Source organism: Pectobacterium actinidiae (assembly GCF_000803315.1).
Lineage (GTDB): Bacteria > Pseudomonadota > Gammaproteobacteria > Enterobacterales > Enterobacteriaceae > Pectobacterium > Pectobacterium actinidiae.
Genome location: NZ_JRMH01000001.1, coordinates 1 through 56288 on the forward strand (window position 1 = coordinate 1; position 56288 = coordinate 56288).

At 52.0% G+C, this 56288-nt stretch carries 58 protein-coding genes and 1 rRNA gene (1 of these 59 running past the window's edge); 25 read left to right on the top strand and 34 right to left on the bottom strand.

Annotation, left to right across the window (positions count from 1 at the left end; translation table 11 throughout):
- The first annotated feature begins 64 nt into the window (after positions 1–64).
- A 5S ribosomal RNA gene (rrf, locus tag KKH3_RS00005) occupies positions 65–180 on the top strand.
- 276 nt (positions 181–456) lie between these two features.
- Here the strand turns inward: rrf and KKH3_RS00010 are convergent.
- The 6 genes from KKH3_RS00010 to KKH3_RS00035 all read right to left on the bottom strand — a co-directional run bounded on the left by KKH3_RS00010 (position 457) and on the right by KKH3_RS00035 (position 6442).
- Positions 457–1218 carry an amino acid ABC transporter ATP-binding protein gene (locus KKH3_RS00010; RefSeq protein ID WP_039354499.1) on the bottom strand — a complete coding sequence of 254 codons (762 nt, stop codon included), beginning with the start codon at positions 1216–1218 and terminating at the stop codon, positions 457–459.
- Between the two features lie 8 nt (positions 1219–1226).
- Positions 1227–2321 carry an amino acid ABC transporter permease gene (locus KKH3_RS00015; RefSeq protein WP_039354502.1) on the bottom strand — a complete coding sequence of 365 codons (1095 nt, stop codon included), beginning with the start codon at positions 2319–2321 and terminating at the stop codon, positions 1227–1229.
- A gap of 9 nt (positions 2322–2330) precedes the next feature.
- On the bottom strand, positions 2331–3509 hold the full coding sequence (locus KKH3_RS00020) for an amino acid ABC transporter permease (protein WP_039354505.1): 1179 nt from the start codon (positions 3507–3509) through the stop codon (positions 2331–2333).
- 65 nt (positions 3510–3574) lie between these two features.
- Positions 3575–4600, bottom strand: coding sequence for an amino acid ABC transporter substrate-binding protein (locus tag KKH3_RS00025; RefSeq protein ID WP_005975324.1), 1026 nt, complete (start codon positions 4598–4600; stop codon positions 3575–3577).
- A 366-nt stretch (positions 4601–4966) separates the two neighbouring features.
- Complete coding sequence (locus KKH3_RS00030; protein ID WP_010300238.1) at positions 4967–5632, bottom strand: amino acid ABC transporter permease; 666 nt, start codon at positions 5630–5632, stop codon at positions 4967–4969.
- A 42-nt stretch (positions 5633–5674) separates the two neighbouring features.
- Positions 5675–6442, bottom strand: coding sequence for an amino acid ABC transporter substrate-binding protein (locus KKH3_RS00035; protein WP_039354508.1), 768 nt, complete (start codon positions 6440–6442; stop codon positions 5675–5677).
- A 339-nt stretch (positions 6443–6781) separates the two neighbouring features.
- On the opposite strand from KKH3_RS00035, the gene KKH3_RS00040 reads away from it, so the two are divergent.
- The 3 genes from KKH3_RS00040 to KKH3_RS00050 all read left to right on the top strand — a co-directional run bounded on the left by KKH3_RS00040 (position 6782) and on the right by KKH3_RS00050 (position 9456).
- Positions 6782–7558 carry an SDR family NAD(P)-dependent oxidoreductase gene (locus KKH3_RS00040; protein WP_039354511.1) on the top strand — a complete coding sequence of 259 codons (777 nt, stop codon included), beginning with the start codon at positions 6782–6784 and terminating at the stop codon, positions 7556–7558.
- Between the two features lie 115 nt (positions 7559–7673).
- Positions 7674–8078: an ASCH domain-containing protein gene (locus KKH3_RS00045; protein ID WP_039354514.1), complete on the top strand. Its 405-nt coding sequence runs from the start codon at positions 7674–7676 to the stop codon at positions 8076–8078.
- A 202-nt stretch (positions 8079–8280) separates the two neighbouring features.
- Positions 8281–9456, top strand: a complete 1176-nt coding sequence (locus tag KKH3_RS00050; protein WP_039354518.1) for a hypothetical protein — start codon at positions 8281–8283, stop codon at positions 9454–9456.
- A gap of 458 nt (positions 9457–9914) precedes the next feature.
- On the opposite strand, the gene fis is transcribed toward KKH3_RS00050, so the two are convergent.
- From fis to KKH3_RS00080, 6 genes are all read right to left on the bottom strand, one after another.
- A complete protein-coding gene (gene fis, locus KKH3_RS00055; protein WP_005975342.1) occupies positions 9915–10211 on the bottom strand; it encodes a DNA-binding transcriptional regulator Fis in 297 nt (98 codons plus the stop codon).
- 23 nt (positions 10212–10234) lie between these two features.
- The gene (gene dusB / locus KKH3_RS00060; RefSeq protein WP_010300275.1) at positions 10235–11200 is read right to left on the bottom strand and encodes a tRNA dihydrouridine synthase DusB; all 966 of its coding nucleotides are present in this window, start codon (positions 11198–11200) and stop codon (positions 10235–10237) included.
- 357 nt (positions 11201–11557) lie between these two features.
- Positions 11558–12292, bottom strand: a complete 735-nt coding sequence (locus tag KKH3_RS00065; protein WP_039354521.1) for a carbonic anhydrase — start codon at positions 12290–12292, stop codon at positions 11558–11560.
- Between the two features lie 137 nt (positions 12293–12429).
- Positions 12430–13317, bottom strand: a complete 888-nt coding sequence (gene prmA, locus KKH3_RS00070) for a 50S ribosomal protein L11 methyltransferase (RefSeq protein WP_039354524.1) — start codon at positions 13315–13317, stop codon at positions 12430–12432.
- 17 nt (positions 13318–13334) lie between these two features.
- Positions 13335–14786, bottom strand: coding sequence for a sodium/pantothenate symporter (panF, locus tag KKH3_RS00075; RefSeq protein WP_039354527.1), 1452 nt, complete (start codon positions 14784–14786; stop codon positions 13335–13337).
- The gene (locus KKH3_RS00080) at positions 14776–15018 is read right to left on the bottom strand and encodes a YhdT family protein (RefSeq protein ID WP_010681541.1); all 243 of its coding nucleotides are present in this window, start codon (positions 15016–15018) and stop codon (positions 14776–14778) included. The genes panF and KKH3_RS00080 overlap by 11 nt, the downstream gene beginning before the upstream one ends.
- Positions 15019–15443: 425 nt before the next feature.
- Here KKH3_RS00080 and KKH3_RS00085 point away from each other — a divergent pair, with 425 nt between their 5' ends.
- Positions 15444–15872 (top strand): TOBE domain-containing protein, encoded by a 429-nt coding sequence (locus KKH3_RS00085; protein ID WP_039354530.1) that lies wholly within the window; start codon positions 15444–15446, stop codon positions 15870–15872.
- A gap of 229 nt (positions 15873–16101) precedes the next feature.
- Here KKH3_RS00085 and accC read toward each other — a convergent pair whose 3' ends face one another.
- The 6 genes from accC to acuI all read right to left on the bottom strand — a co-directional run bounded on the left by accC (position 16102) and on the right by acuI (position 21669).
- Positions 16102–17445, bottom strand: a complete 1344-nt coding sequence (accC, locus tag KKH3_RS00090; RefSeq protein ID WP_039354533.1) for an acetyl-CoA carboxylase biotin carboxylase subunit — start codon at positions 17443–17445, stop codon at positions 16102–16104.
- 11 nt (positions 17446–17456) lie between these two features.
- On the bottom strand, positions 17457–17924 hold the full coding sequence (gene accB / locus KKH3_RS00095) for an acetyl-CoA carboxylase biotin carboxyl carrier protein (protein WP_039354536.1): 468 nt from the start codon (positions 17922–17924) through the stop codon (positions 17457–17459).
- Between the two features lie 24 nt (positions 17925–17948).
- Positions 17949–18401 (bottom strand): type II 3-dehydroquinate dehydratase, encoded by a 453-nt coding sequence (gene aroQ, locus KKH3_RS00100; RefSeq protein WP_039354539.1) that lies wholly within the window; start codon positions 18399–18401, stop codon positions 17949–17951.
- Positions 18402–18655: 254 nt separating this feature from the next.
- Positions 18656–19255 (bottom strand): protein-methionine-sulfoxide reductase heme-binding subunit MsrQ, encoded by a 600-nt coding sequence (gene msrQ / locus KKH3_RS00105; RefSeq protein ID WP_039354541.1) that lies wholly within the window; start codon positions 19253–19255, stop codon positions 18656–18658.
- A gap of 58 nt (positions 19256–19313) precedes the next feature.
- On the bottom strand, positions 19314–20315 hold the full coding sequence (gene msrP, locus KKH3_RS00110) for a protein-methionine-sulfoxide reductase catalytic subunit MsrP (protein ID WP_039354544.1): 1002 nt from the start codon (positions 20313–20315) through the stop codon (positions 19314–19316).
- Between the two features lie 376 nt (positions 20316–20691).
- Positions 20692–21669: an acrylyl-CoA reductase (NADPH) gene (gene acuI / locus KKH3_RS00115; protein WP_039354547.1), complete on the bottom strand. Its 978-nt coding sequence runs from the start codon at positions 21667–21669 to the stop codon at positions 20692–20694.
- A gap of 303 nt (positions 21670–21972) precedes the next feature.
- On the opposite strand from acuI, the gene csrD reads away from it, so the two are divergent.
- From csrD to tldD, 9 genes are all read left to right on the top strand, one after another.
- Positions 21973–23910, top strand: coding sequence for an RNase E specificity factor CsrD (gene csrD / locus KKH3_RS00120; RefSeq protein ID WP_039354549.1), 1938 nt, complete (start codon positions 21973–21975; stop codon positions 23908–23910).
- A gap of 165 nt (positions 23911–24075) precedes the next feature.
- On the top strand, positions 24076–24234 hold the full coding sequence (locus tag KKH3_RS22135) for a hypothetical protein (protein WP_159440268.1): 159 nt from the start codon (positions 24076–24078) through the stop codon (positions 24232–24234).
- Positions 24227–25270, top strand: a complete 1044-nt coding sequence (gene mreB / locus KKH3_RS00125) for a rod shape-determining protein MreB (RefSeq protein WP_010300322.1) — start codon at positions 24227–24229, stop codon at positions 25268–25270. The genes KKH3_RS22135 and mreB overlap by 8 nt, the downstream gene beginning before the upstream one ends.
- Before the next feature lie 163 nt (positions 25271–25433).
- Positions 25434–26417: a rod shape-determining protein MreC gene (gene mreC, locus KKH3_RS00130; RefSeq protein ID WP_039354552.1), complete on the top strand. Its 984-nt coding sequence runs from the start codon at positions 25434–25436 to the stop codon at positions 26415–26417.
- On the top strand, positions 26414–26902 hold the full coding sequence (gene mreD / locus KKH3_RS00135) for a rod shape-determining protein MreD (protein ID WP_010300327.1): 489 nt from the start codon (positions 26414–26416) through the stop codon (positions 26900–26902). The genes mreC and mreD overlap by 4 nt, the downstream gene beginning before the upstream one ends.
- Before the next feature lie 8 nt (positions 26903–26910).
- Positions 26911–27504 carry a Maf family protein gene (locus KKH3_RS00140; RefSeq protein ID WP_039354554.1) on the top strand — a complete coding sequence of 198 codons (594 nt, stop codon included), beginning with the start codon at positions 26911–26913 and terminating at the stop codon, positions 27502–27504.
- Positions 27494–28963 carry a ribonuclease G gene (rng, locus tag KKH3_RS00145; protein ID WP_039354557.1) on the top strand — a complete coding sequence of 490 codons (1470 nt, stop codon included), beginning with the start codon at positions 27494–27496 and terminating at the stop codon, positions 28961–28963. The genes KKH3_RS00140 and rng overlap by 11 nt, the downstream gene beginning before the upstream one ends.
- Positions 28964–29004: 41 nt before the next feature.
- Positions 29005–32835 carry an AsmA2 domain-containing protein YhdP gene (gene yhdP / locus KKH3_RS00150; RefSeq protein ID WP_039354560.1) on the top strand — a complete coding sequence of 1277 codons (3831 nt, stop codon included), beginning with the start codon at positions 29005–29007 and terminating at the stop codon, positions 32833–32835.
- A gap of 56 nt (positions 32836–32891) precedes the next feature.
- Positions 32892–34337, top strand: a complete 1446-nt coding sequence (gene tldD / locus KKH3_RS00155; RefSeq protein ID WP_039354563.1) for a metalloprotease TldD — start codon at positions 32892–32894, stop codon at positions 34335–34337.
- A 211-nt stretch (positions 34338–34548) separates the two neighbouring features.
- Here the strand turns inward: tldD and KKH3_RS00160 are convergent, their stop codons facing one another.
- From KKH3_RS00160 to aaeR, 3 genes are all read right to left on the bottom strand, one after another.
- Complete coding sequence (locus KKH3_RS00160) at positions 34549–35142, bottom strand: hypothetical protein (RefSeq protein WP_039354566.1); 594 nt, start codon at positions 35140–35142, stop codon at positions 34549–34551.
- A gap of 9 nt (positions 35143–35151) precedes the next feature.
- Positions 35152–35448 (bottom strand): hypothetical protein, encoded by a 297-nt coding sequence (locus KKH3_RS21390; protein WP_072034484.1) that lies wholly within the window; start codon positions 35446–35448, stop codon positions 35152–35154.
- A gap of 152 nt (positions 35449–35600) precedes the next feature.
- Entirely contained in the window at positions 35601–36536 is a 936-nt protein-coding gene (gene aaeR / locus KKH3_RS00165) for an HTH-type transcriptional activator AaeR (protein WP_039354570.1), read from the bottom strand.
- A gap of 333 nt (positions 36537–36869) precedes the next feature.
- On the opposite strand from aaeR, the gene aaeX reads away from it, so the two are divergent.
- The 4 genes from aaeX (at position 36870) to KKH3_RS00185 (ending at position 41607) form a co-directional block, all read left to right on the top strand.
- The gene (gene aaeX, locus KKH3_RS00170; protein WP_005975424.1) at positions 36870–37073 is read left to right on the top strand and encodes a p-hydroxybenzoic acid efflux pump operon protein AaeX; all 204 of its coding nucleotides are present in this window, start codon (positions 36870–36872) and stop codon (positions 37071–37073) included.
- Positions 37074–37080: 7 nt separating this feature from the next.
- Positions 37081–38046, top strand: coding sequence for a p-hydroxybenzoic acid efflux pump subunit AaeA (gene aaeA, locus KKH3_RS00175; protein ID WP_039361957.1), 966 nt, complete (start codon positions 37081–37083; stop codon positions 38044–38046).
- Between the two features lie 11 nt (positions 38047–38057).
- Positions 38058–40013 (top strand): p-hydroxybenzoic acid efflux pump subunit AaeB, encoded by a 1956-nt coding sequence (gene aaeB, locus KKH3_RS00180; protein ID WP_039354573.1) that lies wholly within the window; start codon positions 38058–38060, stop codon positions 40011–40013.
- A 139-nt stretch (positions 40014–40152) separates the two neighbouring features.
- Positions 40153–41607 (top strand): NAD-dependent succinate-semialdehyde dehydrogenase, encoded by a 1455-nt coding sequence (locus KKH3_RS00185; protein WP_039354576.1) that lies wholly within the window; start codon positions 40153–40155, stop codon positions 41605–41607.
- 78 nt (positions 41608–41685) lie between these two features.
- Here the strand turns inward: KKH3_RS00185 and yjgA are convergent, their stop codons facing one another.
- Positions 41686–42237 (bottom strand): ribosome biogenesis factor YjgA, encoded by a 552-nt coding sequence (gene yjgA, locus KKH3_RS00190; RefSeq protein WP_039354580.1) that lies wholly within the window; start codon positions 42235–42237, stop codon positions 41686–41688.
- 296 nt (positions 42238–42533) lie between these two features.
- Here yjgA and pmbA point away from each other — a divergent pair, with 296 nt between their 5' ends.
- The gene (gene pmbA, locus KKH3_RS00195; RefSeq protein WP_039354584.1) at positions 42534–43874 is read left to right on the top strand and encodes a metalloprotease PmbA; all 1341 of its coding nucleotides are present in this window, start codon (positions 42534–42536) and stop codon (positions 43872–43874) included.
- A gap of 60 nt (positions 43875–43934) precedes the next feature.
- Here pmbA and rnk read toward each other — a convergent pair whose 3' ends face one another.
- The 12 genes from rnk to KKH3_RS00255 all read right to left on the bottom strand — a co-directional run bounded on the left by rnk (position 43935) and on the right by KKH3_RS00255 (position 52698).
- Positions 43935–44345, bottom strand: coding sequence for a nucleoside diphosphate kinase regulator (gene rnk / locus KKH3_RS00200; protein WP_039354586.1), 411 nt, complete (start codon positions 44343–44345; stop codon positions 43935–43937).
- 163 nt (positions 44346–44508) lie between these two features.
- Positions 44509–44781 carry a PTS phosphocarrier protein NPr gene (gene npr / locus KKH3_RS00205; RefSeq protein ID WP_010296626.1) on the bottom strand — a complete coding sequence of 91 codons (273 nt, stop codon included), beginning with the start codon at positions 44779–44781 and terminating at the stop codon, positions 44509–44511.
- Positions 44782–44812: 31 nt separating this feature from the next.
- Entirely contained in the window at positions 44813–45670 is an 858-nt protein-coding gene (gene rapZ / locus KKH3_RS00210) for an RNase adapter RapZ (RefSeq protein ID WP_039354588.1), read from the bottom strand.
- Positions 45671–45830: 160 nt separating this feature from the next.
- Entirely contained in the window at positions 45831–46304 is a 474-nt protein-coding gene (gene ptsN / locus KKH3_RS00215) for a PTS IIA-like nitrogen regulatory protein PtsN (RefSeq protein ID WP_029367653.1), read from the bottom strand.
- A 96-nt stretch (positions 46305–46400) separates the two neighbouring features.
- On the bottom strand, positions 46401–46688 hold the full coding sequence (hpf, locus tag KKH3_RS00220) for a ribosome hibernation promoting factor (protein ID WP_039354590.1): 288 nt from the start codon (positions 46686–46688) through the stop codon (positions 46401–46403).
- Between the two features lie 23 nt (positions 46689–46711).
- Positions 46712–48145, bottom strand: coding sequence for an RNA polymerase factor sigma-54 (gene rpoN / locus KKH3_RS00225; protein WP_039354592.1), 1434 nt, complete (start codon positions 48143–48145; stop codon positions 46712–46714).
- 49 nt (positions 48146–48194) lie between these two features.
- Positions 48195–48920, bottom strand: a complete 726-nt coding sequence (gene lptB / locus KKH3_RS00230) for an LPS export ABC transporter ATP-binding protein (RefSeq protein WP_010296638.1) — start codon at positions 48918–48920, stop codon at positions 48195–48197.
- Positions 48921–48923: 3 nt separating this feature from the next.
- Complete coding sequence (gene lptA / locus KKH3_RS00235; RefSeq protein WP_039354595.1) at positions 48924–49490, bottom strand: lipopolysaccharide ABC transporter substrate-binding protein LptA; 567 nt, start codon at positions 49488–49490, stop codon at positions 48924–48926.
- Complete coding sequence (gene lptC / locus KKH3_RS00240; protein WP_039354597.1) at positions 49471–50037, bottom strand: LPS export ABC transporter periplasmic protein LptC; 567 nt, start codon at positions 50035–50037, stop codon at positions 49471–49473. The genes lptA and lptC overlap by 20 nt, the downstream gene beginning before the upstream one ends.
- Entirely contained in the window at positions 50034–50600 is a 567-nt protein-coding gene (kdsC, locus tag KKH3_RS00245; RefSeq protein WP_010296644.1) for a 3-deoxy-manno-octulosonate-8-phosphatase KdsC, read from the bottom strand. Before kdsC ends, lptC begins: the two co-directional genes overlap by 4 nt.
- Before the next feature lie 19 nt (positions 50601–50619).
- The gene (gene kdsD, locus KKH3_RS00250) at positions 50620–51693 is read right to left on the bottom strand and encodes an arabinose-5-phosphate isomerase KdsD (RefSeq protein WP_039354600.1); all 1074 of its coding nucleotides are present in this window, start codon (positions 51691–51693) and stop codon (positions 50620–50622) included.
- Between the two features lie 39 nt (positions 51694–51732).
- Entirely contained in the window at positions 51733–52698 is a 966-nt protein-coding gene (locus tag KKH3_RS00255) for a calcium/sodium antiporter (protein WP_039354603.1), read from the bottom strand.
- Positions 52699–52986: 288 nt separating this feature from the next.
- On the opposite strand from KKH3_RS00255, the gene mlaF reads away from it, so the two are divergent.
- The 6 genes from mlaF to ibaG all read left to right on the top strand — a co-directional run.
- Complete coding sequence (gene mlaF / locus KKH3_RS00260) at positions 52987–53799, top strand: phospholipid ABC transporter ATP-binding protein MlaF (protein WP_039354606.1); 813 nt, start codon at positions 52987–52989, stop codon at positions 53797–53799.
- 7 nt (positions 53800–53806) lie between these two features.
- Complete coding sequence (gene mlaE, locus KKH3_RS00265) at positions 53807–54589, top strand: lipid asymmetry maintenance ABC transporter permease subunit MlaE (protein ID WP_039354609.1); 783 nt, start codon at positions 53807–53809, stop codon at positions 54587–54589.
- A 4-nt stretch (positions 54590–54593) separates the two neighbouring features.
- Positions 54594–55160: an outer membrane lipid asymmetry maintenance protein MlaD gene (mlaD, locus tag KKH3_RS00270; protein ID WP_039354612.1), complete on the top strand. Its 567-nt coding sequence runs from the start codon at positions 54594–54596 to the stop codon at positions 55158–55160.
- A gap of 12 nt (positions 55161–55172) precedes the next feature.
- Positions 55173–55802 carry a phospholipid-binding protein MlaC gene (mlaC, locus tag KKH3_RS00275; protein ID WP_039354614.1) on the top strand — a complete coding sequence of 210 codons (630 nt, stop codon included), beginning with the start codon at positions 55173–55175 and terminating at the stop codon, positions 55800–55802.
- Positions 55803–55815: 13 nt separating this feature from the next.
- Positions 55816–56106 (top strand): lipid asymmetry maintenance protein MlaB, encoded by a 291-nt coding sequence (mlaB, locus tag KKH3_RS00280; RefSeq protein ID WP_039354617.1) that lies wholly within the window; start codon positions 55816–55818, stop codon positions 56104–56106.
- Positions 56107–56240: 134 nt separating this feature from the next.
- Positions 56241–56288 carry the 5' portion of a BolA family iron metabolism protein IbaG gene (gene ibaG / locus KKH3_RS00285; protein ID WP_010280170.1) on the top strand. The gene runs 207 nt beyond the window's last position, so the window shows 48 of its 255 coding nt (coding positions 1–48); it begins with the start codon at positions 56241–56243; its stop codon lies off the right edge, out of view.

Sequence of the window (56288 nt, forward strand, 5' to 3'; positions counted from 1 at the left end):
TGATGGTTGTGCAGAGAGAAGCGAAAGCGACCTGGTTACAACGGTTGGAATGAAACAGAATTTGCCTGGCGGCGATAGCGCGGTGGTCCCACCTGACCCCATGCCGAACTCAGAAGTGAAACGCCGTAGCGCCGATGGTAGTGTGGGGCTTCCCCATGTGAGAGTAGGGAACTGCCAGGCATCAAACGAGTGGAAAGCCCCTGTCGAGAGACAGGGGCTTTTTGCTATGGGCGTTTGGTGCATGTTGTTTATACGTATGATTTTCTTGCTGTACATTTATTTAGGTCTATCAGGTAGATAGCCGTAGAAAATACGGGATATCGAGAGTTTTTAGGATGTAGGAACCTTTCTACCTTATGAAGTTCGTGTTAGCTATGCGATAACGCGAGCTGTAAAATCTATCATCATGGTGATTTGGTGAGAGCCTGCGTAAGCACGCAGGCAGGATGCTTGGGATTAGTGCAGAATTTGTGAAAGAAATGACTGTGTGCGCTCTGAACGAGGTCTGGAGAAGAAAATATCCGGTGGCGCTTGTTCTACGATCTCTCCCTGATCCATAAAGATCACCCGGTCAGCAACCGTTCTCGCGAAGCCCATTTCGTGCGTTACACACAGCATTGTCATTCCATCTTGTGCCAGCCCAAGCATGGTATCGAGTACCTCTTTCACCATCTCAGGATCCAGCGCGGACGTCGGCTCATCAAATAGCATAATCTTTGGCTTCATGCACAGCGAACGCGCGATGGCTACGCGCTGTTGCTGACCTCCCGATAGCTGTCCTGGAAATTTATGGGCGTGTGCGGCGATACGCACGCGTTCCAGATAGTGCATGGCCAACTCTTCTGCTTCTTTCTTTGGCATGTGGCGTACCCAGCATGGCGCCAGCGTGCAGTTCTGCAACACAGTTAGGTGCGGGAAAAGATTAAAGTGCTGAAACACCATGCCGACTTCAGTACGAATTTTTTCGATATTGCGTAAATCGTTATTCAATTCAATACCGTCAACAACAATCCGCCCCTGCTGATGCTCTTCGAGATGATTAATGCAGCGTATGGTGGTTGATTTCCCTGAGCCAGATGGGCCGCACAGCACGATGCGCTCGCCTTGTCTGACCTGCAAATTGATGTCTTTAAGTACGTGAAATTGCCCGTACCACTTATTCACATTTTCTAAGGTAATCATGTGATCGGGTGATTGAGTGAATGCAGTCTGATTCATGGATGGCCTCAGTGTGACTTGTGTCCGGTGTTAAAACGATTTTCCAGATGTTGGCTGTAGCGCGACATGCTGAAACAGAAAATCCAATAAACCATGGCGGCAAAAACATAACCCTCTGTCGACATACCGAGCCAGGTGGGGTCAACGGTTGCCTGCTGGATACTGCTGAAGAGATCGAAGAGGCCGATGATGATGACCAGACTCGTGTCTTTAAAGAGAGAAATGATCGTATTCACCAGGCCTGGAATCACCATTTTCAGCGCTTGCGGAAGGATGACCAGCCCCTGCATACGCCAGTAGCCTAAGCCCAGGGATTCAGCGGCTTCATACTGTCCTTTTGGAAGCGCCTGTAAGCCACCGCGAACCACTTCAGCGACATAAGCGGACTGGAATAAAATCACGCCAACTAATGCTCTTAGCAGTTTGTCGATAGTGGTGCCTTCCGTTAAAAATAGTGGCAGCATCACGGATGACATAAAAAGTACGGTGATTAACGGGACGCCACGCCAAAATTCGATAAACACGACGGAAAGCATACGGACGATCGGTAGTGTGGAACGGCGGCCTAACGCGAGCAAGATACCAAGCGGTAGCGCGCCGGCGATACCCACAGCGGCGATGATCAACGTCAAGGTTAGCCCGCCCCATTGATACGTTTCCACTCGACTGAGCCCACCAAAACCACCGTAAAGCAACCACCAGGCAATGAGTGGATAAGCTATCGTCCAGACGGCGAGATAACGCCCGCGATAGGGAATGCTTTTCAGGAACATCGGCAGGATACTGAGCAGCCCGATAGCAAGTGCAAAGTTGATGCGCCAGACTTCCTCTGCCGGATACAGCCCATACATGAAATGACCAAATCTGGCATGAATGAAGACCCAACAGGCGCCATCGCGCGTACAGTCATTCCGGGTTGTACCGATCCAGTTTGCCTGAAAGATCGCCCAATTAAGCAGTGGTGGTATCGCAACCCACAGTAACCAGAGGCAAAACAGTGTTAACAGGCTATTGCTGATACTTGAGAAGAGATTGCGTCGAGCCCACTGCATCGTTCTGAACAGAAGAGACTGACGGCCTTGCATATAATGGTTCATCGTCATGGCGTCCTCTTAGCGTTCGACTAATGCGATCTTGCGGTTATACAGATTCATCAGCAGTGAGATCAGCAGACTGATAATGAGGTAGACCGACATGGTAATCGCGATGGTTTCGATGGCCTGACCGGTCTGATTCAACACCGTTCCCGCGAACAAAGACACCATATCGGGGTAGCCAATTGCAGCAGCCAATGATGAATTCTTCACGATATTGAGATACTGGCTGGTCAGTGGCGGAATGATGACGCGCAACGCCTGTGGGAGGATCACTTTGCGCAGCGTAACAGGATTCGGTAATCCGAGAGAGCGAGCCGCCTCGTGTTGGCCATGGGAAACCGATTGGATGCCTGAACGAATGATCTCGGCGATAAACGATGAGGTGTAGACCGAAAGGGCGACAGTCAATGCGGCGAGCTCAGGGATCAATACCATACCGCCACGGAAGTTGAACCCTTTTAATTCCGGCACATCCCAGTGAAAAGCAGAGCCGAAAATCAAATGACTGAGCGCGCACAGCACAAGTAACAGGCCTAACGCCAGCGGCCAGGTTCTGCGTGGCTGGCCGGTTAATGCGTGATAGCGCCGATTGCGCCGAAAGACGATCCATGTGACTACGACCGTGATCAGCAGAGAAAGGAAAAATGCAGCCGTGCCCGGCCCCAATTCAGGAGAGGGAAGATAAAAGCCCCGATTGCTGAGGAAGGCGACATCAAACGCGCTAATTGACTGGCGTGGGCCCGGCAGGTTGCGCAATACGGCAAAGTACCAGAAGAAGATCTGCAATAACGGCGGAATGTTACGGAATATCTCGATGTAAATAGTGGATATTTTCCGTAATAGCCAGTTGTCGGATAGCCGGGCAAGGCCAACGGTAAAGCCGAGAATCGACGCAAACACGATGCACAATGCCGAAACCAGCAGTGTGTTGAATAATCCGACAAGAAAAACGCGAGCGTAGGTGTCACCTTGTTGATAGTCAATCAGGTGCTGGACGATGCCAAAGCCAGCGCTTTTATTCAGGAAATCGAAGCCAGAGGTGATGCCCCTCTGTGCCAGATTGGTCACAGTGTTGTGCAACAGGTAGGCTGCGACAGCTAATACCGCGATAACAACGACAATTTGATACAGCCAGGCGCGCACCGCTGGATTCGTCAGTGATAAATCACCTTTTACGGTTGGGCGTTGTAGCATGCTGGAACCTCGATACGTAATACTGAGGGGCGCAGCAATACACTGCGCCCGGCTTGTTCTGATAATTAACGTACCGCTGGCGCGTACTGAATTCCGCCTTTGTTCCACAGTTCGTTCAGGCCGCGTTTAATTTTCAGCTCGCTGCCCATGCCGACATTACGTTCAAAGATTTCGCCGTAGTTGCCGACCTGTTTAATGATTTTGAAGGCCCAATCATTCGGTAATTTGAGATCTTTACCGTAGCTGCCTTCATGACCAAGCAGGTGAGACATATCTGGTGTAGTCGGTTTTGCTGCCAGTTGGTCGACGTTTTTCGAGGTCACGCCCATCTCTTCCGCATTCAGCATGGCGAATAATGTCCAGCGGACGATCGAGAACCACTCTTCATCACCACGGCGTACTACTGGGCCCAGTGGTTCCTTGGAAATCACTTCTGGCAGGACGATGAATTCAGCTGGTTTGCTCAGCTTGATACGCAGGGCGTACAGCTGTGACTGGTCTGATGCCAGCGTATCGCAGCGGCCAGACTCCAGCGCTTTGGCACTTTCATCAGAGCGGTCGAACGTGACGGGGGTGTACTGCATTTTATGCGTTTTGAAGTAGTCAGCCACGTTCAGCTCGGTATCGGTTCCGGCCTGAATGCAAACGGTTGCGCCGTCCAACTCTTTTGCGCTGGTTAAGCCTGCTTTGTTGTGCGTCAGGAAGCCAATGCCGTCGTAGTAGGTCACGCCGGTAAAGAGCATGCCCATTCCACCGTCGCGGGAAGATGTCCAGGTGGTGTTACGTGAGAGCACGTCAACTTCGCCGGATTGCAGCGCGGTGAAGCGTTCTTTCGCTGTCAGCGGGGTGTATTTGACTTTATTGGCATCACCGAATACGGCGGCAGCAAGGCCGCGACACACGTCAACATCAATACCGGAGTATTTGCCACTGGCATCCGCATAGGAAAAACCGGGCAAGCCATCGCTGATACCACATTGCACAAATCCTTTCTTCTGAATGGCGTCCAGCGTTGCACCAGCATGGGCTTGGTTGATGGCGGCAAAGAGTGACGCGCCAGCAACCAGAGTAGAAATCACTATTCTTTTCATAATCATCCTAGCGTCTAGAGTTATTTGCTGTTTTTGAAGTACACAATAAGGTGCACCCTACCTGTCTGTCGGGATGCCGACGTGAGCAGAGCTAAGCAAATAAAATGCCAATTTTCTATTTGATTGATAATGAAGACGAAAGGAAAGGGTTATTGATCTAAGTAGGTAATTCTAAATGGGTATGCTCGCACCGTGACAAATGCAAAGAGGGGAGTGCGCTCTCTTTTGGTGCGTCAGAATAGAGAGAGTGGGCATCTTCAACCTGTACGCATATTTTCAGGTGTGGGGCTAGTTGTTGAGCAAGGCAAATGAGGAGTGTGGTAGCGTCATCAGCCCAGCGGGTTGCGTGGGCTGATGCAGAAGGCATTACTGTGTGATGTGGCGCTGATAATACTTTTCGAGCTTAACCTGTAGCTGACTTAGCACGGTGCTAAACATCAGGTAAATCAGCGCCGCTTCAACATACAGAATCAGCGGCTCATAAGTAACCGAAACAATGCGCTGAGCGGATAAAAACATCTCTGGCACGGTGATGACGGCGGCCAGCGACGTATCCTTGATTAAAGAGATAAACGTATTGGAGAGTGGTGGCAGCGACACAAAAACGGATTGCGGGAAGATGACCCAACGAATCGCCTGCCTGCCGTTCATACCGAGAGAATAGGCGGCATTCCATTGTCCTTTTGGGACAGACAATATTGCCCCACGGACGATCTCCGAGCTGTAGGCACCCACGCTGATGGTGAAACCAATGAGCGCGGCAGGAAAAGCATCCAGAGTAATCCCCGCGCTGGGCAATCCATAAAAGATCAGGAAAAGCTGCACCAGTAGCGGGGTTCCGCGGATGACCCAAACGTAGAAATCACCCACCCATTTCAGCGGCTTTGGGCCATAGAGGCGAACCAGCGCGATGATAATGCCGAGAGCTAAGCCAAAGATGAAAGACAGAATAGCCAGAGGGACGGTAAATTTCAGTCCCGCAGACAGCAGACTCCAGAAGGAGTCTGCCATGAGTTGTAGCCAAGGCGGCATGAAAACGAGCTCCGGTAACGGTATGCGCTGGTAACAGTGCGATTATTGAGAAACATCCTCCCCGAAGTATCGCACAGATATCGTTTTATAGGTGCCGTCTGCCTTGATTTCATCCAGAGCTTTATTCAATGCTTCCACCAGTGGTTCCTGATTTTTACGCACCAGAATGGCAGAAGGTTCACCGTCTTTTGAGGTTGCCGCAATCTTCACGTTGGCATCTGGTTTCTGCTTTTTGAAATCCAGAAATGACAGATTATCGTTCAATGTGGCATCGGCACGGCCGCTGAGCACCAGATCCAGTGACTGGTTAAAGCCATCCGTCGGCACAATTTCCGCACCGTAGCTGGTGGCTTGCTTAGAGTAATTGCTGGTCAGGCTCTGAGCCGATTTTTTACCTTTCAGATCGCTGAAATCCTTGATAGTGGTGTTATCACCACGAACAACCAGCACCGCTTTGGAGTCGATATAAGGCTTGGAGAAATCATACTTAGCTTGACGTTCTTTGGTTACGCCAACCTGATTGATGACTGCATCATAGCGCTTGGCATCAATCCCCGCGATTAAACCGTCCCAACGTCCTTCAATGAACTGGGCTTTTACGCCGAGCTTTTCTGCCACTGCACGGCCAATATCCACATCGAAACCTACCAATTGGCCTGATTTATCATGATAGGTGTAAGGCGCGTAGGTGCCTTCCGTGCCGATCTTGATAACCCCTGCGGACTTGATGGCGCTAAGGTCATCTGCATGAGCGAATACGCTGGTAGCAAGCAGGGCGCTGGTCAGTAAAGCAAAACGTATTTTTTTCATTATGAATTCCTGTGAGTGGTATAAAGCGATGCGCTTATAACTTTTATTAATAATGAATCTACGCGACAACACATTTGTTTATAAATCACGTTGTGTGATGATTTATATCAGAAGTGAATATAGAACTTTTGTTCTGAATATAGTGCGCTTAAGCCATTTTCACCATGTTGCATAAGAGAGCGAGGGAAATCGGTTACTCGTGAGGATGGACGTAATTGACGATGACAGCGTTCATGGCGGTGTCGAGTCATAAAAGGAGTAACGCGTGGTTGCCGTAGCTATATACCGTTGGTCACAATATATTATGTTGCTGAGATTGTTACCTTGGAGACAGTGAGTATGGAAAGTCACAGTAGGCTGAAAGGTAAAACCGCGTTGATCACTGGTAGTGCGCGTGGAATTGGAAAAGCAATAGCTGAACGGTTTGCGGCGGAAGGGGCAACGTTGATCGGCATTCATGATGTTGAATATTCCGATGCTGCTGAGGAAACGGCGGAACGCGTGCGTCAGCTCGGTACACAGGCTGTCGTCATCCCAGCTGATTTTGCGAGTAACCCAAAACAGGGCAGTCGAAGACTCTGGGCACAATTCAGTCAGGTGTTGAGTGAGACGGGGAGCGGGTTGGATATTCTGGTGAATAATGCAGGGATATCTCCGCTGGCGACGATTGCTGATACCTCTGATGAGCTTTATGACAAGATCATGGCGGTTAATGTGACAGCCCCCTTTTTCCTCATTCAAGCCGCGGGTGCAGAAATGCGGTCAGGGGGAAGTATCATCAATATCTCTTCTGCACGCACACGTATCGCGGCATCAAACAGAGTGGCTTATGCCGCGTCAAAAGGCGCGATTAACGTGTTAACGCTGTCTCTGGCACCGGAATATGGCGCACGAGATATCACCGTTAATGCTATCGCTCCCGGTGTTATCGACACTGAAATGGTGAAGGAGATGCTATCCGATACCCATGTGCGCGAACGTGCAGAGCGGTATTCGGTATTTTCTCGTCTCGGTCAACCCAATGATATTGCCGCGATGGCCGTGTTTCTCGCATCTATAGAGGGGCGCTGGGTAACGGGGCAAGTGTTGGATGTGTCAGGGGGATCATGCCTGTGATGCGTTCCGCCATTTTTACGTCTATCAAACAGTCTGTATTTATATAAATAGTTTTTATTTTTAAATAGTTAAAAGTAATCCGTTGTGCGGTATTACCGTAATCTTGAGGAAGATGATGAGTCATAAACAAGGATTGGAAAAGTACCCAGACGCGCTGCGTTGGGCATTTGGCGACAGCCCCGAACTGGCGAATGAGCTGCTGCAACTGGTGCGGGAAGGGCATAAAACGGCAACCTGTAGCTCGTATCACGCGTTCAAAAACGAGCAAACGCCGCAGGTCGGTGATTACAATATCGTTCTGGACGGTGCCGGACAGCCTTCCTGCGTTATCCGTACGCGCTCGTTAACGCTAGTGCGCTACTGCGATGTGACGGCGGAGATGGCGGCGAAAGAGGGCGAAGGAGATAAAAGCCTGGCTTTCTGGCGCGAAGGCCATCAGACGTTTTTCGAACGAGAAGGCACCTTTGCCCCAGATATGCTGCTGGTGTTTGAAGAGTTTGAGCTGATTGAGGTGTTTTGATTCTGGATTGGTTGTGGCTCAATCTAATCGCTTGGGGAGTACGGGAACAGATGTAGGACCAAGAAAGTACCTTAGTTATAGCGATTCTGATGTGTATGCTTTGATATTGACGATTCAAAGTTAGAACGGTGCATTATATTTTCTGTGCTTGTATCGGAAGTGGAAATTGCCCATGATTTTACAAATTTTAAGAGAGGAATAAATGTCTGTTAAGGATAACTGGGGCAGTCTAAAAAAAGCTCAAAAATGGTTTTGGGGGTTATTGACTCCGGCAGTGATCATAACCTCAGTTTCACTTACTTTTAATTGGGTCTTTTTGTTTCGAATCGGGAGGGAAGACCTGTTCATGCAGGTTGCCACACTGAGAGATCTGTTTTCAACACTAGCGTTTTTTTCAATCGTTAGCATTATATTATATTTACTTGTGTTTTTTACACAGTCATTAATTTCAGTTTTGATTCTCAGAAGAACGGTGGAAAACTTTGAAGATTATAAAAGAATAAAATCCAGGTACTTGTTTTCATTCATAGCGTGCTCAATCCTATCTTCAATAATATTATACTTGATAAGTTATTATTTCCCTAAGGTTGATGCTGAGGATAATAAATGGTTGGTTCCTTCTCAGTTTTTATTGATGGCGATTATAAATATAACGATATGCTTCTTTGGTAACAGGGGTATAATTCATAAAAAAACATATTTTATGACTGTTAAGGAAAAAAGATATTTTTATTTCAGGTATCACATTTTATATCCCGTTCTTTTAGGATTGGCTTCATGGTGTTTTGTTTTCCCGTTGGGTCTTTTGCTCAGGTTTGTTGATTTTCCACCTGACACCAGTCTTTTTATACAAGTGATTTCTCTTAGTGGATTAACTATTCTTATTGTCCTGTTTTCACTAATACCTGGATTAACATATTTGTGGTTGCCTATATCGTTACGTATATCAGAGCAAATATTGAGTGTTACCTTGGCAGTGATAATGGCAATTTTTTTTTCATCAATAATTGCTCCTGTAATCCCAGTACAGATGATTAATCTTTCAATGAAATTATCTGGTATAACAAAATATGACGTTTATAACTATGCAGTGGCTCAAGATAAATATCCTATTGAAATGTTTGAATCTAAAAGCTGGTCTCTTAAAGAAAGTAACAATAAGGATTTTTTGATATTTAAAGGATTCTCTATTTATACAATAGGTTCTATAAGTCTAGTCTGTCCAGAGAATGTTTCAGATGCAATAAGCAAGAGCATGAAGTTTATATTTTTGGATTCTGATTATGATAAAAAGCTGAGGAGTGAATTATCTGCTTCTACAGCTGAGTGCAACGTTATTAATCAAGGGGAGTTTAAATCATGGAAGAGGCCAACATAAGATGTATTAAGGTTGAGCCGGGCTGTACCACGTTTGCTAGCCTGAACGTATCTATATATGTTAGTGCCGTCTAGCTTCTCGCACTGAACAGATCGTCAGACTAAGCACTAGCTCGCACAGCTTACTCCACCTGCGACTACAGTCTCTTCTTTAGGCTGCTTGCGCCAGCGGTTTGTGACCTCACCTGTTGCTGCGGTGATGATATATTTCGCTTTTTCTCAGTAGCTTAAGGCTACTTCCCACTTCAGCAATAACATCGAGCTGGAACCTTACATTCAACGGCTGTGACTTTAGTAATTAACATGGAATAAACAAGTTATTAACAATGAATTCCTCAACTCGCAGATGTCACCGCTCAGCGCGTCCACGTTCAGGCTACTGCCTAAATAGAGGGCAAAGAAAAAGGCGCTTAACCCAATAGGTAAAGCGCCTTTTTTCAAATGCTTAACTGATTAGTATCAGTTCATGCCGTATTTTTTCAATTTCTTACGCAGAGTACCGCGGTTGATGCCCATCATCAGGGCCGCGCGGGTTTGGTTACCGCGGGTGTATTGCATCACCATGTCCAACAGTGGCTGTTCAACTTCAGCCAGTACCAGCTCATACAGGTCACTTACATCCTGACCGTTTAATTGAGCAAAATAGTTCTTCAGTGCCTGTTTAACCGAGTCGCGCAGGGGTTTTTGGGTTACCTGAGCCTGAGAGTTTACAGTGGAAACGGTCAGTACGTCAGAATTCACGCGTTGTTCGAACATAGTTCTGTCAGCTCTTTTTCTGTTTACGCAAGATTTTCAAAATATGCCTTCAACGCCTCCAGCTGCTCGCTGGCATCCTCAATGGCGTTGAATGTGCGCCTAAACTGGTCGTTTGGGGCATGCTCCTGGAGATACCAGGATACGTGCTTACGAGCGATACGAAATCCCTTGCCTGGACCATAAAAGTCGTGCAATTCCCGTATATGCTCGATCAACAAGCGCTTGACCTCTGCCAATGGCATCGGTGCCAGCAACTCCCCTGTGTCCAGATAATGCTGGATTTCCCGAAAGATCCAGGGTCTTCCCTGAGCGGCTCGTCCTATCATCAGGGCGTCAGCCCCAGTGTAGTCAAGAACCGCTCTGGCTTTATGCGGGTCTGTAATGTCGCCATTCGCAATAATAGGAATGGAAACGGCCTGCTTAACTGCCCGAATGCTGTCGTATTCTGCGAAACCATTGAACAGGCACGCACGGGTGCGTCCGTGAATGGTTAACGCCTGAATGCCACAGTCTTCAGCCAATTTGGCAATTTCTACACAGTTGCGGTGCTCTGGTGCCCAACCGGTTCGGATCTTCAGTGTTACCGGTACGTCTACCGCTTTCACTACCGTAGAGAGGATCTGTTTGACCAAATCCGGATACTGCAATAACGCAGATCCTGCCATCTTGCGGTTCACCTTCTTCGCCGGGCAGCCCATATTGATGTCGATGATCTGCGCGCCGGAATCAGCGTTGATTCTCGCTGCCGCCGCCATCTCATCGGGGTCACAACCGGCAATTTGCACGGCTCTGATACCCGGTTCATCGCTATGTACCATTCGCAAACGCGACTTGTCTGAACGCCACACTTCCGGGTTGGAAGAAAGCATTTCAGACACGGTCATTCCAGCGCCCATCGCATGACAGAGTGCTCTAAATGGGCGATCGCTAATACCAGCCATTGGGGCTGCTATCAAGCGATTACTAAGCTGAAATTGTCCAATGTGCATAGACAAAAATTGACCATACTGTGCCTGCAAGGGCGCGTATATTACGCATTTTTTACGTCAGATGAAAGGCCAAACTTTGACCAATTTACGGCTATCGATCAATGAAAATGCAGTTCGTAGAGGTATATAAAAATATTATTCATATTTAACAGTGCGTTATGTTTTTGTGTTGGTTTTTTGCTCGGTAAAATATTCATCTGCTTACAGAATTTTATCTGTAGGCGCGGTCATTTTTAGTGGAGATACAGCAGGCTATCAATGTTTTATTAGTGAAATGCGTTGGTTTGTGCGGCTAAAAAGAACGTTGATTTGTCTGAGGCTGGCCGACGAATGGCCTTGCCAGCCTCGCGAAGTGGCTTAATGGATGATGATTCGGCCATTAAGCGGCTGTAGGGGGCGATTGTTGGCGTGATGCATGACCAGGCTGAACTGGTTTATTTGTTCGGCTGAGGCGGTGACGGGATGATCCAGTACCAGCCAGCGAATGCCTTCCGAGCACGGTGGTGTCGTCAGTGATCCACTGAACCGATAGTAGTTTAACGACGAAGGTAACAAGGCCTGAATCGCGATTGGCGTGCGCACGTCCTCTGCCTGATTAACCTGAGCCGGAATCTGCTGCCATATCGTGGCTAACGGCTGATTGGCCTCTCCTTCCTGAAACATCAGCGCAATAACGGTGAGCGCACCAGACGCGTCTTTATAGACAAAATGGCCTTCCAGTGGAAACTGTTTACTGTCAATTTCATTCTCGCTCGGTGCGTGAAAGTGAAACTGCTGCAAGGTGAATGTCTCGTTATCCAATACCAGCGTATTCTCCGCGCTGACGTTCACCTGAACGGTATGCCCATTGTTGATAATCTGCTGTGTCCCAGGCAGGAAAGCCAGCTGTAAGGGGGCATGTTGAGCGCTCAGTGCCTGGCGGATATTGATAGGAGATTGGTTTTTACCGGTTTCACACAGTGAGAAGTCTGGAGACAGCTTTCCCCAGTGTGCGGGATCGCCGTTGCCTTCATAGCCCCAGTGCACCGGATCGGCTGCCAAAGCGGAAAAGCTGGCCGACAGCATAAGTACGATAGAGAGTTTACCTTTCATTTTTCATCCCTTGAAAATAATGATACGGCATCGTTGAGTGCCGGCTGCATCATACGCCAGCTTTTCGGGATAAATAATGAGGTATAACAAGAAGTGCGCCCACCGTTGCACGTACGGTGGGCGATAAGAAAGTGGTGTTAAACGGCTTTTCTGATACCCGTAATGCGGCACCACTCTTCGCGTTCAGCCACCGGATCGAGCGTGAATTTGTCTGCGTAGGCTTCTGCGACGCCTTCGGCCTGCGTGGCGAGTACGCCGGACAGGCCGAGGTGACCGCCTGCTTTTGGCAGATCGCTAATCAGCGGTGCCAACTCGCGCAGCGGGCCAGCAAGGATGTTGGCGACGACGACATCGGCAGACAGGTCGGCAGGCTGGTCTTTCGGCAGATAAAGCTCAAGACGCTCAGAAACGCCGTTGCGCTGTGCGTTGTCGCGGCTGGCCTGAATCGCCTGTGGATCGATATCAATCCCGATAGCACGTGCTGCACCCAGTTTCAGCGCTGCAATCGCCAGAATGCCGGAACCGCAGCCGAAATCGATGATTGTTTTACCTTCCAGATCCAGCCCATCGAGCCATTGCAGGCACAACGCGGTTGTTGGGTGAGTGCCAGTGCCGAACGCCAGACCGGGGTCGAGCATCACGTTGACGGCGTTCGGGTCAGGAATCTCACGCCAGCTTGGGCAAATCCACAGACGTTTGCCGAACTGCATCGGGTGGAAGTTATCCATCCACTCGCGCTCCCAGTCTTTGTCTTCCAACTGCTCGATTTTGTGTTTAAAACCTGCGCCCAGCAGCGGCTCTTGCTCCAGCACGGCGATAACCGCGTTCATATCGGTTTCGGCATCGTACAGCGCAATGGCGTCAGTATCACCCCACAGGCGAGTTTCGCCTGGCAGCGGTTCGAACACGGGGTTATCGTGCGTATCCTGAAACGTAACGGATACCGCACCGCTTTCCATCATGACGTCACCCAGTTGTTCAGCAACCTTTCCTGAGGTGTTTATTTTCAGTTGAATCCACGGCATAGCAGTCTCTATTACATTTAAAGTGAAGATGAAGCGGCAACCGGCTCTGGTGGATTATGACCAAAGCGGTTGCCAATAATAAACGCCATCAGGCTGAGTAACAGCGATGGCACAATCGGGTGATAGCCAGCCAACTGAAGATTGAAGCTAGCCAGTAAGGTATAGCAAATCGCCCCGGTGAACATGGCGCTAAGCGCGCCTGCGGCATTCGCGCGCTCCCAATACAGACCCAGCACCAGCGGCCACAGGAACACGGCTTCCAGCCCACCAAATGCCAGCAGATTCAGCCAGATGATCATATCCGGTGGCCGTAAGGAGGCCAGCAGTACCAGCAGACCCAACACCAGGGTGGTCATGCTGGACAGAATCTTAATGCGGCGTTCGTTATGGATCTGCTGCGGACGCACGCTGAGATAGAGATCTTTGATGATCGTCGCGGAGGCCTGAAGCAGATGCGCATTAATGTTGGACATGATAGCGGCCATTGGCGCGGCGAGAAAGATCCCCGCGGCCAGCGGCGGTAGGACGGTGACCATCAGCGCCGGTAACACCTGATCGGGAATCGTCAGATTCGGCATCACAGCACGACCCAGCGCACCGGCCAGATGCATGCCGAGCATCAGTATGCCGATGACGATCGTGCCGATAATAATCCCACGGTGCAGCGCCTTGCTGTCGCGGTAAGAGATACAGCGCACGGCGGTGTTTGGCAGGCCGATGACCCCGAAGCAGACCAGCACCCAGAATGAAGCCATAAACGGCATCGACAGAATGCCGTTGCTGCCCTGTGGCGACACCAGCATTGGGTCGATCTGTTGCAGCTTATCGACCGCGCTGTGCAAACCGCCAGCAGCATAGATCACGCCGACCAGCAGGATGACGGTGCCGATCAACATCACGATGCCCTGCATCGCATCATTGAGCACGCTGGCGCGGAAACCGCCAAACGTGGTGTACAGCGCGATAGTGACGCCGAAAATCAGCAGACCGATGTCGTAAGGGATGTTCGCTGCGGTTTCCAGCAGGCGCGCACCGCCGATGAACTGTACGGCCATCGCGCCGATAAACGCGACCAGCAGGCTGATGCTGGCGAACCAAACCAGCAGTGGGCTGTTGTAGCGGGCGTACAGCATGTCGTTCAGCGTGATGGCGTTATAGCGCCGCGCCAGAATGGCGAATTTTTTCCCCAGAATCCCCAGCGACAGTAGCATAGTAGGAAGCTGGATCATCGACAGCAGCACCCAGCCCAGCCCGTATTTATACGCGGCACCCGGCCCGCCGATAAAGGAGCTGGCACTGACGTACGTACCGATGAGCGTCATCGCCAGAACAAACCCGCCCATCGAGCGGCCGCCGAGGAAATACTCGTTAAGAAAGTTACCCGCCTGACGGCGACGGTACGCGTAGACTGACAGCCCGAAGACCAGCAGCAGGTAGCCAATCAGCGGCAATAAGATTTCAATTTGCATCGTCACTCTCCAGTGAGATATCGCGGAAAATAACGCGCACCATCAGCCAGCACAGCAGCGTAAACACGAGCGGCAGCAGTAGGCAGGCCATCTCAAACCAGTGTGGAAGGCCGGTGATCCCTTGCGTGTTGTCAGGCAAATAGGCGGCAAGCACCCAGGCCACTAAATAAACCAGCGTCAGGCCAAAAGCCCAGCGGGCCTCTTTGTGCGCCTGAGGAAAGCGTGTATCCATGTTCTTCTCCACCGTAAATGGGAGGATTGGCATCGTTATGAACGTCGTGATGACGAAAGCGGGAATTTTACGGCATGTGAGCCAATTGACTAGTAAGAATTACGCCATCAGCGTAAAAGCCAGCCGTGGGGTACGTATTGTCTGACAACAAAAGCCAGCTTTGCGATAGGTGTTAACAAGGAAGTATGACGCGCGGTCTTACCGTTCTATTTCGGTTTGGTGAGTAACAGAGCAGGACGGAAATAACACTTATCTCGCCAAAAAATAATACTAAATGAGTATCCTGGCTTATTAATCTTGAGGTAATTAGTTAATGATGGACGTCACATCGCATTATTTTCTCAGGAGAACGTTTACTATAGGGCTATTATTTATCGTCTGCTATTCCAGTGCGGAATAGTTAAAGATGAACCAAAGGAGTCGTTATGTCAGTTTCAGCAAGAAATCAGCTTTCGGGTGTTGTGTCTTCCATTGTTGAGGGTGCGGTAAACAATGAAGTCGCACTGACCCTGGAAAGTGGGGATAAGTTAACGACGGTGATTACACGAGCCAGTTGTCAATCGATGGACCTGGCCGTTGGCAAGCCAGCGATAGCGTTGGTGAAAGCACCTTGGGTCATTCTGGCATCCGCCGAATGTGGTTTGAATTTTTCTGCCCGCAATCAGTTTCACGGCAAAGTGAGTGCCGTGGTTAAAGGTGCCGTAAACTCGACGGTACAACTGGTTACCACTGGTGGGTTGACGCTGACCTCAACCGTTACCAATGAAAGCCTGGAAGACATGCACATTGATGTAGGCAGTGAATTGATTGCTCTGGTTAAGGCTTCCAGTATTATTCTGGCTACCCGTAAATAATTGCGTTTTCTTTAGCGAATTTAAATAGCTCTTATTTCCCGTTTGAATAGCTAATACACCCTAAATAATTCGAGTTGCAGGAACGCTGCTAGCAGCGACCCTACAACTTGAAGTATGACGGGTATATCAGGTATTGCTGGGAGTGTGATGGGGATTATTTAAGAAATATACATCAGCATAAATAACAAAGGCCAGCTTGTGCTGGCCTTTTGACTCGATTACGCAGTCTTTACTGCAAGCCGAGTTTCTTCTCCAGATAGTGGATGTTCGTGCCACCTCTCTGGAAGTTTTCGTCGCTCATGATCTTCATCTGAAGTTCGATGTTGGTTTTGATGCCATCGATAATCAGTTCAGCCAGCGCGTTCTTCATACGGGAAATCGCGATTTCGCGCGTTTCGCCGTAGGTGATCAGCTTGCCGATCATGGAATCGTAATATGGCGGCACGGTATAACCGGCGTAAATATGCGATTCCCAACGAACACCAAAGCCGCCCGGCGCGTGGAAACGCGTGATTTTACCTGGGCTTGGCAGGAAAGAGTTCGGGTCTTCCGCGTTGATACGGCATTCCACCGCATGGCCGCGAACCTTAACGTCTTTCTGCTTGATGGACAGCGGCAGACCAGCAGCAATACGCAGCTGTTCTTTGATCAGATCCACGCCGGTAATCATCTCGGTGACCGGATGCTCCACCTGAATACGGGTGTTCATTTCAATGAAGTAGAACTCACCGTTTTCGTACAGGAACTCGAACGTACCCGCGCCGCGATAGTTGATATCGATACAGGCTTTCGCGCAGCGATCGCCGATATTGCGGCGCAGTTCATCGGTAATGCCCGGTGCTGGCGCTTCTTCCACCACTTTCTGGTGGCGACGCTGCATGGAGCAGTCACGCTCGGCCAGATAAACGGCGTGACCCTGACCGTCAGCCAGTACCTGAATTTCCACGTGACGCGGGTTTTCCAGGTATTTTTCCATGTAAACCATGTCGTTGTTGAAAGCCGCTTTGGCTTCCGCACGGGTCATGTTGATGGATTGTTCCAGCTCTTTGTCGCTGCGCACGACGCGCATACCACGACCGCCGCCGCCGCCAGAGGCTTTGATGATGACCGGATAGCCGATGCGTTTTGCATGAGCACGGTTAGCGTCCATGTCACCGTCTAACGGGCCATCAGAGCCAGGTACGGTTGGAACACCTGCTTTTTTCATGGCGGTGATGGCAGACACTTTGTCGCCCATCAGGCGAATAGTTTCTGCACGAGGGCCGATGAAAATAAAGCCGGAACGTTCAACCTGCTCGGCAAAATCTGCGTTTTCGGACAGGAAGCCGTAGCCTGGGTGAATCGCGACGGCACCGGTGATTTCCGCAGCGGAAATAATCGCTGGGATGTTCAGATAGCTTTTTGTTGACGGAGCCGGGCCGATACACACGGTTTCGTCCGCCAGCAATACGTGTTTCAAATCGCGATCCGCACTGGAGTGAACGGCGACGGTTTTGATGCCCAGCTCTTTACAGGCACGCAAAATACGCAGCGCGATCTCTCCGCGGTTAGCGATAACGATTTTATCTAGCATGATAAGCCTCGTTATTCGATGACAATCAGTGGCTCGTCAAATTCGACTGGCTGACCGCTTTCGAGCAGAATGGCCTTAACCACGCCCGCTTTGTCGGCTTCGATCTGGTTCATCATTTTCATGGCTTCGACGATGCACAGGGTATCGCCAACGTTGACGCGCTGACCCACTTCCACGAAGGCTTTAGCATCCGGGCTTGGGGTGCGATAGAAGGTTCCAACCATTGGAGAACGAACGATGTGTCCACTGATGGCAGCCGGTGCGGCAGCAGCTTCCACTGGCGCTGGTGCAACGGCGGCAGCCAGAGCAGGCTGTGGCTGCATCATTGGCGTAGCGTAAGCCTGTTGCATCATCGGGTAGTTAACCGCAGCTGGGGCACGACTGATACGTACTGATTCTTCACCTTCAGAAATTTCCAGTTCGGCGATGCCGGACTCTTCAACCAGTTCGATCAGTTTTTTGATTTTACGAATATCCATGGATGTGGTTCCGTACTCTTTTGTTTAATTGGAAGTTGACAGGCGTTTTACCGCCGTCTGTAAAGCATACTGATAACCATCTGCCCCCAGGCCACATATCACGCCTACCGCAACATCAGAAAGATAGGAGTGATGACGAAAAGGCTCACGTGCGTGCACGTTGGACAGATGAATTTCGATAAACGGAATCGCGACCGCCAGCAGGGCATCACGCAGCGCCACGCTGGTGTGGGTGAATGCCGCCGGGTTAATCAGAATGAAGTCTGTGTTTCCTCTGGCCTGATGGATGGTATCGATCAGGACATGTTCCGCGTTGGATTGCAGATGGGAAAACTTCACGTTCATTGTCTGCGCCTGTGTTTCCAGTTCGCTCACAATGTCTGCTAGCGTCGTACTACCGTATTTGTCGGGCTCTCGGGTTCCTAGCAGATTCAGGTTTGGACCGTTCAAGAGCAAAATGTGAAACTTTTCTGCCATTGTGCTGCTATCTCCCGCGATTGACCAAGATTGCCAAAACCGTGTCGCACAAAATAGCGCGAAGCTCTTCGTTTGTCACCTTTCGTGACGCAAATTGTCCGGCCCGAGAAATTAAAGTCGTGCATTATAACCATATCGTGGCAATTCGCAGCTAAATACTGGTCTTATCTGCGGAGATATTCCTGCACCAGACCGTGAGAACGCGTGAATTTCACGGTGGTCCGTAACCGGCTTTTCCTGCATTGCTGCGGCGTTTAGCGCCACCAGTGGCGAAATTTTTTATAACGCAACAGCAGCAAGATCAGCGCCGCGAGCGCATACAAAATAGGCTGTGGGGAGAGCGTTTTAACTGACCAAAGATAGTGGATAGGCACAAGGATGGCGACTAAATAGACGAAATTATGCAGTTTTTGCCATTGCGATCCCAACTTGCGCATCATTATCTGTGGCGAGGTTATCGCCAGCGCCAGCAAAATCAGCCAGCTTATGATTCCCAACGTTAGATAAGGCCGGGATATCAGTTCTTTTCCCAGCAGCGCCAGATGATCCAGCCCCAGCTCCAGCAGCGCATAGCTCACCAGATGTAACGTCGCCCAGAAAAAACACCACAGCCCGAGGAGGCGTCGGCAGCGAATCAGCAGCGGCTGTTTACCGTAGCGCGCCAGTGGCGTGACCAACAGCGTCGCCAGCAGCAATTTCAGCGCCATACGGCCGGTAAAATGCTGGATATCTTTGGCAGGATCCGCGCTGAACCACCCTTGGTCGATTGACAATATCAGCCACAGCAGCGGCAGAAAACCAGCCAGATGGAGTAGCACTTTTAACCGGGTAATATGTTGTAGCGTCAGTCTCATACTGATGTGGATTCCTGTCCTGACAAGGTGTTAGTGGCTAGACGTTTTGTGTTATTCGCTAAAAGTTGTCGCGTAGATTCAAGCCGCGATACAGTGAAGCGACCTGTTCCGCATAGCCGTTGAACAACAGCGTCGGTTGACGCTCAACGTTAAGCAGGCCGCCTGAACCGATGACGCGTTCTGTCGCCTGCGACCAGCGCGGGTGATCCACATGCGGATTCACGTTGGCATAGAAACCATATTCATCTGGTGCCGACAGGTTCCAGGTGCAGGGCGGTTTCTCCCGGGTGAATCGGATATGTACGATGGATTTGATGTTTTTAAAACCGTATTTCCACGGTGTGACTAACCGGATAGGGGCACCGTTCTGTGGTGGCAGCGTCTTGCCGTAAACGCCGACGGCCATCAGTGCCAAAGGGTTCATGGCTTCATCGAGTCTCAGGCCTTCTACATAGGGATAGTCCAGCCCGCCGCCTATGAAGCGATCTTTTTGCCCCGGCATCTGTTCTGGGTCGTAAAGCGTTTGAAACGCTACGTAGCGTGCGTTGCTGGTGGGTTCGGCGAATTTAATCAGCTTGGCCAGCTCAAAGCCGACCCACGGAATCACCATTGACCACGCTTCGACGCAGCGGAAACGGTAGATTCGCTCTTCCAGCGGAAAGCGTTTTAGTAAATCGTCGATATCCAGTGTGAGGGGTTTGGCGACATCACCGTCTATCTTAATGGTCCAGCCTTCAGTTTTTAACCCGCCTGCATTAGCCGCCGGGTCGGCTTTATCTAGCCCGAATTCATAGAAGTTGTTATAGCCCGTAACTTTATCTTCCGGCGTGAGCGGCAAATCGAGCTTCCAGTCCGCAGGTTGGCTAAACGTGAGCGGTTTACCCGTTGGCGCTTTGGGTTTATCCGCACCTTTAAACCACGCAAGCAGGTCAGCCTGCGCAGAAAACGGCAGTGAGAGCGCCGCAGCGGAAATACCCAGCGCCTTTAGTACGCGCCGACGCTGATAGAAGAGCGATTCTGGGGTAACGTCGGCTTCCGTGAACTTGCGATGTTTGTGCATGTGAACTCCCGCCGATGATTATTGTTGACGCAAAGTGGCGTTTTTACTGCTTATCGTTCACTTAGTTATAGATGAAGTGCGGTAGAAACCACGACAGGAGAGATGAAATACTTTTTTGCAGGGTGTAACAGCGCTCAAGATTACTGAGAATGCGTTGAGCGATGATAATGGATAGATCGTAAAGACGCTGTGAATACATCTATGTACGCTCGAGCCGCGCAGATATGAATCTCATCCCTGAGATTCACCCTTTCAGGGCCGTCGCAAGCGACGTTCAAAGGCGTTCCTGACGCCTTTGTCCCTGTCGCGGATGCTTTATTCTTCTATTCCATTATCACCGTTGTCGTTCCGCACATTAATACGTCAACGAACGGTGTTAGCTGATTTTCACCAGCGTACGGCCAGTGACTTTGTTTTCCAGCAGAGCAGCGGCGACAGCGGGCACGTCTTCCAGACCGATTTCCTGCGTCACCTGCTGATAGAACGACTCAGGCAGGATGGCTGCCAGACGCTCCCACGCTTGCTGACGGCGCGCCAGCGGTGCCATCACGGAATCTACGCCTTGCAGACGAACATTACGTAGAATAAAGGGCATTACGGTCGTCGGCAGCGCAATACCGCCAGCCAGACCGCACGCGGCGACTGTCGCGTTGTAATCCATCTGCGCCAGCAGCGTCGCCAGCACGTTGTCGCCGACGGTATCCACCGCGCCAGCCCAACGTTGTTTTTCCAGTGGGCGAGGGCTGCCGCTGAATTCGCTGCGATCCAGTACCTGTTTGGCACCCAGTTTTTTCAGATAATCAGTGTTGTCCGCACGGCCGCTGACGGCAGTAACCTGATAGCCTAACTCTGCAAGCAGGGCGACTGCCGTGCTGCCAACGCCGCCGCTGGCGCCCGTCACAATAATGTCGCCGCTTTCCGGGGTGATGCCGCCGTCTTCCAGCGCCATCACGCACAGCATCGCGGTAAAGCCTGCTGTGCCAAGAATCATCGCTTTACGCGCATTCAGCGAAGCGGGGAGAGGGACCAGCCAATCGCTCTTCACTCGCGCTTGTTGAGCCAAGCCGCCCCAGTGGTTTTCACCAACGCCCCAACCCGTCAGGATGACAGGCTGACCAACGGCAAACCGATCGCTGTCGCTGTGGCGTACTGTACCTACGAAGTCGATCCCAGGAACCATCGGGAAGTTACGAATAATTTTACCTTTGCCAGTAATGGCAAGCGCATCTTTATAATTAATGCCGGACCAATTGATATCGACAGTTACATCCCCGGCGGGAAGCTGCTCTGCATCAATCTCGCGAATCTGAGCGTGGGTCAGTCCGTCTGACTGTTCAAGAACTAAAGCCTGCATGGGCTATCTCCTGTAGCAGGATTAAATATGGGGAAGTCATTAACGACTATATACCCGTCATACTTCAAGCCGCATGTGCGTTAGCATCGCTTAGTCACCCGAATCACTTACTCAAGTAAGCTCATCGGAATGCCCTCGCTCGCCGCCTTCCTGCAACTCGAATTATTTAGGGTATAGTTATTACAGGTACTATTTGTTAATAAGGTACTGTTGTTAATAAAGGTACTATGTAGCTGGCTCATGCGAACTGATAAAAAACAATAAACTCGCAGAAATGACAATTATTTGGAATAGGACGCAGGGATGGGATTTACGACCAGATTCTCGATACTCATCGTATTGCTGACGGTTATCGCCATTTTTCTTATGCTTTTCAGTAGCATATTCAGCCTCTATTATTATAGCCAGTTGCGAACCGAGCAGCAGCTACGTGAGGTCACCGCCAGTATCGATCAGGCGTTATTAGTGCAATCGCCCGAAAATATTCAATATTGGCTGCCAGGAATGATGAAAACGGCAGGCATTGTGGCGTTGGATATTCAGGATAACGATTCGACCCTCTATTCAATACAGCTGCCCGAGGCCGGCTGGGAACGCACGCACCTCTATCATGAGGTCGAATTTCCGCTGATGCACCATACGAATATGGCGATCGCCTTAAAATATGTTGATCCGTTGATGGGGTTACCACGTTTCGTGGTGTCGACGTTATCGGTATTGCTGGCCGTGGGCCTGATGCTCCTGATGCTGTACTTCTCCCTTCACTGGCTGCGCCGTCAGGCTGCCGGACAGGAAGAGTTGGAAAAACGCGCACAGCGTATTCTCAAGGGCGAGCGTGAATCAGTGATGCAGGGGTCGGTACGTGAGTGGCCAGTCAAGACCAGTGGGGCGCTCGATCAACTGTTGTCTGATTTAGTGGAAGCGCGTGAGGAACGCGGACGGGTTGATACCTTAATCCGCGCTTTCGCCGCGCAGGATGCTGAAACCGGGCTGAGCAATCGTCTGTTTTTTGACAATCAGCTGACGACACAGTTGGAAGATGGCGAAGAGGTGGGGACGCACGGCGTCGTCATGATGATTCGCGTACCTGATTTTGAAACCTTGCAGGAAACGCACGGCTATACCAATGCGCTTCAGGAATACCGTTTCACGCTGGTCAACCTGCTGTCGACGTTTGTCATGCGCTATCCCTCCGCGCTGCTGGCGCGTTATTTCAGCAGCGATTTCACGGTATTACTCCCCCACAGCACGCTTAAGGAAGCCAATGCGATTGCCACGCAGCTCGTGAAGGCCATCGATATTCTCCCTGCCTGTCCGTTGATCGATCGGGAAGAGGTGCTCCACATTGGCATCTGTGCCTATCGCGGCGGGCAAAGCGCTGAGCAGGTGATGGAGAGTGTGGAAGATGCGACGCGCAATGCAGTGTTGCAGGGCGGTAATAGCTGGTGCGTGTTTGACAGGCAGGTGCCAGACAAAGGGCGCGGCAGCGTGAAATGGCGGACCCTGCTGGAACAGACGCTGGCGCGCGGTGGTCCGCGGCTGTATCAGAAACCTGCGGTCACCAAAGAGGGCGTGGTACATCATCGTGAAATGATGAGCCGGATTTACGACGGAGAACAGGAACTGCTCGCGGCGGAGTATATGCCGCTGGTTCAGCAGTTGGGGCTGGCGGCCAGCTATGATCGGCAGCTTGTGGCGCGAATTATTGATTTGTCAGCGAGCTGGCCTGGAGAAACACTGGCTTTACCGGTAAGTGTGGACTCACTTTTGCAGAAACCTTTCCTGCGCTGGCTGAAAGAAATTTTACTGCAATGTCCGAAAACGCAGCGACAGTGCATTTTATTTGAACTTGCAGAGGCAGATGTCTGTCAATATATCGGCCGCCTGCGCCCGGTTCTCAATTTGATTCTGGGATTAGGCTGTCGCCTGGCGGTCACGCAGGCGGGTTTGACGCTGGTCAGTACGACGTATATCAAGTCACTCCCCGTGGAGATCATCAAGCTTCATCCCGGTTTGGTCCGCAGTCTTGAGCGCCGCCCGGAAAATCAGCTGTTTGTACAAAGCCTGACCGAGGCCTGTAAAGGCACGCAAACGCGGGTGTTTGCCGCTGGCGTGCGAACCAAAGAGGAGTGGCGGATGCTGTTGGGCAAGGGCGTTTATGGTGGGCAAGGCGATTTTTTTGCCGCATCAGTCCCTGTAACGGATGAGCTGAAAAAATATTCACCACGGCATCGTGTTTAATATAAACGTCCCGTTCAAATTGACGTAGAATGAGGCGGTTGTTAAATCGGTTAGTGTGTGCTTACGTTAGCGGCAATCCGATTAAATGTTAGATTTTATGTCCTGTGTTAGCGCAATTCTGTCGGGTGGACAGTGGTAAGATGCCTTGCCGCCTGAGGAGAAAGCATGCTGTGCCTTCTCCCTGACGCCGACGTGCGCAACTCAGACTTATTTTTCACCGAAGCAGACCCTTTTCGTGCCTTGTCGCTGCTTCGCGTGGTTGGTAAAGTAGGCGGATTTATTTTTCGCCCCCAGCTTGCAGGATTATCCTTTAGTTATGTTTAAGAAATTTCGTGGCATGTTTTCCAACGACTTGTCCATCGACCTGGGTACCGCCAATACCCTGATTTATGTTAAAGGGCAGGGCATCATACTGAATGAACCCTCTGTGGTTGCGATTCGTCAGGATCGTGCCGGTTCTCAAAAGAGTGTGGCAGCAGTCGGCCATGACGCTAAGCAGATGCTGGGCAGAACGCCTGGGAATATCGTGGCGATTCGCCCGATGAAAGACGGTGTGATTGCCGATTTCCAGGTCACAGAAAAAATGTTGCAGCACTTCATCAAGCAAGTGCATAGCGACAGCTTTATGCGTCCGAGCCCGCGCGTGCTGGTGTGTGTTCCGGTAGGCGCAACGCAGGTTGAGCGTCGTGCCATTCGCGAATCCGCGTTGGGTGCCGGTGCCCGCGAAGTGTTCCTGATCGAAGAGCCGATGGCGGCAGCGATTGGTGCTGGCATGCCAGTATCCGAAGCGACCGGTTCCATGGTGGTGGATATCGGTGGTGGTACCACGGAAGTCGCGGTGATCTCGCTGAACGGCGTGGTGTATTCCTCTTCTGTACGTATTGGTGGTGACCGCTTTGATGAAGCAATCATTAACTACGTTCGCCGTAACTATGGCTCACTGATTGGTGAAGCGACGGCAGAGCGTATCAAGCATGAAATCGGCTCCGCTTATCCGGGCGACGAAGTGCTGGAGATTGAAGTGCGCGGCCGTAACCTTGCTGAAGGTGTACCGCGTGGATTCACCCTGAACTCCAATGAAATTCTGGAAGCGCTGCAAGAACCGTTGACGGGTATCGTCAGCGCAGTCATGGCGGCGTTGGAACAATGTCCACCAGAGTTGGCTTCCGATATTTCCGAGCGCGGCATGGTGTTAACCGGCGGCGGTGCGCTGCTGCGTAACCTGGATCGTTTGCTGATGGAAGAAACCGGTATTCCGGTTGTGGTGGCTGAAGATCCACTGACCTGTGTTGCCCGTGGTGGCGGCAAGGCGCTGGAAATGATCGACATGCACGGTGGCGATTTGTTCAGCGAGGAGTAATCCTGTCTGGAAAAAGGGGGGACCGGATGGATGAACGCCTGCGTTTTTCATCTCTCGTGGTTACCCCTTTTTTATTTGCCTGTAGCCCTACGGGGCACCGCTTTGTGACGTTAAAAATCGCCAGAGGCGATTTGAGGTTGCTGTCGAGGAATACGCAAATTTTATGAAGCCGCTTTTTAGCAGGGGGCCTTCCCTGCAATTACGACTTTTTCTTGCTGTCGTTACCGCGATTGTCGTGATCGTTGCGGACAGTCGGCTCGGTTCGTTCGTCAAAATCAGAACGTACATGGACACCACCGTCAGCCCATTCTATTTTCTGGCGAATGGGCCCCGTCAGGTTCTGGACAACATGTCTGCCTCACTGGCAACCCGTGAGCAATTAGGCCTTGAAAATACCGCGCTGCGTCAGGAACTGTTGATGAAAAACAGTGACCTTCTGCTGCTAGGCCAGCTCAAGCAGGAAAATGCGCGGTTACGTGAACTGCTCGGCTCGCCGCTGCGTCAGGATGAGCAGAAGATGGTGACGCAGGTGATGTCCGCTGGCACTGACCCGTATAGCGATCAGGTAGTGATTGATAAAGGTCAGATAAACGGCGTGTATGAAGGGCAACCGGTCATCAGCGATAAAGGTGTGGTGGGTCAGGTTGTGGCGGTGAGTCAGTTGACCAGCCGGGTGTTGTTGATTTGTGATGTTGCCCACGCGCTGCCGATTCAGGTGCTACGCAATGATATCCGTGTGATAGCTGCCGGTAATGGCTGTACCGACGATCTGCAACTGGAGCATCTGCCGAACAATACCGATATCCGCGTGGGTGATGTGTTGGTCACATCGGGTTTGGGAGGACGCTTCCCTGAAGGCTACCCTGTCGCCGTTGTATCATCAGTCAAGCAGGATACGCAGCGGGCTTATACGATTATTCAGGCTCGCCCGACGGCAGGGCTACAGCGCTTGCGCTATCTGTTATTACTGTGGGGTGTGGAAAATAACTCCAATACATCGTTGCCGCCAGCGGAAGTGCATCGGGTTGCCAATGAGCGTCTGATGCAGATGATGCCACAGGTTTTACCGTCCCCTGACGATATGGGACCGCCGCTTCCTCCTGATACCGCAGTGCCCACCGCCGAGTCGCAGAGAGGCCGCCAATGAACCGTTATCGCAGGCATGGCAACTGGATTATCTGGCTTTCTTTTCTGATCGCCATGGTTTTGCAGATTATGCCGTGGCCAGATGAAATCTACATGTTTCGCCCCTCCTGGCTGACGCTGTTTCTCATTTACTGGGTGATGGCATTGCCACATCGGGTGAATGTCGGCACAGGATTTATATTAGGTCTGATTATGGACCTGATTCTTGGGTCTACACTGGGAGTACGGGCACTGGCGTTGAGCATTGTGGCTTATCTGGTTGCTTTCAAATTCCAACTGTTCCGAAACATGGCGCTATGGCAGCAGGCATTAATCGTCATGCTGTTGTCGCTGCTGATGGATCTCACGGTATTCTGGGCAGAATTTTTAGTTATTAATGTCTCTTTCCGACCGGAAACATTCTGGAATAGCGTTGTTGATGGCGTACTCTGGCCGTGGCTGTTCCTGCTGATGCGTAAAATTCGTCGTCAGTTTACTGTGCAATAAGGTGATTCATGACTCAGCTTTATCTGGCCTCCGCTTCTCCCCGCCGTCGCGAACTGCTTACGCATCTCGATATTCCTTTTTCTGTACTAAATGTCGCGGTGGAAGAACAGCGGTTACCAGAAGAGGCGGCGGAAGTTTATGTTCGGCGTCTGGCGCATGAGAAAGCGGCCGCCGGTGTCGTGGCTGCACCGTCCGATTTGCCGGTTCTGGGTGCCGACACCATTGTGGTACTGAACGGTCAGGTATTAGAAAAACCGCAGGATGAAGCCCATGCGGCAGAGATGCTGAGTCAGCTGTCCGGGAAATCACATCAGGTGATGACGGCCGTCGCGCTGGCAGATAAAGACGATGTATTGAGCTGCCTAGTGGTAACCGATGTCGTCTTCCGTCCGCTCTCGCAGCAGGATATCGAACGGTATATCGCCAGCGGTGAACCGATGGATAAAGCCGGAGCTTACGGTATTCAGGGCAAAGGTGGATGCTTTGTCCGGTCGCTTAACGGGAGCTATTACGCGGTGGTTGGGCTGCCGCTGGTAGAAACCCATGAGCTATTCAGTAATTTTGCTGCGTTGCGGAGTGCAAGAGGAAAACATGACTGCTGAGTTACTGGTAAACGTTACACCGTCAGAAACGCGCGTTGCCTATATCGACGGCGGTATTCTGCAAGAAATTCACATTGAGCGAGATGCGAAGCGCGGTATTGTCGGCAACATTTATAAGGGGCGCGTGAGTCGCGTCCTGCCGGGTATGCAGGCGGCGTTTGTGGATATCGGCCTGGATAAAGCGGCATTCCTGCACGCGTCCGATATTATGCCGCACACCGAATGCGTTGCCGGTGACGAACAGAAGAATTTTCACGTCCGTGATATCGCCGAACTGGTACGTCAGGGGCAGGATCTCATGGTGCAGGTGGTCAAAGACCCGCTCGGAACCAAAGGCGCACGTCTGACGACGGATATCACGCTGCCGTCACGCTATCTGGTGTTTATGCCCGGCGCATCGCACGTTGGCGTGTCGCAGCGGATTGAGAGCGAAGCGGAACGTGAGCGCTTAAAGAAAACGGTCGCCGAGTATTGCGATGATGACGGTGGTTTCATCATTCGTACCGCAGCGGAAGGCATCGGTGAAGAAGAGCTTTCACAGGATGCGGCGTTCCTGAAGCGTTTGTGGGGCAAGGTGATGGAGCGCAAAAAGCGCAACCAGACTAAATGTAAGCTCTACGGTGAAGTGGCGCTCGCCCAGCGTATTTTGCGTGATTTTGCTGGTGCCGCGCTGGATCGCATTCGGATTGACTCCCGATTGACCTATGAGGCGCTGCTGGAATTTACCGCCGAATATATCCCGGAGATGACCTGCAAACTTGAACACTATGCGGGTAAACAGCCGATTTTTGACCTGTTTGACGTGGAAAATGAGATCCAGCGTTCACTGGACAGAAAGGTTGAACTGAAGTCTGGCGGCTATTTGATCATCGATCAAACCGAAGCGATGACGACCGTTGACATCAACACCGGGGCATTCGTCGGCCACCGCAATCTGGATGAGACCATTTTCAATACCAACACGGAAGCGACGCAGGCGATTGCACGACAGCTGCGTCTGCGTAACCTCGGCGGTATCATCATTATCGACTTTATCGATATGAATAACGACGATCACCGCCGGCGGGTGCTACATTCACTGGAGCAGGCGCTCAGTAAAGATCGCGTCAAAACCAGTATTAGCGGCTTCTCTCAACTAGGATTAGTAGAGATGACGCGCAAACGCACGCGTGAGAGTATCGAACACGTATTGTGTCATGAATGCCCGACGTGTCATGGTCGTGGCACGGTGAAGACGGTAGAAAGCGTCTGCTATGAAATCATGCGTGAAATCGTGCGTGTACACCACGCTTATGACACCGATCGTTTCCTGGTCTATGCCTCACCGGCAGTCGGGGAAGCCTTGAGAAGTGAAGAGTCGCACGCGTTAGCTGAGGTTGAAATTTTCGTCGGCAAACAGGTCAAAGTACAAATCGAACCCCTGTATAGCCAGGAGCAGTTTGACGTCGTAATGATGTAAATTCGTGCGCTCGTCGTCGGCGACGAAAGAAGGAGAAATCAGTGAGGCGACTGCCCGGAATACTTATCATCACGGGTGCCACTCTTGTCGTGATGGTAGCGCTGTTAGTCAGCGGCTTAAGACTGGTGCTGCCACAGCTCGATCACTTCCGGCCACAGCTGGTGGCCTGGGCGCAGTCTGCGGCCGGTGTTCCGTTAGAAATCGGCTCGATGACGGGGCGCTGGGAGTCTTTTGGCCCCACGCTGGAAATTGAAAAGCTTCGCACATCCCTGCCTGAATCGGACTGGCAGGTTGACCGCATTACGCTGGCGCTGGATGTGTGGCAGTCGCTGCTGCACGGGCGCTGGCAGTTTCGCGATCTCACGTTTCACCAGTTAAAACTGGATATTAATAGCCAATTTACCGGACAGCAGCAGGATAGCAAACTGATGGAGTCAGGAAAGGTTAGCGATCTTTTCCTGCGTCAGTTTGACCACTTTGACCTGCGTGATAGCCATATTACCTTTCTTACTCCTTCCGGTTCCCGCGCGGAACTGAGCATCCCGCAACTGACCTGGCTGAATTCCGACAAACGCCACCGAGCGGAAGGTTTGATCAGCCTGTCGAGTTTTAACGGTCAGCACGGTGTCGTGCAGATGCGTATGGACTTGCATGACGATCAGGGGCTACTCAGCAACGGCACGTTCTATCTACAGGCTGACAATATCGATATGAAGCCCTGGCTCAGCCGCTGGATGAAAAACAATACCGGGCTGGAAAGTGCCGATTTCAGTCTGGCGGCATGGCTCAACGTCCGTGATGGTGACATCCACAGTGGCGATGTGCTCCTTAATCAGGGTACGGCGAACTGGGGTGAGGGAAGTGATGCGCATCGTCTGAATGTGGATGACATGACGCTGCACGTCAGCCGTCAGGAAAATGGCTGGCAGGTGGATGTTCCTGCACTAAATCTGGCAACGGATGGCGTCGCCTGGCCGCAAGGCCGGCTTTCCGCCCTCTGGCTGCCAAAAAATGAACACATGCTGGGGCCTGACAGACAGGAAGAGTTACGCATTCGAGCCAGCAACTTAGCTCTGGAGCGGGTAAGCACGCTGCTTCCCCTGCTGTCCGGTACAACGCCAGAATTGAAAGCGCGCTGGGATGAACTGCAACCGACGGGCACACTCAGTAACGTTGCTGTGGATATCCCTCTGCAACAGCCGGAGCGAAGCCGCTTTCAGGCCAACTGGGAGGACGTGAGCTGGAAGCAGTGGAAATTGCTGCCGGGTGTTGATCATTTCTCCGGTTCTGCCCGCGGTAGTGCTGAACGCGGTCAGGTCAGTGTCGCGTTAAAGCAGAGCACGCTGCCCTATGTTGATATGTTCCGCGCGCCGTTGGAAATCAAGCAGGCCAGCGGCACGATAGACTGGCGTAATGATGCACAAGGTCTGTCGCTCTGGAGTCATGGGCTCGATGTGCAGGCGAAATCACTATGGGCTAACGGTGATTTCCGCTATGAACAGCCTGCCAAACAGGAACCAAAGCTGGATATTCTGGCGGGTATCCGGCTGACTGATGCAGCGGATGCCTGGCGCTATTATCCTGAACTGTATATGGGCACCGAGCTGGTGGACTATCTGAGTGGTGCGCTAAAGGGCGGTCGTGTCGATAACGCAACTCTGATCTTTGCTGGCAATCCGCAGCATTTCCCGTATACGCACAACGAAGGGCAGTTTGAAGTCTGGGTGCCAGTTAAAGAAGCCACCTTCGAATTTCAGCCGGGCTGGCCTGCGCTAACGCCGCTGGATATCAATCTGGACTTTGCCAACAATGGCCTGTGGATGTTTGCGCCACAAACCTGGTTGGGCAAGGTGGAAGGCAAAAACATTAGCGCGGTCATTCCCGATTATGAAAAAGAGATGCTGCTCGTCGATGGCGAACTGGACGGTCCTGGGCCTGAAGTGGGGAACTATTTTAATCAGACGCCGCTGAAATCCTCTCTGGGTACGGCACTGGATGAGCTAAAAATTGGCGGGCCGGTGAAAGGGACGCTGCATCTGGATATTCCGCTTGCTGGTGACGATGTCCGCGCCAGTGGCGACATTACGCTGAACAATAACAGCTTATACATCAAGCCGCTGGACACCACGATTAAGAATCTCACTGGTAAGTTCCGCTATGAAAACGGCAACTTACGCAGTGACACGCTTCAGGCGAATTGGATGAATCAGCCGATGGCGGTCAATTTCACGACGCAAGAGCACGCGAAGGCTTTTCTGGTGAATGTTGGCTTGCAGGGAGACTGGCAGCCTGCGCGTTTGCCTAGTTTACCGGCATCGGCAAGCAAAGCCCTGTCCGGCACGGCAAGTTGGAAGAGCACGGTTGCCGTCAACCTGCCGCATTCTGGTAAAACGACCTATGATGTTGATGTACAAGCTGATCTAAATAAAGTGAGTAGTCACTTACCTAATCCGTTAAGTAAACCCGCTGGCGAGAACCTGCCGCTGGACGTTAAAGCCAAAGGTGACCTGAATGGTTTTTCCATGCAAGGGCGAGTGGGCAAAGATAACCGCTTCAATAGCCAGTGGCTGCTGAAAGGCGACACTGTGACGCTGGCGCGGGCAAGCTGGCAGAACGCCGCAACGGTGGCTCCTGCATTGCCAGAAGATTCCGCTCTGGTACTCGACCTGCCGCCGCTGGATGCTGAAAGCTGGCTGGGGCTTGTGCCTTCGCTGCGTGCTTCGACATCGGCAGAAGGGAAAAAAGCGCATAGTTCTCTTCGTTTTCCTGAATCCGTGACGCTACGGACGCCTGAGCTACAGTTGCTGGGGCAACAGTGGCACGATCTGGAAATCACGCGTAAAAATACGCTTGCAGGCAGTGAAGTACAGGCAAAAGGACGCGAAATAGACGGAACGGTTGAGATACCTAATCGCGGCATGTGGCGCAGCGACATCCATTATCTTTACTACAATCCTCAGTGGAAAGGGAATGAAGCGACCAACCCGGTGGCATTAGCAGAGAAAAAATCGCCGCTAAACGACCCGAGCATCAGCTTTGAGGACTGGCCGTCGCTGGCGGTTAACTGTCGTCAGTGCTGGATTATCGGGCAGAATATGGGACATATTCAGGGAACGCTGCTGCCAGAAAAGGAAAAATTAACGCTGACGGACGGTATCATTGATACGGGTAAGGCGCGTCTGACGGTAAACGGCACCTGGCAGGAAAACCCAGAAGGCGTGCGTACTGCGCTAAAAGGCCGCCTGACGGGAGACAGTCTGGAGCAGAACGCGAACTGGTTCGGCGTGGATTCTCCGCTGAAAGCCGGTTCTTTCGATGTGGACTACGATTTGTACTGGCGCGGTACGCCTTGGGCACCGGATATTGCCAGCCTGAGCGGAATATTGCACACGCGCATCGGTAAAGGTGAAATTGCCGAAGTCGGTACCGGTCAGGCCGGCCAATTGCTGCGTTTATTGAGCTTCGATGCCTTGATGCGTAAGCTGCGGTTTGATTTTAGCGATACGTTTGGTCGCGGATTTTATTTCGATTCAATTCGCAACACGGCATGGATTAAGGACGGTGTGCTGCATACGGATGATATGCTGATCGACGGGCTGGAAGCCGACATCGCGATAAAAGGCGATCTCGACCTCGCTAAGCGACAGGTCAATATGGAAGCGGTCATCGCCCCGGAGATTTCTGCGACGGTGGGGGTGGCGACTGCATTTGCCGTCAACCCGGTCGTGGGAGCCGCGGTGTTTGCTGCCAGTAAAGTGCTGGCTCCGCTATGGAACAAGATTTCGCTGATTCGCTACCAGATTTCCGGTAGCCTCGATCAGCCAAAGATTCAGGAAGTGCTGCGTGAGCCGAACAAGAAGAAGGGCGAATAATGCCGTTAGGGCAGCGCAGTGTACTCAGCCGATTATCTGAAAAAGAGTGAAAAACTATGAGCCTTTCGTTTGTCAGTGAGCAGTTACTCACCGCCAACAAATTGAATCTTGACGATCTCGCCGCTGTGCTGGGGTCGCTTAATGAGCGTCGACTGGACTATGCCGACCTCTATTTCCAGTCCAGCTACCATGAGTCCTGGGTATTGGAAGATCGCATTATTAAAGACGGTTCTTACAATATCGATCAGGGTGTGGGTATCCGTGCGATTGACGGTGAAAAAACCGGGTTTGCTTATGCCGATCAGATCACGCTGAACGCATTGCACCAGAGTGCGCAGGCAGCACGCAGCATTGTGCGGGAACAGGGTACAGGGACGGCGCACACGTTGGGAGCGGTATCGCATCCTGCGTTGTATCCAACGTTGAACCCGCTGGATAGCCTGACGCGTGAGGATAAAATTGCTTTGTTGCAGCGTGCCGACACGGTCGCGCGTGCCGCGGATGCGCGGGTGCAGGAAGTGTCTGCCAGCCTGACTGGCGTGTATGAGCTGGTGCTGGTGGCGGCAACGGACGGCACACTGGCGGCGGATGTACGGCCGTTAGTCCGTTTGTCGATCAGCGTGCTGGTCGAAGCCGAGGGCAAACGTGAACGCGGCTCCAGCGGTGGCGGCCTGCGTGGCGGCTATGACTATTTCTGGGAAGTGACTGACGGTGAAGCGCGCGTTGACGCCTGGGCAAAAGAAGCGGTGCGTATGGCGCTGGTTAACCTGTCGGCGGTGGCGGCACCTGCGGGGCCAATGCCTGTGGTGCTGGGGGCTGGCTGGCCGGGCGTACTGCTGCATGAAGCAGTAGGACACGGTCTGGAAGGTGATTTTAACCGTCACGGTACGTCGGTGTTTAGTGGACAGATGGGGCAACTCGTTGCGTCTGAACTGTGTACGGTGGTGGATGACGGCACGCTGACCGGGCGTCGCGGTTCGCTCTCCATGGACGATGAAGGCGTTCCAGGGCAATACAATATCTTGATCGAAAACGGTATTCTGAAAGGCTATATGCAGGACAAGATGAACGCGCGTCTGATGGGCGTTGCGCCAACGGGCAATGGTCGCCGTGAATCTTATGCGCATTTACCGATGCCACGTATGACGAACACCTACATGCTGGCCGGGAAATCCACGCCAGAAGAGATTATCTCCAGCGTTGAATATGGCCTGTATGCGCCAAACTTTGGCGGTGGTCAGGTTGATATCACCCCTGGCAAGTTCGTTTTCTCGACATCTGAAGCATACCTGATCGAAAAAGGTCAAATCACCACACCAGTCAAAGGTGCAACGCTAATTGGTTCCGGTATTGAAGCGATGCAGCAGATCTCCATGGTCGGTAACGATCTGGCGCTGGATAAAGGTGTTGGTGTGTGCGGTAAAGAAGGGCAAAGCCTGCCTGTCGGCGTTGGTCAGCCTACACTGAAGCTGGAAAGCCTGACCGTCGGCGGCACCGCGTAAGTTGTGTTGATGTTTAAGAATCCTTTAGAACCGCGCCTTATGAGCGTAATACCGTTCACTTAAGCGTGGATTTAGGGGGAAACACGGTGATGAGGTTCCCGCAGGGATACCTCGCACCGTGGTAGCCCCCGGTACCTCGATTCATAAGCGATCGGCATTAGGCTTATGAGCGCGGTTTTTTTCTGGATTGTCGATGTCGCGGAGCACGATATCAGGATACCGCAGCAATGATCGATTTAAGCTGTTTGATGTGAATTTCGTCTCGCTGTACCAAAACATCTTCCTTAATCTTGAGAACAATGCCCTTCAGCAGGTCTGTTGTGCTGGAGATATTGGTCGTGGCTTTTAGTACGTCAATATTCGTCGCGACATGTCTGCCTTTAAGCGAAAGACGTTTCTCGGATTTTCCTTTTGCCAAATCACTTTGCAGAAAACGCGGAATGTCTTTTGCTGCTGTGTGGTCAGCCGCCAGCGTGTGCAGATAATATTTCATCAGTGTGGGAATAAAATCCGGTTCCCCACCCAATTCGCAACTTGCCAGATTCAGGATGTCTATCATGTGCGCGGGAACCCTGCTTTCCAACGCTTTACGCTGCACATCCAGTGCTTTCTTAATCATGGGCGTAGACTGATGGGGGATGATGGTAACATTCCCGCAGCGTTCGCAAACGCCAACCAAAACTTGTCTTACCACGCCGCTATTATCGCTGAATGGGACGTCTTTAAGTTGAAACGTCGCCGTTTCAAGTGACTGGCATGTGTTACAGAGAGCGGATTGGGTATCGCCAACTTTGAAAATTTTCATGTCATCGCCTCAGTGGTGGACGCTAATAAAGACACAATCCGGCTCGGTAAAATACCATTTGATATACCACGGTATTCCCCGCTGGTGGCAGCGGATGATATGAACATCAATATGCGCTGCAAAATGATGGGGTGAAGAGGAGTAAGATGACCCCGAAGATTGATAAATAATATCAATGAGTTCTGTTATTGATGTTTGTCCGGTTGCCAGCAAATTCTTCGTGCTGATATTCCTTCTGGCTTCATGCAGCACATTACCTGACTGCAAACAGGCAATAAGCTGCTTTTTGGCATCCTTGAATCCCATCCTTCACCTATAATTGTACGAATTTATTCGTACGTTTTCCATGTAATTTTACTTTCCTGAACGAAGGGAAGAGATATAACGCAAGGATGGTGGGATCGGGATGTGCTTTTTATGAAAGAGGGAAACGCCTCGCATTTTCCTCTTTGCAAAACCTACTTTTTTTCCTCGCTATGATCCTGCCGATAGCCCTGATACGTCAGCGCGACGTTTTTGAAGTATTCCGTCATGTAGTTAATACAGACCTGTACTTTCAGCGGCAGGTTGTCTTTGCGGGTGTAGAGTGCGTAGACCGGACGCGGATCGGAGTGGTAGCGGTTGAACAGGATCTCAATTTCGCCGCGATTGATTTCGTCCACGATCCACATGAGCGGAACGTACGCGATGCCCGCACCGGCTTTGAGCCAGCGCACCAGCGTTTGCGGGTCGTTAGTGACAAAGCGTCCTTGTGGTGTGACGCGAGTCGAAATGCCTTCCGGGGCGATCAGCTCAAACTCGCTATCGGGTCGCACGCTGTATTCCAGCCAGGAAAAATTCACCATATCGGCTGGTTTATCCGGCGTGCCGTGTTGCGCCAGATAGCTTTTCGCGGCACAGACCACCATTGGCATCGAGCCTAAGCGTTTCGAGAATAGGCTGGAATCCTGTAGCGCACCGACGCGGATAACGATATCCAGCCCGTCGGCAATCAGATCGGGAGCCGGAATCCCGGTGACCAGATTGACGGACAAACCAGGGTATTCCTTCAGCATGGCGGCAGTCATGGTGGACAACACATTCTGCGCCATCGTAGAAGAACTGCCGATGCGCAGCGTGCCGATAGGCGTGTTGTTGAAAGCATAAAGTTGCTCATGTACCTCATGAGCTTCATGCAACATGCGGCGACAGCCGTGGTAGTAAATTTTCCCCGCTTCCGTCAAACCAATGCTGCGCGTACTGCGATTAAGCAGCTTAATCTGTAGTTCATCTTCAAGCTTGGTGACGGTCTGGCTGACGGCGGATACGCTCATCTGCAACTGGCGGGCGGCGGCGGTAAAAGAACCAAATTCCACCACGCGGGCAAACACCGACATACTCTTTAGTCTTTCCATTATTCACTCTGGCTTAAAAGTGATTTAGATCACACTATGTAGATAAGGTGATAATAAGCATCCATAATATAGCCTATCCGATGGTTCTGGGCAGAACAGGGCCATTCAATGATTGTGTTTATTTACCCAATTAGAGTAATACGCTGATTTCCCATCGTTAGTCAGCCCCTGCTGACATCGCTATTCATTATTAACGCTATCCCATCCGTTGGCCGTCAGCCTGCGGGATGAAGCGCTTTTGTCTATGCTGAACGTCAGCATCAGACGACATAATTTACCATCCGGTAGCGCACCTGCTCGTTACCGCTCTCTAATAGAAAAAAGGAAAAGAGGATGAGTTCACTCCCGGTTATGGTGCTGTTTGGGCTGTCATTTCCCCCGGTGTTTTTTGTCTTGCTGGTATCGCTGACCCTGTTCTTTGTCGTGAACCGCCTGCTGCAACCGACGGGTATCTATGACTTTGTCTGGCATCCTGCGCTGTTTAACAGTGCGCTGTTCTGCTGTCTGTTTTATTTACTGTTCCGTTACGGTCTGTGAGGTGTCTGTGAAAACGTTCTTTTTATCCTTGTTTAGACAGCAGGCCGTGCTGATCAAAAAACTGAGCCGCGTGGTCATCACGTTGGTGATTGTGCTGTGTGCGATTGTGGCAATCTTTCGTGTCTGGGCGTTCTATACCGAATCGCCCTGGACGCGTGATGCCAAATTTACGGCGGATGTGGTGGCGATCGCGCCGGACGTCAGCGGGCTGCTGACCGATGTGCGCGTTACGGACAATCAGCTGGTAAACAAAGGTGATGTGCTGTTTGTCATCGACCAACCTCGTTACCACCAGGCGGTGGCACAGGCGGAAGCGGATGTTGCTTATTACCAGGCGCTGGTGACGGAAAAACGCCGGGAATCCGGGCGTCGGGCGCGGCTGGGCATCAGCGCAATGTCACAGGAAAATATCGATCAGTCCAGTAATGCATTGGAAACCGCAACGCACCAGCTTGCTAAAGCGCAGGCGGTATTGTCACTGGTGAAACTGGAACTGGAGCGCACCGTGGTACGCGCCCCTGCTGACGGTTGGGTCACCAACCTGCATGTGCAAAGCGGTGAGTTTATCGAACGTGGTAATACGGCGGTGGCGCTGGTGAAAAAGGATTCGTTTTACCTGCTGGCTTACATGGAAGAGACTAAACTTGAAGGTGTTCGCCGTGGCTACCGTGCGGAAATCACCCCGCTGGGTAGCGAAAAAATATTTTACGGCACGGTGGATAGCGTGGCGGCTGGGGTAAACAACAGCAGCAACAGTGCGAACACGAAAGGCCTGGCTAACGTGGATTCCAATCTGGAGTGGGTGCGTTTGGCGCAGCGTGTACCGGTAAAAATCCGTCTCGATCGACAAATGGGCGATCTCTATCCGGCTGGCACCACGGCGACCGTGGTGATCACCGGCGAGCAGGTTAACAACGACAAAAAACCGTCGCCGCTCATTCGCCTTCTCTATCGCCTGCGTGAGTTTGGCTAAGTGAGGCGATGATGAAAACCCCGACGTTTGCGCGTTATCGCTTTGCCTTCAAGTTGAGCTTTGCGATTGTGCTATCCCTGTTTCTGGGCTTCCACCTCCAGTTGGAAACGCCGCGCTGGTCGGTGCTGACGGCCGCGATTGTTGCCGCTGGCCCGGCGTTCGCTGCGGGTGGAGAACCATTTTCTGGCGCAATCCGCCATCGTGGTATTCTGCGCATTATTGGTACGTTTATCGGCTGTATCGGTGCACTTATTATCATTATCGCCACCGTTCGCGCGCCCGTCGTGATGTTGATGCTGTGCTGTATTTGGGCAGGACTCTGCACCTGGGTTTCTTCGCTGGTTAAAGTCGAAAACGCCTATATTTTCGGGCTGGCGGGTTATACCGCGCTGATTATTATTGTATCGACACAGGGAACGCCGTTGCTGACGCCGCAGTTTGCCGTGGAACGCTGTAGCGAGATTGTGCTGGGCATCGTCTGCGCCATTCTGGCGGATTTACTGTTCTCGCCGCGCTCGATCAAGCAGGATGTTGACCGCAGCATTGGTGAACTGCTGGTGGATCAGTATCGGCTATTGCAGCTAAGTATGAGCGGGGCGGAGAAAGAAGCGATAGACGCGGCATGGCATGCGCTGGTACGTAAAACGACCGCGCTAAATGGTATGCATAGCAGCCTGATGCTGGAGTCTTCACGCTGGCAGAACAGCAATCGCCGCTTAACATCGCTGCATACGCAATCGCTGACGATGATTACACAGGCGTGTGAAACCTATCTGATGTTGCAGGATGTCCCGACCCCTGTAAAAAGCAGCCTGAGATTGGTATTGGAACAGCCTGTTGAGTCGCCCCGCGATGTGCATTGCCGTGTGAAAGCATTACGCCACGTGATTGCGGCTGATAGCCGCGATGTGCCGCCTACGTTGGTCAGTTGGGTTGGCGCGGCGACACGTTATCTGCTGCTGGCGAAGGGGGTGCAGACCAACGGACGTATTACGACGATAGAAGCTGACGTGCTGAACAGCGAGGTGGAAATTAAAGCGCCTTCGGCTGAAACCCATCATGCCATGATCAACGGTTTACGCACCGGGGTGGCGACGGCGCTGGGCTGCCTGTTCTGGCTAAGCACTGGCTGGACTTCTGGCAGCGTATGTATGGTGATGATTGCGGTGGTAACGTCGCTTGCCATGCGGTTGCCAAACCCACAGATGATGGCGAAGGACTTTCTTTTTGGGACGATCTACGCACTGCCACTGGGTGCACTGATGTTCATGTTTATCATGCCATCAACGCAGCAAAGTATGCTGCTGCTGTGTCTGAGCCTGGGGGCGATGGCTTTCTTCCTCGGGCTTGAGGTACAAAAGCGCCGACTGGGCTCGCTGGGCGCATTGGCCAGCACGATCAATATCCTGGTGCTGGATAATCCGATGACGTTCCACATTAGTCAGTTTCTGGACAGCGCGATCGGCCAGATTATCGGCTGTTTTCTGGCGCTGATGGTGATCCTGCTGATCCGGGATAACACCAAAGCACATACGGGGAGAACGCTGTTAAACCGCTTTGTGTATGGCGCCGTCTCGGCATTAACGACCAACACAGCACGGCGTAAGGAAAACCACTTGCCAGCGCTGTATCAGCAGTTGTTCCTGCTGCTGAGTCGCTTCCCTGAAGACATTGCCAAGTATCGCCTTGCGCTGTGGCTGATCATCATGCACCAACGTTTAAGAACGCTAAATATTCCGCAGAACGCGGCGCTGTCTGCCTTTCATCGTCAGATTCGTGCGACGGCAGAACAGGTGATTTTGGCCCGACGCGATAGCACGCGCAGCCGCTATTTCACGCAACTGCTGGATGGGCTTGAACGTTATCAACAAATGCTGACAGAACAGCAACTTCCCGCGAGCATGACTGCGCCAGTGGGGCGATTGACTGGGATACTGCGTGATTACCAGCATGCGCTGAGCAACTAATCTCAGTGGGTAACGCTACGCGATCAAACTAACGATTAATCCGAGAGTCGCGCAGATCGTGTCCATCACTTCTATACTGAATTATCTATAGCTTCCCTCATAACGTCATGAGAAATGACTATTTTCAGGAGGTAACACGATGTCAGGATACCATTTGCAGGATCATGAGCTGTTTAAAACGGGCTACTTCGCTGCGGGGAAATGGCAGCAGGGCGGAGCCACTTTTGAGGTGGTGAATCCGGCGACGGGTGAATTGATTGCCAGCGTAGCGAAAGCGGGAAAGAAAGAGACTCAGGCGGCCATTGATGCTGCCTATGCCGCATTCCCCGCCTGGAAGCGTAAAACCGCGAAGGAACGTTCTGAGATTCTGTATCGCTGGTACGAACTGATTCTGGAGAATAAACGCTATCTGGCAGAGTTGATGACCGCTGAGCAGGGCAAGCCAGTACAGGAAGCGGAAGGCGAAGTCGTCTATGCGGCGAATTTCATTCAGTGGTTTGCTGAGCAGGGAAAACGTGTCAACGGCGAGATCATTCCACCTGCCAAGTCTGGCTCGAAGATTTATGCCACGCGTGAACCCGTTGGGGTCGTTGTTGCGATTACGCCGTGGAATTTTCCGCTGGCGATGCTGACGCGTAAGCTGGGGCCTGCGCTGGCGGCGGGGTGTACCGGTGTGATCAAACCCGCTAATAACACGCCGTTGTCTGCGTTTGCGCTGTTAGCGCTGGCACAGCAGGCGGGTGTGCCGGATGGCGTACTCAACGGCGTCGCGGGCGATACGCAGGCGATTAGCGATACCGTCATGGCGAGCGATAAAGTACGCAAAATCTCCTTTACTGGCTCTACGGCGGTAGGGAAAACGCTGGTGCGCAACGCGGCAGACACCATGAAGAAAGTGTCGATGGAGCTGGGCGGCAACGCGCCTTATATCGTGTTTGATGACGCGGATATTCAGGCTGCGGTGAAAGGTGCGATCGCTAATCGCTTCCGCAATGCGGGTCAGGTCTGCGTCAGCGCCAACCGGTTTTATATTCAGGACGGCGTCTACGATGAGTTTGTTTCTCTGCTCGCGGAAGAAGTGAAAAAACTGAAGGTCGGTAACGGTATGGATGACGGCGTCGTGCTCGGTCCGCTGATTGACGATGCCGCCGTCGAGAAGGTGGAAAAGCACGTTAATGACGCGGTGGAAAAAGGGGGTAAGACGCTTGTTGGTGGTAAACGACACAAGCTGGGTCACAGCTTCTTTGAACCGACGGTGATTGTTGATGCCAATGAAGCGATGCTGCTGGCGCAGGAGGAAACCTTTGGTCCGGTCGCCCCGTGTTTCCGTTTCAAAACGGAAGAAGAGGTGATTGAACGCGCCAACAATACGCCGTTTGGTCTGGCTGCCTACTTCTACAGCCAGAATTTGCAGCGTGTATTCCGCGTGGCAGAAGCGCTGGAGAGCGGCATGATTGGCATTAACGAATGCGCGGTTTCAACCGAATTGGCACCATTTGGTGGTGTGAAAGAATCGGGATTGGGCCGCGAAGGCTCGGTATTGGGGCTGGATGAATTTTTGGAAGTGAAAACCTGGCATCTGGGCGGGTTGTAATCAAGGTGAGAATGAACCCAATCGGGAGCGAGTGATGTACGGGATGAGTGAGGCATACTCCTCATCCCGTTGTCGCCATTAGTCCGTGGTTTCAGCTAGCTCACGCAGATACTGGAAGATCTGGCGGGCGGATTTCGGCGGTTTATTCGTCGCTTTCTCTTTCTGCGCATTACGCACCAGAGAACGCAACTGTTGGCGGTCAGCATGGGGATACAATGCCAGAATATCGGGAACCACATCGTCGCCCTCGGCAATCAGACGGTCGCGCAGTTGTTCCAGCTTGTGGAACAACGCCACTTGCTGATTATGACGGTTGTTAAGCTTATCCAGTGCGGTTTGGATCGGCTCTGGATCGCGGGCGCGCAGCATTTTACCAATCAGCTGTAGCTGACGGCGGCGGCCTTCTTTCTTGATCCGCTGTGCCAGTTCTACTGCCGCACGCAGATCGTCGTCCAACGGGATCTTCTCCAAGGCGTTTTTGCCCAGATCGACCAATTCTGCGCCGAGATCCTTCAGCGCTTCGGCATCGCGCTTTATTTCGCTTTTGCTGACCCAGATAATTTCATCATCTTCGTCGTCTTCTTGGTTCTCTGGGACGTCGTTCAGCCAGTCTTCGTACTTTTGCTTCATGGTTGGCTCCTAAAAAGTGTCCAGGAGCAATTCGTAACGCTACGCGTAGCGGCTCCGGGATGGTGAACAGCGCGCCCACCAGAAAAAAAGAGGCTGATACTAACAGGTTTGGGCTTTGGGCGAAATTGTCCGTAGATCCTGTTAGACTAGAAAGCATTATGCTACACCATTTTATGCTCGTCATACTTCACGTTACCTGTGTGTTGGCTGCGTGAAGTCTGTAGAGTATACGCCCCTTTTATGCTCGTTGCGGGGATGATGATGGTGAGCTTTCTTCCACTCATTATGGCAGAACAATGACGATAACTACTCAGGTTGCAGAGCAGCGTAAAGCGCTGGAACTCGCGGTTGCTCAGGCGCTGGAACTGGCGCGTGCCGGTTCTGATGCGGCAGAAGTCGCGGTGTCAAAAACGACGGGCATTAGCGTCAGTACCCGTTATGGTGAGGTTGAAAATGTTGAATTCAACAGCGATGGCGCGTTGGGCATTACGGTTTATCACCAACAGCGTAAAGGCAGCGCATCGTCTACCGATCTCAGCCCGGATGCGATAGCCCGTACCGTACAGGCCGCGCTGGATATTGCGCGTTATACCTCTGTCGATCCTTTTGCTGGCCCGGCGGATCGGGATCTTCTGGCGTTCGACGCGCCGGATCTGGATCTGTTTCATCCGACCGAGCTGGATGCGGATCGTGGCATTGAATTAGCCGCTCGCGCAGAGCAGGCGGCGTTACAGGCTGACAAGCGCATTACTAACACCGAAGGCGGCAGTTTTAACAGCCACTACGGCGTGAAGGTGTTCGGCAATAGCCACGGCCTGCTGAAAAGTTACTGCTCTAGCCGTCATTCCATGTCCAGCTGTGTGATTGCCGAAGTGAATGGCGATATGGAGCGGGATTATGCCTATACCGTCGGCCGTGCGCTGGATGATTTGAGTAGCCCGGAATGGGTAGGCGAAGAGTGTGCGCGCCGCACGTTATCTCGCTTGTCACCGCGTAAACTGCCCACCATGCAGGCACCGGTAATGTTCTCTGCGGAAGTGGCGACCGGCCTGTTTGGTCATTTGGTTGGTGCGATCAGCGGCGGCAGCGTTTATCGTAAATCCACTTTCCTGCTGGATAAACTGGGTCAGCAGATTCTGCCGGAATGGCTGACGATTGAAGAACAACCGCATCTGCTGAGAGGGCTGGCCTCTACGCCGTTCGATAGTGAAGGCGTGCGGACGCAGGCGCGTGAAATTGTGAAGGCTGGCGTATTGCAGACCTGGCTCATGACAAGCTACTCCGCGCGTAAGCTGGGTATGCAGAGCACCGGTCACGCGGGGGGAATTCATAACTGGCGGATTGCCGGACAGGGTCTGGATTTCAACGGTATGTTGAAACAGATGGGCAAAGGCCTGCTGGTGACTGAATTGATGGGGCAGGGTGTAAGCGGTGTGACGGGGGACTATTCCCGTGGAGCATCCGGCTTCTGGGTCGAAAACGGCGAAATTCAATATCCGGTCAGTGAGATTACGATCGCAGGTAACCTGAAAGACATGCTGCGTAACATTGTGACGGTGGGGAATGATATCGAAACCCGAAGCAATATCCAGTGTGGTTCTGTTCTGCTGCCTGATATGAAGATCGCAGGGGAATAAGTCTGCTCTTTGAGTAACCGTCGCCGTCGGCAGTGTCCGACGGCTGTTACTCTCTCTGGCTTAGCGGTGGTATTCGCCAGCGGCTTCAGGTTGATAGAGTAGTTCTAGTACTTCAATTCGCGTTTCTTCACCGTTTGGCAATTGCCAGGTGATAGCATTTCCCACATGCATTCCCAATAGTGCCGCGCCCAGCGGAGCCATCACCGACAGCGGTTCTTGACTGTCCTTCACCGCGGCCGGATAAACCAGCGTTCGGATATGCTCTTCGTTGGTATTCAGATCGCGGAAACGCACCCGACTATTCATGGTGACGACATGTGAGGGTATCGATGCCGAAGGCAGAATGTCCGCCCGATCCAGCTCCTCATTTAACGCCTGCGCGATATCGCTGTCCGCAAAGGCGGGCTGCTCCAATAACATATCCAGACGTTCTGCATCCAATTCACTGATTGTCAGGTTAGGTTTCGTCATACTCCTCTCCAGTTGGTATTTTCAGATGATATAAAAATAACCCCCGCGCCCAAAGGAGCAGGGGATATAAGAAAATATGATAGTAGGGATAGTAGGAGGTTCGGAGAGGAAAGTGAAGCGATGCTTGCTATAGAGGCTTTCAGATAGCCTGCTAAGGAAATCGCTAGTCTTCGTCGAACCCGGCTTCAAACAGCCCGATGACGGCGGCAAGCGCCTGTTCTTCATCCGGGCCAGTGGCTTCCACCTCAATGAGACGCCCTTTAGCCGAGTCCAGCATCAGCATGGCAATCACGCTGCTGGCTTCGGCTTCAGTGCCGCTGTCATTACGCAGTATCACTTCTGCATCAAAGCTCTGCACCAGCTCGAATAACTTCATGGCTGGGCGAGCGTGCATGCCCAGCTTGTTTTTGATTTCAACCGTTTGCCGGACTGTCATAGGTTACCTGATTGTACTGGTTTGCCGACGATTACGCGGGTTTACGTTTTTCCAGCGTACGGTGACGTGACTGTACGTTTTTACCGCGTGAGCGGAAGTAGTCTGCCAGTTGTTCAGCGACGTAAACAGAACGGTGTTTACCGCCGGTACAGCCAATGGCGACAGTCAGGTAGCTGCGGTTGTTGGTTTCCAGCATCGGCAGCCACAGTTCCAGATAGCTGCGGGTCTGATAGATGAAGTTGTGAACTTCGGTATGCCTGTCGAGGAAGGACGCAACGGGCTTATCCAAACCGGTCATTGGACGCAGTTTCGGATCCCAGTGCGGGTTCGGCAGGAAACGCACGTCAAACACGTAATCCGCATCGATAGGGATACCGTGCTTGAAGCCGAACGATTCGAACACCATCGTGAGCTCACGTTCTCGCTTGCCGAGCAGTCGGGTACGCAGCATTTCGGCCAGTTCATGCACCGACATCTCTGAGGTGTCGATAATCAGATCGGCGCGTGAACGCAGCGGTTCCAGCAGGTCGCTTTCTTCATCAATGGCACTTTCCAGTGACAGATTCTTGCTGGACAGCGGGTGAAGGCGGCGGGTATCGCTATAGCGACGAATCAGCGTATTACGATCGGCATCCAGAAACAGCAGTTGAGGCGAGAAGCTGGGTGGCAGTTGCTCCATGGCATGCTCGAAGATCTCTGGTGATTCCGGCATATTGCGCACGTCAATGCTGACTGCTGCGGAAATGTTACGTGCCGCAAGCGTATTAGCCAGTTCTGGCAGTAGAACAACGGGCAGGTTATCTACACAGTAGAACCCCATATCTTCCAATGCACGCAGGGCGACAGATTTTCCTGAACCTGAACGACCGCTGACAATCATCAGCACCATCTGACGACTCCCCTCTGGCAACGTGATGGCGAATTTTCATTGCCACTGTTTTTATAAAGTGATGTATAGCTAAAAAAATGACGGCTTAGCGCATGGATTGCAAGTATTCTCTGAATCCACCGCGAATCGCCCGTCATCGTGAACATGACAACCATCCGGCTTAACCGGCTTCCGTCATAATCTGGTACAGCTCTTCATCGCTTTGCGCCGCACGCAGGCGTCGGCAAACCGTTTTATCCGCCAGCCGCTTGGCAACAAGCGACAGGGTATGCAAATGGGTTTTACATTGTTCCGCTGGAACCAGCAAGGCAAAAAGCAGATCAACGGCCTGATTATCAATGGCATCGAAAGCGATCGGTTGCTCTAACTGGATGAAGACACCGATGGCACCCAGCGCATTATCGTCTTCCAGCTTGCCGTGAGGAATAGCAATGCCGCCGCCGATTCCGGTGCTGCCCATGCGTTCGCGGGTCAGGATGGCATCAAAGATAATCTGCGAAGGAATATTGAGCTGCTTGGCGGCCAGCTCGCTGATAATTTCCAATGCCCGTTTCTTACTTTGGCAGTGGACGGTGCTTCGGGTGCACTCAGGACGTAATACGGTGCTGAGTTGCAATACGGGATCGTGGTTCATTTTATTTTCACTTAACAACGCTTTCACTTCTGGTGATCCCGACCCACCCGATGGATGGGCCGAGTTTGTTCCTTTGCCAAACGGCAAAGGAGAAAATTAGTGCTGCTTGAGTTTATCTTTATGCTTATTGAGCTGTCTCGCCAGCTTATCAATCAATAAATCTATCGCCGCGTACATATCTTCCGCTTCTGAGGTTGCATGCAGCTCACCGCCATTAACGTGAAGCGTGGCCTCGGCAATTTGCTGAACTTTTTCCACTCTCAATACCACATTGACCTGATTAATCCGGTCAAAATACTGCTCTAATTTGGCAAACTTGCCGTTCACAAAATCACGCAGTGGTTCAGTGATATCGATGTGGTGTCCGGTAATGTTGAGCTGCATAGCGTCTTCCTTCTCTGTTGAGATCAAACCAGTTGTTTACGCTGATTTGATGGTGGGATAGATAAAGACTCTCTGTATTTTGCCACGGTTCGACGTGCCACGATGATGCCCTGATCGGAGAGCAGCGCCGTCAGCTTGCTATCGCTCAGTGGCTTCACGGGGTTTTCCGCTGCAATAAGCTTCTTCACCAACGCGCGGATTGCCGTTGACGACGCTTCTCCGCCGCTATCGGTATTAACGTGGCTGGAGAAGAAATATTTTAGCTCAAAAATGCCGCGCGGGCTGTGCAGGAACTTCTGTGTCGTCACGCGTGAGATGGTGGATTCATGCATATCCACTGCCTGCGCGATGTCTGCCAGTACCATGGGCTTCATGAATTCTTCACCCTGCTCGAAGAAATCCTGCTGCTGTTCGACGATACAGCGGGTTACCTTTAGCAGCGTGTCATTGCGACTTTCCAGACTTTTGATGAGCCAGCGCGCTTCTTGCAGATTGCTGCGGATAAATTGTCCGTCGCTGTCGTTGCGCGCGCTATTGCCCAGCGCCGCGTATTGCTGATTAATCTGCAAGCGGGGAACGCTGTCGGTGTTGAGTTCAACGGACCAGATTCCCTGAACTTTACGTACCAGCACATCAGGGATGACGTATTCAGATTCGCCCGTGTTGATCGATTGCCCCGGACGGGGATCGAGTGATTGAATCAACGCCAGTGCTTCTTTCAGCACCTCTTCTTTCAGGCGTGTGATACGGATCAGGCTGCGGAAATCATGGTTGGCTAACAGATCGAGATGATCGCTGACGATCAGGCGTGCTTCGGCCAGACGTGGCGTGTCGTCGGCGAACTGGGAAAGTTGCACCAGCAGACAATCACGCAGGTCGCGGGCCGCGACGCCAATAGGATCGAAGCGCTGCACGCGTTTGAGTACGGCTTCAACTTCTTCCAGCGTTACGTCGTCGTCACCGATACTGTCAAGAATGTCTTCCAGCGGCACGGTCAGGTAGCCAGTGTTGTCCACGGCATCGACGATAGAGGTCGCAATGGCCGCATCGGTGTCTGAAAACGGTGTCAGCTCCACCTGCCACATCAGGTAATCCTGAAGCGTTTGCGTGGTTTCGCCTTGATAAATTGGCAGCTCTTCATCGCGGTAGTCGGTGCCCGTGCCCGACGGTGTGCCTGCGGAGTAAATTTCATCCCAGGTAGCATCGAGCGGCAGTTCTTCAGGCATGTCCCTTTGCTCAAGGGCTTCACCGGTATCCAGTGAATCGCTGTCTGCCTTTTCAAATGACTCGATTTCGTCGTGCTGATCCGTTTGTTCGAGCAACGGATTGCTTTCCAGCGCCAGTTGAATCTCCTGTTGCAATTCAAGCGTGGACAGTTGCAACAGGCGGATAGCCTGTTGGAGCTGTGGAGTCATGGCCAGTTGCTGGCTAAGCCTGAGTTGCAAACCTTGCTTCATAAATCGCGCTAACGTCCCATAAGTGCTGCAAAGAGAAAATATTACCCTATCAGAGTCGGAAGCCTTCGCCCAGATAGACGCGTTTCACCTGTTCATCGGCCAGAATATCGGTCGGTGAACCGTGGGCGATCAGGTTGCCCTGACTCACGATATAGGCTCGTTCACACACATCAAGCGTTTCGCGGACGTTATGATCGGTAATCAACACGCCAAGCCCGCTGTCACGCAGATGCTCAATGATTTTTTTAATATCCAGTACGGAGATCGGGTCTACGCCCGCAAACGGTTCATCCAGCAGAATGAACTTCGGATTCGCTGCCAGCGCACGCGCAATCTCTACGCGGCGTCTTTCTCCGCCGGACAGCGATTGTCCCAGACTATCGCGCAAATGAATAATATGGAATTCTTCCATTAGCTCATTGGCACGATCTTCCTGCTGTTCGGTCGTGAGATCTTTACGGATCTGTAACACCGCCATCAGATTGTCATAAACGCTTAAGCGACGGAAGATAGAGGCTTCCTGCGGCAGATAGCCGATACCGCGCAGCGCACGTTCGTGCAAAGGAAGCAGGCTGATGTCATCATCGTCAATGACGATGCGTCCTTCATCACGCGGGACGATGCCCACCACCATGTAGAACGTTGTCGTTTTGCCAGCACCGTTCGGCCCCAGCAGGCCGACGATTTCACCAGAATTAACGGTGAGGCTGACGTTTTCCACGACCTTACGGCCTTTGTACGCCTTGGCTAGATTTTCTGCGGTTAATGTTGCCATAACTTATTCAGTGACCCGTGGTTGCGGTTGCTGAGAACGAGAAGGCTGGGTCTCTTTCTCCTGAAGCTGAGAAGGGACCAACACCGTCGTCACGCGTTTTCCTTTGTCGCTGGTCGCTTCCATCTGCTGCTGTTTCACCAGATAGGTGATGCGATCGCCTTTGACATTGCTGTCCTGCTGTTCCAGATAGGCATCCCCTGTCAACACCAGAAAGTCTTTGGCCAGCTCGTAGCGGATTTTCTGCGCGTGACCTTTTACTGGCTTGCCGTTGTCCTGCATCTGGTAGAACGTCACGGGGTTGCCGTAACCTTCCACGACTTCACTGCCTTGCGTGCCCTGTGGACGCGTCACGACGACCTTGTCGGCTTTCACTTCAATCGTTCCTTGCTTCACGACAACATTGCCCGTGAACGTTACCGTGTTGCCCTGCATGTCCAGAGATTGCTGTGCTGAATCTATGCGAATAGGTTGGTTGCTATCGCCGGTAACGGCAAAGGCAGAAATGCTGACGGCGAACAGCGAGCTGGCGATCAGGGTGTTACGCATGAGGTTATTGGTTTTGGATTTCATAAGAGGTTTTTACCTTTTCGATCAACTCGGCCGTTTTGTTACGCAGATTCCCGCGCATTTTCATTCCGCTTGAGGTAAAGCTGGCACCGGACAGGGTGACTTCATCATCGGAAGAGACGTCCTGCGTCGCCAGATTCACTTGGGCATTGTTCGTTGTGATGCGCTGGAGCTGTGCGTCTTTCGTCAGGCTATCCACCTCGACGTTGCCGTACAGATAGAGCATCTTGTCTTTTGTCAGCTTGGCGCGATCGGCGCGTACTGACCAGGTTGCCGTGCCCTGTTCATTGAACAACGTGGCAACGGGAGTCGTAAACCAGCTCAACTGCTCGTCGTTGAAATACTCCGCTTTTTCCGAAATCAGTCTGTAGCTCAGTTTACCCGCAGGGCTATATACCTGCGTGTTGGTCTTTTCGCTGGTATAAACCGGCACGGCGGGGTCGTTTGCATCCGGTGCGGCTACCGTGTCCTCATCCGCAATATTCCAGCCGATGAGGATAAGCACCAACAGGGCCAGAAAAGCGGTGAGCCAACGCTTGGTTTTACTCATATTGACAACCCTTTGGCATGCTCCAGCTTGTCCTGCGAGAACAGAATCAAATCACACAGCTCACGCACTGCGCCACGGCCTCCCGCAATGCGGGTGACATAATCTGCGCGCGGTAATAACAGCGGATGGGCATCAGCCACGGCAACGCTCAGCCCAACCTGAGCCATCACTGGCCAGTCGATCATATCGTCGCCGATATACGCGACCTGATTTGCCGTTACCGACAGTTTATCCAACAGATCGTTGAAGGCCAAAACCTTATCCGATTGCCCCTGATAAAGATGGTTAATGCCCAGTGTCTTACACCGATCTTCCAGCAATTTTGCTGAACGTCCGGTAATGATGGCAACCTCAATATCGGACGTCAGCAAGCAGCGAATACCATAGCCGTCGCGGACGTTAAAGGCTTTCAGCTCTTCGCCGTGGTTGCCCATATAAATCAGACCATCGGACATCACGCCGTCAACGTCGCAAATTAACAGGCGAACCTCACGGGCTTTATCCAGTACCTGTTGATCGACAGGTCCATAGCAGGTATCGGTTTGCGCCCTGACTTCACTCATTCACTATTATCCTTTCTTATTAAACCACGCCAGCCCGCAGCATATCGTGCATATGGACGATCCCGACCAGACGATCGTTTTCTGCCACCAGCACTGAGGTGATGTGGCGCGACTGCATCAGGTTAAGTGCATCCACCGCCAGCGTTTGCGGTGCGACCCGGATGCCGCCCGCGGTCATCACATCAGCAATACGCGCGCTGTTCAAGTCAATATTCATGTCGAAGATGCGGCGCAGGTCACCATCGGTAAAGATGCCCTGAATTTTCATATCCGCCTCGCAGATTACCGTCATACCCAGATTTTTGCGCGTAATTTCCACTAGCGCATCACGCAGCGAAGCATCGTGTGGGACATGGGGAATCTCGTCACCTGAATGCATGATATCGCTGACGCGCAGTAAAAGTTTGCGGCCGAGTGCGCCACCGGGGTGAGAAAGCGCGAAATCTTCGGCGGTAAAGCCGCGCGCCTGTAACAGGGCTACGGCCAGCGCATCTCCCATGACCAGCGTTGCGGTGGTGCTGGTGGTGGGTGCCAGACCGAGCGGGCAGGCTTCTTGTGGGACGTGAACGCACAGGTGAATATCCGCTGCCTTACCCATCGTACTTTCGGGTGCGCTGGTCATGCAGATCAGGAACACTTTCTGGCGTTTCAGGACGGGAATCAGCGACAGAATTTCATGCGATTCGCCAGAATTGGAGATGGCGATCACGATATCGTGCGGTGTCACCATGCCGAGGTCACCGTGGCTGGCTTCGCCGGGATGAACAAAAAAAGCAGGTGTACCGGTGCTGGCGAAGGTCGCAGCAATCTTGCAGCCTATATGGCCGGATTTGCCCATTCCCATCACCACTACTTTGCCTTCGCAGTGAAATATCTTTTTGCAGGCGAGGGTAAAATTGTCGTCAATGTATTGATCTAATTGCGCAAGCCCATCGCGTTCGATACTCAGTACCTGCTTGCCGGCCTGCTGGAAATCGAAATCCGCGGGTAGTTCATGAGCCTTGTGTCGCGAGTGATCGGCTTGTGATGCATGATCGGATAGTGCACGGTCAGACTGCTGTTTTAGGTGAGCGTCTTGTTCAAACTGTGACATACCAATAGTCCTGATTATGATGAAAAACGGAACAGCTTCTTATGAAAAACAGAACAACACCGTAAGGTAAACAATAAACGCGCAGCATAATAATGCGCCTGCGCCCTGTCCTATGCGGCGTTTTTTGCTGAGGCACAGTGCGGTTAACAGCACGCTTGCCGCCAGCATGACCCAATAGTCGCGCTGAAAAATCTGAGGGTTCAGTGCACCCGGCGAAAGCAGTGCAGGGACGCCCAGAACAATCGCGATATTAAAAATGTTCGAGCCAATCAGGTTGCCCAGCGCAATATCATCTTCTTTCTTCAGCGTCCCGACGATAGCGGTAGCAAGCTCAGGCAGGCTGGTGCCAATCGCCAATATGGTCAGCCCGATAGTCAACTCGCTAACATCAAAGTAGCGTGCAATGACGGTGGCGTTATCCACCACCATACGGGCGGCCATAGGTAAAATAATCATGCCTAGAATCAACCACAGCACGGCGACCATCTGGCTGCTGTCATCCTGCGGGAGTTCTGCCAGCTGTTCGCGAGTCAGGCTATCACCGCCTTCCCGCTGCGCCTGTTGTGCCATGCGAAGTATCAACACCAGACACAGAATGGCGGCAAAGAGCAGCATTATGCCGTCGGTGCGGCTCAGGTAGCTATCATGCAGTAAAACGCCACACAATAAAGTGACGGACAACATGAGCGGCAATTCCCGGCGCAAAATGGCCGAATGTACCGTGAGTGGGCGAATGAGTGCTGCGCTGCCGAGAATGAGTAAAATATTGGTGATATTGGAGCCCAGAACATTACCGACGGCCATGTCGTTCTGATCGTTCAGGGCGGCAGTCACCGAAACAATCAACTCCGGTAGCGAGGTGCCGAAGCCGACAATGGTGATACCGATAACGAAAGGAGGTAAGCCGAGAGAACGCGCAAGCACGGCGGCACCATAGACAAGACGATCGGCACCGTAAACCAGTAATAGCAAACCAACGAACAAGAGTAGTGTTGCAAACAGCATGCAGCGTCCTTTAATAGGATATAATCACCGGCTTGTTGTCGAATAAATCAGCATTTCTGGACGATTTTCGCACAAAAAGCATTTTTTGTGATGAGTGCTAATTCTGACGGTGCTTGGCGCAAAAGTAAAACCTGTCGCGATAAGTAAAACCCGGTAACGGTTTATGCCGCCATTTTGGACAAGAACTTACGGTAAGTTTTTGTAAAACTCGCACCTTGATGAAAGACAGCCGTTAGGCTGGAGTGAAAGATGCGACATAAGCGTACTGATTGGTAAGGAATGGAAATAATGAACCATGAGGCAACTAATCTGGTCGAGATCCGTGGTCTTAGCTTTCGGCGCGGAGAGCGAGAGATTTTTACGGACATCACGCTGAATGTGCCTAAAGGCAAGGTCACTGCGATCATGGGGCCTTCCGGTATCGGTAAAACCACGCTGTTGCGCCTGATTGGCGGACAGCTACCGCCAGACAGCGGCGAAATCTGGTTTGATGGCGAGAATATCCCGACGCTGTCGCGCAGCGAACTGTACAACGCGCGCAAGAAAATGAGCATGTTGTTTCAGTCCGGTGCGTTATTCACCGATTTGAACGTGTTTGATAATGTCGCCTGGCCGCTGCGTGAACATACCCAACTACCGGAATCCTTGCTGCGTAGCATTGTCATGATGAAGCTGGAAGCCGTGGGGCTACGCGGTGCGGCGGAGCTGATGCCAGCAGAGCTTTCCGGCGGCATGGCGCGGCGTGCGGCGCTGGCGAGAGCTATTGCGCTCGATCCACAGTTGATTATGTTTGATGAGCCTTTTGTCGGGCAGGATCCGATTACATTGGGGACGCTGGTGAAGCTCATCGACGAGCTGAACCATGCATTGGGTGTGACCTGCATTGTGGTTTCTCACGATGTGCCAGAGGTGATGAGCATCGCTGATTACGCCTATATCGTGGCCGACAAGCGGGTGGTGGCTGAAGGAACGGCGGATGAACTGAGGGCGAACAATGACCCGCAGGTTCGTCAGTTTCTGGATGGTATCGCCGACGGGCCAGTGCCTTTCCGTTTTCCTGCGGGTGACTATAAAACGTCGCTGCTAGGTTCAGGGGGTTAACGCAGTCATGTTATTACGGACGTTGGCGTCGTTGGGGCGTCAGGGAATTTCCACCAGTGCCTCGTTTGGGCGCGCCGGGCTGATGCTGTTTAATGCGCTGGTGGGTAAACCCGAATTCAGAAAACAGTGGCCGCTGCTGGTGAAACAGCTGTACAGCGTTGGCGTGCAGTCGCTGCTGATCATTATAGTTTCCGGTCTATTCATCGGTATGGTGCTAGGGTTGCAGGGCTATATCATCCTGACGACTTACAGCGCCGAGGCCAGCCTGGGCATGATGGTGGCGCTGTCGCTGCTGCGTGAGCTTGGTCCGGTGGTGACGGCATTACTGTTCGCCGGACGTGCGGGTTCCGCACTGACGGCGGAAATTGGCCTGATGAAGGCAACAGAGCAGCTCTCCAGCATGGAGATGATGGCGGTCGATCCGCTGCGTCGCGTGGTTGCGCCGCGTTTCTGGGCGGGGTTAATCAGCATGCCGCTGCTGGCGGTGATTTTTGTCGCGGTGGGCATTTGGGGAGGCGCGTTGGTCGGTGTGGACTGGAAAGGCATCGACAGTGGGTTCTTCTGGTCTGCCATGCAGGGCGCGGTTGACTGGCGTCAGGATGTGTTGAACTGCGTGATTAAAAGTATCGTATTTGCGATTACCGTGACCTGGATTGCACTGTTTAACGGCTATGACGCGATCCCGACGTCTGAGGGGATCAGCCGTGCAACGACACGAACCGTCGTGCACTCGTCGTTAGCGGTACTGGGATTGGATTTTGTGCTGACAGCACTGATGTTTGGGAACTGAGTCGATGCAAACAAAGAAAACTGAAGTCTGGGTTGGTGTGTTTATGTTGATCGCGCTGGCTGCTATCCTCTTTTTATGCCTGAAAGTAGCCGATCTCAAAGCGATCGGTAGCGAGCCGACGTATCGCCTGTATGCGACGTTTGACAACATTGGCGGGCTGAAAGCGCGTTCTCCGATCAGAATTGGTGGGGTAGTTATTGGCCGTGTAGCGGATATTTCGCTGGACGAGAAAACGTACCTGCCGCGCGTGGCGATGGATATTCAGCAGCGCTACGATCATATTCCTGATACCAGCTCTCTGGCCATTCGTACCTCCGGCTTGCTGGGCGAACAGTATCTGGCACTGAACATTGGGTTTGAAGATGAGGAAATGGGCACTGCGATCCTGAAAGACGGTGGTGTGATTCAGGACACGAAGTCAGCCATGGTGCTTGAAGATCTCATCGGTCAATTCCTATATAAGAGCGGCAGCAATAGCGAAGATAATGCCGGTCAATCGGGTTCGGAGCCGGGTGCCGATCCTGCGGCAACTCCTGAGCACAATAACGAACCTGTTCCTTCACATCCATAAGAGGATATCTGCATGTTTAAACGTTTACTGATGGTGGCTTTACTGGTGGTGGCGCCATTAGCCAACGCGGCGGATCAAACGAACCCCTATCGTTTAATGAATGAAGCGGCGGAGAAAACCTTTAATCGTTTGAAAAATGAGCAGCCACAAATTAAACAAAATCCTGACTATTTACGCACAATCGTACGTGAAGAACTTCTGCCGTATGTTCAAGTGAGATATGCCGGCGCACTGGTTCTGGGCCGTTACTACAAAGATGCAACGCCAGCACAGCGTGATGCTTATTTCAAAGCGTTTGAAGCTTATCTGGAGCAGGCCTACGGCCAGGCTCTGGCGCTGTACCACGGTCAGACCTATCAGATCGTTCCTGAGCAGCCGCTGGGTAACGCCAATATTGTGCCTATTCGCGTCACCATCGTTGATAACGGTGGCCGACCTCCGGTACGCCTGGATTTTCAATGGCGTAAGAACAGTCAAACGGGTAACTGGCAGGCGTACGACATGATTGCTGAGGGTGTCAGTATGATCACCACGAAGCAGAACGAGTGGGCGACAATACTGCGTCAGAAAGGCGTTGATGGCCTGACTCAGCAGTTGGAGTCCTCGGCGAAGCAGACCATCACGTTGGATCAGAAAAAGTAATTTAGGCATGAACATGGCGAACGCATTGAACTGGCAGGCACAGGACGCCACGCTGGCGTTAACGGGCGATCTGGATCGTGAAACGCTGTTACCGTTCTGGCAGCAGCGTGAATCGTTGCTGGCGGATAAAACCACGCTGGATGTGTCTGGACTCCATCGCGTTGATTCTGCCGGGTTAGCATTGCTGATGCACGTTTATCAGCAGCCGTCTTCAGGCGGAGAGATAGCGATTGTCGGTGCCAGCGAGCGGCTAAAAACGCTTATTGCGCTCTATAATCTGAATGAAATCATTCCTGTGTCTTAAGCGGTAACGCGAGTTACCGGATTCGCCCCTTTAGGCATCGTCTGAAGGGGCGCATTCTTTGTTTAAGATAACGTCATATTCATCTAAGATACCTCCCTGTAAATCATCTCCCCCTGACATAGAAATCGAGAGCGATGGAAAATAACGAAATTAAAGACGTGCTGATGAATGCATTGGCACTG

Bases quoted from the DNA above. Each gene is read 5' to 3' on its own strand.
- KKH3_RS00025 (WP_005975324.1), bottom strand. From the start codon at position 4,600: ATGAAAAGAATAGTGATTTCTACTCTGGTTGCTGGCGCGTCACTCTTT.
- acuI (WP_039354547.1), bottom strand. From the start codon at position 21,669: ATGCAGGCTTTAGTTCTTGAACAGTCAGACGGACTGACCCACGCTCAG.
- msrP (WP_039354544.1), bottom strand. From the start codon at position 20,315: ATGCACAAACATCGCAAGTTCACGGAAGCCGACGTTACCCCAGAATCG.
- KKH3_RS00080 (WP_010681541.1), bottom strand. From the start codon at position 15,018: ATGGATACACGCTTTCCTCAGGCGCACAAAGAGGCCCGCTGGGCTTTT.
- kdsC (WP_010296644.1), bottom strand. From the start codon at position 50,600: ATGAGTGAAGTCAGGGCGCAAACCGATACCTGCTATGGACCTGTCGAT.
- mlaE (WP_039354609.1), top strand. From the start codon at position 53,807: ATGTTATTACGGACGTTGGCGTCGTTGGGGCGTCAGGGAATTTCCACC.
- KKH3_RS21390 (WP_072034484.1), bottom strand. From the start codon at position 35,448: ATGGGATTCAAGGATGCCAAAAAGCAGCTTATTGCCTGTTTGCAGTCA.
- lptB (WP_010296638.1), bottom strand. From the start codon at position 48,920: ATGGCAACATTAACCGCAGAAAATCTAGCCAAGGCGTACAAAGGCCGT.
- hpf (WP_039354590.1), bottom strand. From the start codon at position 46,688: ATGCAGCTCAACATTACCGGACACCACATCGATATCACTGAACCACTG.
- kdsD (WP_039354600.1), bottom strand. From the start codon at position 51,693: ATGTCACAGTTTGAACAAGACGCTCACCTAAAACAGCAGTCTGACCGT.
- mreB (WP_010300322.1), top strand. From the start codon at position 24,227: ATGTTTAAGAAATTTCGTGGCATGTTTTCCAACGACTTGTCCATCGAC.
- accC (WP_039354533.1), bottom strand. From the start codon at position 17,445: ATGCTAGATAAAATCGTTATCGCTAACCGCGGAGAGATCGCGCTGCGT.
- dusB (WP_010300275.1), bottom strand. From the start codon at position 11,200: ATGCACATTGGACAATTTCAGCTTAGTAATCGCTTGATAGCAGCCCCA.
- yjgA (WP_039354580.1), bottom strand. From the start codon at position 42,237: ATGAAGCAAAAGTACGAAGACTGGCTGAACGACGTCCCAGAGAACCAA.
- npr (WP_010296626.1), bottom strand. From the start codon at position 44,781: ATGACAGTCCGGCAAACGGTTGAAATCAAAAACAAGCTGGGCATGCAC.
- rapZ (WP_039354588.1), bottom strand. From the start codon at position 45,670: ATGGTGCTGATGATTGTCAGCGGTCGTTCAGGTTCAGGAAAATCTGTC.
- panF (WP_039354527.1), bottom strand. From the start codon at position 14,786: ATGCAAATTGAAATCTTATTGCCGCTGATTGGCTACCTGCTGCTGGTC.
- mlaF (WP_039354606.1), top strand. From the start codon at position 52,987: ATGAACCATGAGGCAACTAATCTGGTCGAGATCCGTGGTCTTAGCTTT.
- msrQ (WP_039354541.1), bottom strand. From the start codon at position 19,255: ATGAGACTGACGCTACAACATATTACCCGGTTAAAAGTGCTACTCCAT.
- rpoN (WP_039354592.1), bottom strand. From the start codon at position 48,145: ATGAAGCAAGGTTTGCAACTCAGGCTTAGCCAGCAACTGGCCATGACT.
- KKH3_RS00185 (WP_039354576.1), top strand. From the start codon at position 40,153: ATGTCAGGATACCATTTGCAGGATCATGAGCTGTTTAAAACGGGCTAC.
- lptC (WP_039354597.1), bottom strand. From the start codon at position 50,037: ATGAGTAAAACCAAGCGTTGGCTCACCGCTTTTCTGGCCCTGTTGGTG.
- KKH3_RS22135 (WP_159440268.1), top strand. From the start codon at position 24,076: ATGCTGTGCCTTCTCCCTGACGCCGACGTGCGCAACTCAGACTTATTT.
- lptA (WP_039354595.1), bottom strand. From the start codon at position 49,490: ATGAAATCCAAAACCAATAACCTCATGCGTAACACCCTGATCGCCAGC.
- KKH3_RS00040 (WP_039354511.1), top strand. From the start codon at position 6,782: ATGGAAAGTCACAGTAGGCTGAAAGGTAAAACCGCGTTGATCACTGGT.
- tldD (WP_039354563.1), top strand. From the start codon at position 32,892: ATGAGCCTTTCGTTTGTCAGTGAGCAGTTACTCACCGCCAACAAATTG.
- aaeR (WP_039354570.1), bottom strand. From the start codon at position 36,536: ATGGAAAGACTAAAGAGTATGTCGGTGTTTGCCCGCGTGGTGGAATTT.
- rnk (WP_039354586.1), bottom strand. From the start codon at position 44,345: ATGACGAAACCTAACCTGACAATCAGTGAATTGGATGCAGAACGTCTG.
- aaeX (WP_005975424.1), top strand. From the start codon at position 36,870: ATGAGTTCACTCCCGGTTATGGTGCTGTTTGGGCTGTCATTTCCCCCG.
- KKH3_RS00035 (WP_039354508.1), bottom strand. From the start codon at position 6,442: ATGAAAAAAATACGTTTTGCTTTACTGACCAGCGCCCTGCTTGCTACC.
- KKH3_RS00015 (WP_039354502.1), bottom strand. From the start codon at position 2,321: ATGACGATGAACCATTATATGCAAGGCCGTCAGTCTCTTCTGTTCAGA.
- mreD (WP_010300327.1), top strand. From the start codon at position 26,414: ATGAACCGTTATCGCAGGCATGGCAACTGGATTATCTGGCTTTCTTTT.
- prmA (WP_039354524.1), bottom strand. From the start codon at position 13,317: ATGCCGTGGATTCAACTGAAAATAAACACCTCAGGAAAGGTTGCTGAA.
- KKH3_RS00045 (WP_039354514.1), top strand. From the start codon at position 7,674: ATGAGTCATAAACAAGGATTGGAAAAGTACCCAGACGCGCTGCGTTGG.
- mlaB (WP_039354617.1), top strand. From the start codon at position 55,816: ATGGCGAACGCATTGAACTGGCAGGCACAGGACGCCACGCTGGCGTTA.
- KKH3_RS00065 (WP_039354521.1), bottom strand. From the start codon at position 12,292: ATGAAAGGTAAACTCTCTATCGTACTTATGCTGTCGGCCAGCTTTTCC.
- fis (WP_005975342.1), bottom strand. From the start codon at position 10,211: ATGTTCGAACAACGCGTGAATTCTGACGTACTGACCGTTTCCACTGTA.
- KKH3_RS00255 (WP_039354603.1), bottom strand. From the start codon at position 52,698: ATGCTGTTTGCAACACTACTCTTGTTCGTTGGTTTGCTATTACTGGTT.
- csrD (WP_039354549.1), top strand. From the start codon at position 21,973: ATGGGATTTACGACCAGATTCTCGATACTCATCGTATTGCTGACGGTT.
- mlaC (WP_039354614.1), top strand. From the start codon at position 55,173: ATGTTTAAACGTTTACTGATGGTGGCTTTACTGGTGGTGGCGCCATTA.
- KKH3_RS00020 (WP_039354505.1), bottom strand. From the start codon at position 3,509: ATGCTACAACGCCCAACCGTAAAAGGTGATTTATCACTGACGAATCCA.
- mlaD (WP_039354612.1), top strand. From the start codon at position 54,594: ATGCAAACAAAGAAAACTGAAGTCTGGGTTGGTGTGTTTATGTTGATC.
- KKH3_RS00160 (WP_039354566.1), bottom strand. From the start codon at position 35,142: ATGAAAATTTTCAAAGTTGGCGATACCCAATCCGCTCTCTGTAACACA.
- KKH3_RS00085 (WP_039354530.1), top strand. From the start codon at position 15,444: ATGTCAGTTTCAGCAAGAAATCAGCTTTCGGGTGTTGTGTCTTCCATT.
- rng (WP_039354557.1), top strand. From the start codon at position 27,494: ATGACTGCTGAGTTACTGGTAAACGTTACACCGTCAGAAACGCGCGTT.
- KKH3_RS00030 (WP_010300238.1), bottom strand. From the start codon at position 5,632: ATGCCGCCTTGGCTACAACTCATGGCAGACTCCTTCTGGAGTCTGCTG.
- aroQ (WP_039354539.1), bottom strand. From the start codon at position 18,401: ATGGCAGAAAAGTTTCACATTTTGCTCTTGAACGGTCCAAACCTGAAT.
- KKH3_RS00010 (WP_039354499.1), bottom strand. From the start codon at position 1,218: ATGAATCAGACTGCATTCACTCAATCACCCGATCACATGATTACCTTA.
- aaeB (WP_039354573.1), top strand. From the start codon at position 38,058: ATGAAAACCCCGACGTTTGCGCGTTATCGCTTTGCCTTCAAGTTGAGC.
- KKH3_RS00140 (WP_039354554.1), top strand. From the start codon at position 26,911: ATGACTCAGCTTTATCTGGCCTCCGCTTCTCCCCGCCGTCGCGAACTG.
- ptsN (WP_029367653.1), bottom strand. From the start codon at position 46,304: ATGAACCACGATCCCGTATTGCAACTCAGCACCGTATTACGTCCTGAG.
- KKH3_RS00050 (WP_039354518.1), top strand. From the start codon at position 8,281: ATGTCTGTTAAGGATAACTGGGGCAGTCTAAAAAAAGCTCAAAAATGG.
- mreC (WP_039354552.1), top strand. From the start codon at position 25,434: ATGAAGCCGCTTTTTAGCAGGGGGCCTTCCCTGCAATTACGACTTTTT.
- accB (WP_039354536.1), bottom strand. From the start codon at position 17,924: ATGGATATTCGTAAAATCAAAAAACTGATCGAACTGGTTGAAGAGTCC.
- pmbA (WP_039354584.1), top strand. From the start codon at position 42,534: ATGACGATAACTACTCAGGTTGCAGAGCAGCGTAAAGCGCTGGAACTC.